This window comes from Kitasatospora sp. NPDC050543 (assembly GCF_044457565.1).
Taxonomy (GTDB): domain Bacteria; phylum Actinomycetota; class Actinomycetes; order Streptomycetales; family Streptomycetaceae; genus Kitasatospora.
This window is the reverse complement of sequence record NZ_JBITGZ010000003.1, coordinates 224,846-281,418: the sequence shown is the minus strand read 5'-3', so window position 1 is coordinate 281,418 and position 56,573 is coordinate 224,846. Positions and strand designations below refer to the sequence as shown.

The window sequence follows — 56,573 nt, the reverse complement described above, 5'->3', positions numbered from 1 at the left end:
GCCGGGTCGGCCGCGGCGTCCATCAGCCGGGCGGCTTCGCCGTCGTCGGTCTCCGGCGGGATCACCAGCAGGTCGAGGCGGCCGGGGGAGAAGGAGCGGATCATCATCTCGTGCTGGTCCTGCTCCTCGAGGAACCAGCCCACGTGGATCACGTGGCCACCGACCGGGATCCTGCGGGGCACGACCGGCCACCGGTGGGGGTTCACGGTGATCCGGGTGACCCGGCCCCACGTGCTGTCCAACTCGGCGACCAGTGCGGGGAGTTCGAGCAGGAGGTTGCGCGAGTGGGGCCACCACGCGCCGTCCAGCCGGCCGGGGGCGGATCCGTGGGGGGTGAGAGAGAGTCGCAGCTGTGGCGTCGAGGCCGGTAGCGGGGGAGCCGCACGGTCGCCGTCGAAGGTCACGGTGGTCACGGTCATTTCGTGGACCAGTCCCCGGGCCCGTTCACACGGAACCGGCGTCGTCGATCTCCGGAGACGAAGCCGGTGTCGGGACCAGCATGCGAGGTGCCTTCGGTGGTGCCAACCCTACTCCGGCGCAGGGCCGCACCTCGCATGTTTGCGCAGGGCACGTTTGCGCAGGCCGAATTCCGGCCGGTGGCACTGTCCCGAGCGTACAGTTGAGATACCGAGGACGCAGCGCATGCCGGCATCCGGATCCGGCGTCGCCCTTGGAAGCCACCCGGCTCGTCGAGAGCCGGAGACGGGCCCACCATGTCGCTCGACCGTACGTTCCCTTACTCCCTCTTCGAGGCCCCCGGCCTCCTCGGTCAGATCGACCGCCGGCCGTCACGGCTGAGCCTGGATCCGTCGCTGGCGCACAGCGGGATGTTCGACGGTGCCTGGTGGCCCCGGACCCGCGATCTGGAACGCGAACTGCCCGCTCTCATCATCGCACTCCGGCGGCGGGTCGGACCGGTCCTGCACGTCAGCGTCGAGCGATCGGCCTGGGACGCCGCCCCGGGGCGGGTGACCGTCGACGGCCGGGTCGTCCGCGTCAACTGCTTCTCGTCCAGCCTCCACACCATGGGGGTCGGCGGCGGCCACCAGGACCACTTCCTGCTCCTGGTCGTACCCCCGCACACCGACGCCACGGTCGCCAGGGCCGCGATGGCCTGCGCCGCCCGGCCGGGCAACAGCACCCCGGCCCTGCGCATCCTCACCGTCCGCGCCGCGCTGCCCCCGGGCACCTGGCCCCCGCCCTGGCCGCCTCCGTTGCCGCCGGCTCCGCAGCCTCTCCCGCCGTTGCCACCGCTGCCGCACTAGAGCGGGTGCGGGCGGTGGCCCGGCGTCGGCCGGCACGCCGGCGGACCCGGCGTCAGGAGACCGCGTACATACCGCCGCCCATGGTCAGCCCCGTCCGGTGGGCCAGGGCGGCGGCCTCGCCGCGCGAGCTGACGCCCAGCTTGCCGAGGATGTTGGCGACGTGGAACTTCACGGTCGACTCGCTGATGTGCAGCGCCTGCGCGATGTCGCGGTTGCGGCGCCCCAGGGCGAGCTGGTCGAGCACCTCCAGCTCGCGCGGGTGCAGCCCGTCCAGCGGGTCGGCGATCGGGGTGGCCGGCGGGCCGAGCGGCAGGGTGGCGGTGACGGTGCTGCCCCAGCCGGGGACGGCGTCCACGGTGAGCCGGCCGCCGAGGGCGGTGAGGCGGTCGGTGGTCCGGCGCAGGGCCGGGGCGTCCTCGGCGGGCAGGCCGGGGCCGTCGTCCCGGACGGTGACGCGCAGGGTGTCCTCCTCCACCTGCCAGGCCACGTGCAGGCGTTGGAGCCCGTCCTGTTCGAGCATGGCGAGCACGGTGCTGCGCACGGCGGCGCGGGCGCTGTGCGCGATGTCGGCCGGCAGGGTGCGGCCGGTGGCGGGCGGGCGCAGGTCGAGGCGGACGGGGCTGTGCCGCAGCAGCGGCCTGAGCTCGTCGGTGAGCCGGCCGAAGGCCTCCGTGGCCGGTTCCTCGCTGAGCGAGCGGTCGAGGTCCGCGCTGGCGCGCAGCTCGATCATCGAGGCGACCGTGAGGTCGACGGCCGCGCGCCGGGCGGTGCCGTCGTCGAGTCCGGTGGCTCGCAGGGTGCCGAGGATCGCGGACAGTGCGGAGGCGTGTGCGTCGGTGAGTTCGGCGATCGCCCGGGCCCGTGCGCCCGCCGCCGCGCGCGAGGTGGCGGCCTGGACGGGGGCGGCGTCGGCGGCGCGGTGGTTGGCGTGCACGGTGAAGAGGTCCCAGATCCGCTGGACGATCGCGAGCGTCCGCTCGGGCAACCGCTCGGACCGGGTGCGTACCAGCACGAGCAGGGCGCCGTTGGTGCCCGCGGGCGCGGAGGCGACCGCCAGGGTCGGCCGTGCGGCGCCGGCGAGGACGGCTTCGCCCTGCCACGGACGGCCCGCTGACGCCCGGTCGGCGAGCCGGCCCAGCTCACTGCTGCTGACCCGCGCGGCGAGCTCGCGGTCGCCGTCGGCCTTGGTGGGCGAATGGCTGCAGACGCCGCTGAGTTGGGCGATCACGCGGTGCGGTACCAGGTCGGCCAGGACCTGCGAGAGCCGCGGGAGGAGCTGCGGGCGGGGCGCCTGGAGGACGGCGATCGCCTTGGCCAGGACGTCCTCGGGGTTGGTCCAGCCGTCCGCGTCGAGGCCGTCGGCGTCGAGGCCGTCGGCGCTGATGGCGTCCGCGCCGACGCCGTTCCCGTCGAGGCCGGTCCCGGCCGTGCTGTTCGCGTCCATGCCGTTCACGATAGCCGCGCGGTGCGGGCGGCGGACTGGCCTTTCGGCCAGGGGGAACTGACCGAACGGCGGGCCGGGCCGGGGTGCTCGGGCGGACAGGCTGGGAGACGTCGGACCAGCCGATCGTCTTCCAGTAGGGATCGTTCACCATGACCACGAGCACCACCACCACGACCAAGGCCGTTGCCTTCAGTGAGTTCGGCAGTGCCGATGTGCTGCACGCCATCGAGATCGGCCTTCCCTCGCCCGGGCCGGGGCAGGTGCGGATCGCCGTCCGCGCCATCGGTGTCAACCCGCTGGACTCCAAGGTCCGCAGGGGCGCGATGAAGGAGATGTTCCCCGTCACCTTCCCGCATGTGCCGGGATACGAGGCGGCCGGCGTGGTGGAGGCGGTCGGTGCCGGCGTCACCGACGTCCGGGCCGGTGACGACGTGGTCGGCCCCACCATCGGCGGCGCGTACGCCGAGCACGCCCTGCTCGACGCGCAGCGGCTGGCGGTCAAGCCCGCCTCGCTGAGCTGGGAGCAGGCCGCGGCGCTGCCCGTCGCGCTGGAGACCTCCTGGCGGGCGCTGGAGGCGCTCGCGGTGCCGGCAGGCGGGACGCTGCTGGTGCACGGCGCGGCCGGTGGGGTCGGGACGGTACTGCTCCAGCTCGCCCGCGCCCGTGGTATCCGGGTGATCGGTACCGCCGGCGAGGGCAACCACGCCCACCTGCGCAGGCTCGGCGCCGTCCCGGTGGCGTACGGCGAGGGGCTCGCGGACCGGGTGCGCGCGGTGGCGCCGGAGGGGATCGACGCCGCCCTCGACGCGGCCGGCCGGGACGAGGCGGTCACCGCCTCGATCGAGCTCACCGGCGGCACCGAGCGGGTGCTCTGCATCGCGGAGATGGAGGTCGCCGAGAGGTACGGCGTCCGCTTCAGCGCCGGCGACCCGGGCGGTGCCGCCCGCAGCCGGACGGCGCTGCTCGCGGCGTTCGAGCTGCACGCGGGCGACGGGCTGCTGGTGCCGATCCACCGGGCACTGCCGCTCGCCCGGGCATCCGAGGCGCAGCGCCTCAGTGAGCACGGGCACCTGGCGGGCAAGATCGTGCTGACCGTCGGCTGAGCGTGCGGGCGCCGGGCGGGCGCCGGCTGGTCGCGCCGGCCGTCCGCCCCCGACACCCGACCCCGCCGCCGTCCGGCGCGCGGCGCTGACGGAACGTCAACGGCTGTGTACGGTGACCCCCGAGGCATGGCGGGTCATGGGCGGAGGATCGGGCGTGACGGATACCGGTACCGGACGGTTGGCGGGCAAGTCCTGTGTGGTGACGGGTGCGGCCAGCGGGATCGGGCGGGCGGTCGCGGCCCGCTTCGCCCGGGAGGGCGCGTCGGTGGTGGCCACCGACATCGACGGGCAGGGGCTGGAGCGCCTGGCGGCGGAGTTCCCGGGCGCGGTCTCCGGCGTGGTCGGTGACGTGTCGAAGGTGCCCGACGCCCGCCGGATGATCCTGGCCGCGGTCGAGCGGCACGGCCGCCTGGACGTCCTGGTGGCCAATGCGGGGGTCATCCCGCTGATGGAGGTGACGGAGGCCGAGGCACACGACTGGGACCAGGTGATGGCGGTCGACGGCCGCGGCATGTTCCTGACCTGCAAGTACGCGATCGAGGCGATGCTGCCGGCCGGCGGCGGGGCGATCGTCTGCGTCTCGTCGATCTCCGGGGAGGCGGGCCAGCGCGGCCAGTCGGTCTACGGCCCGGCGAAGTTCGTGGCCTCGGGGCTGACCAAGCACCTCGCCGTCGAGTGGGCGGACCGGGGGATCAGGGTCAACGCGGTGGCGCCCGGCACGATCACCACCGAGCGGGTGCGCAGGCTGCCGCAGGAGCCGGGCGGCCCGGAGTACCTGGCGGCGATCGAGCAGCAGCACCCGATGAAGCGGCTGGGCGATCCGGCGGAGGTGGCGGCGGCGGTGCTGTTCCTGGCCTCGGACGAGGCCTCGTTCATCACCGGCGCCGTCCTGCCGGTGGACGGCGGCTACCTCGCGCAGTAGGCACCGCCGGGCCGGGTGCCGGGCACCGGGGATGCGGCGCCCCGGCCGCCGGGGCTCAGGACAGCACCCGGTGGCGGAAGTTGCGCAGCCCGAGCCCGAGGAACAGCACGCAGAATCCGGCCAGTACCGGGTAGATCACGTACAGCGGCATGTGCTCGGCGTCGGTGAAGGCCGCGCGCATGCCCTCGGTGATGTAGATCAGCGGGTTGGCCAGCACCAGCACCTGCAACCAGTGGAAGCTGCCGACGTGCACCAGCGACAGCCTGGTCCACTGGTAGTACGTGCCGCCGAGGAAGACCAGCGGCAGTACGACGAAGCCGAACATCACCCCGATGTTGCGCGGTTCGAAGGCCGTGCCGAGGAGCAGTCCGAGCGAGGTCATCGCCAGGCACGCCAGCGGGACCAGCGTCACCGCCGTCCACCAGTGCACGTCCAGCCGGGCGTGCACCCCCGGGGCGTGCACCACGGTGGCGATCGGCAGCACGATGACGGCCGAGATCATCCCCTGCACGGCGCCGGAGAGCACCCGTGCGACGGCCACCAGCCAGACCGGGCAGGGTGCCTGGACGCGGTCCTCGATCTCGCGGGTGTAGCCGAACTCCTGGGACATCTGGATCGCCACCGACTGGATGCCCTGGAACATGATCGAGATGGCCACCACCCCGGGCACCAGCACGGTGGCGAAGGCCGACTGCCCGCCCCGACCCGCTGCGCCGCCGATCCCCTGCCCGATGATCGGGAAGACGTACAGGAACACGAACACCAGCAGGAACGGCTGCATGACGGTCCGTCCGACGAACTCGCCGAAGTGCTTGCGCAGGACCAGCAGGTCGCGCCGGATCAGCGCGGCCAGCGCCGATCGGGCCGCGGCCTGCGCGGAGCGTGGCGGGCGCACGGAGATCGGGGCGGGGGAGCCTGGGGCGCGGGCGCCCGCGCGGTCCGTGCCGGGATCGTCGGGGTACGGGCCCTCGGAGGCGGCCATCAGTCTCGCAGCTCCTTCCCGGTCAGGCCGATGAACACCGTCTCCAGCGTCGTCCCGGCGACGGAGAGGTCGACCACCTCGAAGCCCGCCGCCTCGGCGGTGGAGACCACCCTGGGCAGCAGCCGTTCGGTGCTGCGCACCTGGAGTTCGAGGCCGCCGGGGATCGGCCGGCTCCGGGCGACGGTGCCGAGGTCGTGGGTCAGGCGCTGCGCCAGGGCGGCGGTGTCGCCCCGCCCCTGGACGGTGACCACGCTGTCGGCCTGGACGCTCTGCTTGAGGGCGGCGGGTGTGTCGAGGGCCAGCACCCGGCCGTGGTCGACGATCGCGACCCGGTCGCAGAGCCGGTCGGCCTCCTCCATGTTGTGGGTGGTCAGCAGGATGGTCTGCCCGTCGGCGATCAGCCCGGCCATCACGTCCCAGAGCGCCAGCCGGCCCTGTGGGTCCAGGCCCCCGGTCGGCTCGTCCAGGAAGAGGACGGCCGGACGGTGGCCGATCGCCCGCGCCACCATCAGCCGCTGGGCCATGCCGCCGGAGAGCTCGTACACCGAGGAGTTCGCCCACCGGGACAGGTGGAAGCGTTCCAGCAGCCCGTCGGCCACCTGCCGGGCCCGGCGCGGCGGCATGCCGAACAGCAGGCCGTGGTAGTAGAGGTTCTCGCGTACGGTCAGCGCCCGGTCGAGGGTGTTCTGCTGGGACACCACGGCGATCACCTGCTTGGCGAGGGCCGGACGGGCGATCACGTCGATGTCGCCGATCCGGGCGGAGCCCGCGGTGGGGATCACCCGGGTGGTGAGCATCCCGACGGTGGTGGTCTTGCCGGCGCCGTTGGGTCCGAGCAGGCCGAAGATCTCGCCGTGCCGGACGTCCAGGTCGAGCCGGTCGACGGCGGGCGACTGCGCCCGGGGGTAGACCTTGGTCAGGCCGCTGGCGCGGATCACGCTCTCGCGGTCGGCGGGCACCCGCATGGCTGACCTCCGCTCGACACCCTGACCCCTCACGTCCTGCCACCTCAATTCGAACACCGTCCCCGTGCGGCCGCCCGCCGCGCTGCCCGCCCGCCGCGCTGCCCGCGCGCCCCGGCGCCGGGGTCAGGCTCTCGCCGGCGTCGGGCCGGGCCCCGGCTCGGTCGGCTCGGCCAGTTCGGCCGGCTCGCCGGAGAAGGCGACCCGGCCCCGGTGCAGGACGTGCACCACCCCGGCCCCGGCCAGCGAGTGCGGCAGGGACTGCGCCGTCAGCACCACCGTTCGGCCCTCCGCGGCGGAGTCGAGCAGGATCGCGTGCAGGCGGGCCGTCACGGCGGGCGCGAGCCCCCGGCCGGGCTCGTCCAGCAGGAGCAGCCGGGGGCGGGCGAGCAGGCCTCGGCACAGCGCCACCAGCTGCTGCTGGCCGCCGGAGAGCACCCCGGCCGGGCGGGCGAGCAGGCCGGCCAGCTCGGGGAAGAGCCGCTCGGCGTCCTGCGGGTCGGCGCCCGCCGGGCCCAGGCCGAGGTTCTCGGCCACCGTCAGGGAGGTGAACAGGCCCCGCTCGGCGGGCACCAGCGACAGCCCGAGGCGGACCCGCCGACGCACGTCCAGGCCGGTGATGTCCCGGCCGCGCCACAGCACCCGGCCCGCCGACAGGTCCAGCAGCCCGGCCAGCGCGTGCAGCACGGTGGTGCGTCCCGACCCGTTGCGGCCCAGCAGTACGGTGACCCGGCCGGCCGGGAAGGCCAGGTCGACACCGTGCAGCGCCTCCAGCGGTCCGTACCGGACGCGGGCGCCGCGCAGCTGCGCCTCGACGGTCATGGCGCCCCAGCCTCCCCCCAGGCCCGGGCCACCCGCGGATCGGCCAGCACCGCCCGGACCGGCCCCCGGGCCACCACCCGGCCGCCGGCCATCGCGTAGACGGTGTCGGCGAGGTCGGCGACCAGCTCGACGTCGTGTTCCACCAGCAGCAGTGCCATGCCCTGCGCCGCCAGCCCGCGCAGCACCCGGGCAAGCCGTTCGGTCTCGGGGGTGTCCAGCCCGGCGGCCGGCTCGTCCAGCAGCAGGACGCCCGGCCCGCCCGCCAGTGCCCGCGCCAGCTCCAGCAGGCGCAGCGTCCCGGTGGGCAGGGCGGCGGCCGGCCGCTCCCGCAGGGCCGACAGCCCGAGCAGTGCCAGGGCGTGCTCGGTCGCCTGCTGGGCCTGCCGCCCGCCGGGGGCCGGCAGGCCCAGCAGCCCGCGCACCGACCCGCCCGCCCGCTGCTCGGCGCCGACCCGGACGTTCTCCGTCACGGTGAGCGTGGGGAACACCGCGATCTGCTGGAAGGTCCGGGCCATGCCGAGCCGGACCCGGGCGTGGGCGGGCAGCCCGGTCACGTCCCGCCCGCCGAGCAGCACCCGGCCCGCGTCCGGGCGCAGTGTGCCGGCGAGACAGTCGAAGAGCGTGCTCTTGCCGGCGCCGTTCGGGCCGATCAGCGCGGTGATCCGCCCGGCCGGCGCGGTCAGGTCGACGCCGTCGACGGCGGCGAGCCCGCCGAACCGCCGGACCAGGCCACGCGCCGTCAGCCGGGCCGGGGGGCGCGCGGCGGGTCGGCCGGTGGACCGGGCCGCCGCGCCGCCGGGGCCGGGGTTCACGGCCGGCTCTCCGAGGCCCGCCGGGCGATCCGGGCCCGGACCCGGTGCCCCGCCGGCGTCAGCCCGACCTCGCCCGCCGGCGCGCCTGCCGCCGGACCTGCTGCCGGGCCCGTCGGCGCGGCCACCCCGCGGCTGACCCGGGTGAGTACTCCCGCCAGGCCACCCGGCATCCGGCCCAGCGCCATCGCCAGCGCGCCGACCGCCACCGCCGACACGCCGGGCGCGGTGCCGGCGTCCAGCCCGATCAGCAGAGCGGCGGCGAGCACCGCGCCGACGGCGCTGTCCGCCCCGACCACGACCACCGCCGCGAACCAGACCAGCCCCAGCACCGGGTCGAAGGCGGCCGCGTCGAAGGCCCGTCCGGCCAGCCCCAGCAGGCCGCCGCCGAGGGCGGCGAGCCCGGCCCCGGCCATGAAGGCGAGCAGCTTGAGCCGCGGTACGTCCACGCCCGCAGCGACCGCCCCCGGTTCGTGGTCCCGGACGGCCGTCAGCGCCCGGCCCAGCCGGCCCCGGTGCAGATTGCGCACCAGCAGCAGACCGGCCGCGAGCAGGACCAGCTCGGCGGCGTAGTAGGCCCGGTCCCCGTCCAGCAGGACCGGGCGGTCGAGCGTCAGACCGGCCGTGGCGTACGGCTGCTGGAAGACGAAGCGGCTCATCGCCATGCCGACCGCGAAGGTGACCAGGGCCAGCGCCAGGCCGCGGCGGCGGATCGCGGGCCAGCCGGTGAGCAGTCCGAGCGGGGCGGTGGCCAGGACGGCGAGCAGCAGCGCGGGCACGGCGGGCAGCGCCGGGATCCCGGGGATCCGGCCCGACATCAGCAGCGCGGTGCCGAGCGCGCCGAGGCCCGCGTAGCCGGCCTGCCCGAGCGAGACCTGTCCGCCGTACCCCGTGACCACCACCACGGAGAGCAGGATCAACGCCAGCGCGGGTACCGCCAGCGCGGCCCGCAGATCGTCGCTGCGGAAGCCGAACGGCAGCAGGAGCAGCAGCGCGCAGGCCGCCCGGGCGGCGATACCGGTGCCGCTGATCCCTCCGGTGCCTCCGGTGCCGCCGTCGGCCCGGATGGCGGGGGCCGGGCTGGCAGCCCCCCGGCCGCCGGAGATCCGGTCACCGGCCAGCAGGGCGGTCGCGAGCAGCGCGATCACGAACAGGTTCGCCTGTACGGCCTGGACCAGCGGCAGCAGTTCGCCGCCGGGGCGCAGCCGGGTGAGCTCGCTCTGCGCGATCCCGAGGGCCAGACCGGTCGCGACGGCCACCGGCAGGCTGCGCAGCCGGGCCGCGACGGCCACCGCCATGGTCTCCATCACCAGCAGCGGCAGCCCGTACGGGTCCAGCAGCAGCGAGGGCGCGAGGACGACGCCCACCAGCCCGGCGGTGAAGGAGCCGAAGGCCCACCCGGTGGCCGAGACGCGGTCGGCGTCGACCCCGGCCAGCTCCGCCAGCGGACGGTTGTCGACGACCGCGCGCAACTGGAGCCCGAAGCGGGTGAACCTGGTCGTCACCGTGACGGCGAGACACAGGACGGCGATCGCGGCGAGGGCTGCCACGGTGTCCGCCCGCACGCTGAACCCGCCGGGCAGCTCGATCGGCGCCGTCCCCACGGCGGCCGGCGCGCCCGCGATCGGGGTGGTGCCCCAGATCAGCACCACGATGCCGATCAGCAGCACGAACACCCCGAGCGTGGCCACCATGGTCTCCGCCGGTCCGGCGCCGCGCCGTTGCAGCGGCCGGAAGACCAGCCACTCCAGCAGCACGCCCAGCGCCGGTGCGGCGAACAGCAGGCAGAAGGCGAGCGCGAGCCCGGTCGGCCAGTGCCGTACGACGACCAGTTCGCGCAGCAGGTACGCGGTGGCCATCGCCTGCGCGCCCTGGGCGAGGTTGAGCACGCCGGTGGCCCGGTAGCAGATCACCAGGCCGATCCCGCTGAGCGCGGCGGCGCTGCCGACCGTCAGCCCGGCGAGGGCGAGCTCAACGGTGAGGGTGAGGTCCGGGCCCAGCGCGAGGACGTCGACGTCGACCATGCCGCCGGCTCCGCGCTCAGCCCGCGTCCGCGTCGGGCGGCGCGGGGGAGTGGGCCGGTCCGGGGTCCGGGGGCGGTGGCGGCTGTGCCTGCGGCGGCTGCTGCGACTGTACTTGCGGGGGCTGCGGTGGCCCGGGTTCGCAGAGTGGGCACGGGGTGAGGCCGCGCCGGCGCAGCCGGTCCACGTCCACCGGCTCGGCCTGCTCCTTGCCGGCCACCAGCGGGCAGCCGGGCCGGTGGTAGAGCGTGCCGTCCGGCACCGCCAGCCGGGTCTCGCCGGGCTTCGCGTCGCCGGGCTGCTCGCCGGAGGCCGCCGCGTCGGCCGGGTGCCGCGCGGGCGCGGGTTCGGCCGGTTCGGGTTCGGGCTCGACCAGCAGGGTGTACAGCTGCTCGATCCGGCGGTCCGTCTGTTCCCCCGCGTCGCCGCGCCCCGGCCGGCGCACGGCGCTCAGGGTGGCGCCGGCCACGATCAGCGCGGCGCCCGGGATGGTCGCCGAGGCCAGGTACGGCAGCTGCCGCTCCACCACCCGCTCACCGGAGATCCCGTACCAGCCGAGTACACACAGGGCGGCCCCGGTGGCCGCCGTGAACCAGCCCGGCCGCTCCCGGACGGCCTGGAGGAACGCGCGGACCATCCCGGCTGCACGCACGCTCCTCGTCCGGTCCATGACGTTCGACCCGCTTCATCACTTGAATTGCGCTTCGTCCGCAGATCCGCCTTCATGGTGTCACCTGCGACGCTTCCCGGACCTCCTGGAGCGGCGTTCGGGAAACACCGGCCGGCGACGGCGAATCCGCACCGGGGCCGCCGGCGGCCGGCCCCGATCTCTCGAATGAACCAGCGGTGAGGAACCCCATGGCTATGACGGAGAGTGACATCCGATCGTCCGGAGTGCCGGACCGGCCCCCGGGCCGAGGCCGGCCGGGATCCGCCGCACGGGCGGCGAGTGCGCTGCTCGCCGTCCTGCTGGCGGTCACGGCGCTCGTCGCGTGCAGCAGCAGCAAGAGCAGTGGTACCGCCTCCACCGCCGCCTCCACCTCGGCTGCGGCCAGCCCCTCGGCCTCGGCGAGCGGCAGCGCGCCCGCCGACGTCGCGGCGGCGGAGGCCCAGGTCAAGCAGAACTGGGAGAAGTTCTTCGACCCGGCGATCCCGCTCGCCGACAAGGCCGCGCTGCTGCAGAACGGTGACCAGCTGGCGCCGGCGCTCCAGGGCTTCGCCCAGGACCCGCGGGTCGGCCAGGTCAAGGCGCAGGTCACCGGTGTCACCTTCACCTCGCCGACCGACGCCACCGTCACCTACTCGCTCTCCCTCCAGGGCACCGTGGTCGAGCCGAGCGCCACCGGACAGGCCGTACTCGACAACGGCACCTGGAAGGTCTCGCGCTCCAGCCTGTGCGGACTGGTCGCCCAGAGCGGGAACACCGCCGTCCCCGGATGCAGCTGACGGGTGCCCGCCGGGCCGCCGGGGCGTTCCTCCGCCGGCGGCCCGGCAGGCGTGCGCGTCCCCCGAACGGCGCAACCCGGCGGACGGATCCGCGCACACGCGGGGCCCGGCCCGCTCGGCTGCCCGCCGCGTTGCTCGCCGGCCTGGTCGCCGGCCTTCTCGCCGCCGTGCTCGCCGGCTGCGGCAGCCGGCTGCCGGAGAGCGACTTCACGCCCCGGCCCAGCGCCCCCGGCGCCTCCGGCCCGGCGGGCAACCGGGCCACCGACACCGGCGTGACCCCGTCCGAGATCAGGATCGGCATCGTCACCTCGCTGACCAGCCCGGTCGGCAGCGAGGTGTTCAGCGGCCCGCGCTACGGCGCGCAGGCCTTCTTCGACGCGCTCAACGCCCGCGGCGGCCTGCACGGCCGCACCGTCCGGGTGATCACCTGCGACGACGGCGGCAGCGGCATCGGCAACCAGGACTGCGTCCACAAGCTCATCGACCGCGACCAGGTCTTCGCGTTCGCCTCGGGCAGCGTGCTGGACTACGCCGGCGCCCCGTACGTCAGCGGCAAGGGGGTGCCGGACGTCGGCGGCCAGCCGATCGGCACCGCGTACGAGCGCTGGCCGCACCTGTACGGCGTCTACGGCAGCCACGCCCCACGTGACGGCCGCTCGGTGGGCTGGGACGGCACGCTGTACCAGAGCACCGAGGTCTACCGGTACTTCAAGGAGAAGCTCGGGGCGGTCAGCGCCGCCGTGGTCGCGTACAACCAGGCCGACTCCGCCCGCTACGCCGGCCAGCTCGCGGACGGCCTGCGGGCGGAGGGCTACCGCGTGCTGGTCCAGACCGTCGACTTCGCGCTGCCCAACTTCCAGGCGGTGGCCGCCGCCGTGAAGTCGGACGGCTCTCAGCTGCTCTTCGACGCGATGGACGCCCGCGGCAACACCGCGCTCTGCCGTGCGCTGGACGACGCGGGCGCCCGGATCACCGCCAAGGTGACCAACGTGCAGAACTGGTCCGAGGCGGCGCGGTCCGACTACAGCTCCACGCCGACCTGCCGCAACGCGCTCTGGGCCACCTCCTCCAGCCGCAACTACGAGGACGTGCGGTACCCGGCGGTGCGGGAGTTCCGCGACGCGATGGCCCGCCGGTACCCCGACCGGGCGCAGCTGATGTCGGCGTGGGAGCTGGAGGGCTGGGCCGGCGCGCAGTGGCTCACCGACGCGATGGACTCCTGCGGCGCCGAGCTGACCCGTACCTGCGTCGAGCGGTTCATGAACCGCGGTCAGCCCTACGACGCCCACGGCCTGCTGCTGCCGGCCGACTTCGTCCCGACACCGCCGCCGAGCGGCGACACCCGCGCCTGCCTGGACGCCGCCCGTTGGCAGGACGGCGCGTACGGGGGGCGGGGCGGCTGGGTCACGCAGGTGGAGAACATGGACACCACCTGCTTCGACGTGCCGCAGGTGCCGTACCGGCCGTGACCGGGTGCCGCGGCTCCGTCCTCGCGGGGGTCCCGGGAGCCGGGAGCCGGAAGCCGGGACCCCGGGGCTCCCGAGGCCGTCAGGTCCGTCGGGGCCGGCGGTGGCGCGCGGTCAGGACAGGCGTTCGACCGCGACCATGGCGGCGTCGTCGTCCAGGTGCCCGCCCACGTGGGCGAGCAGATCCCGCCGCAGCTGCTGGAGCAGGGCGGAGGGGTGGTCGTGCGCCCAGGCCCCGACCCGTTCGGTGAGGGGGTAGAACTCCCCGCGCGCGTCGCGGGCCTCGATCACGCCGTCGGTGTAGATCAGCAGCCGGTCACCGGGCCGGAAGCCGAACGTGTCGACGTGGTACTCCACGGGCGCCAGGTCGCCCAGCCCGAGCGGCGGCGCGGGGTGCAGCGCGGACAGCGTGGCGACGTCGCCGTCGTGCAGCAGCAGCGGGGGCGGGTGCCCGCAGTTGATCATCCTGATCTGCGAGCCGTCGTCCGGGATGTCCAGGATCGCCGCGGTGATGAAGGACTCGCCGGGCCCGTCCCCGTCGGCGGGCTGCGCGAGGTCCCAGCAGACGCTGCCGTCCAGGTAGGTGGCCAACTCGGGCAGCGTGGCGTGCAGGTGCGCGGCGGCCCGGAACGCACCGAGCAGCAGTGCGGCGTCCCCCAGCGAGGGCAGCCCCTTGCCCCGGACGTCACCGATGATCAGCCTGGTCCCGGTGGTGGTCCTGGCCGCCGCGTAGAGGTCCCCGCCGACCTGCGCCTCGGCCTCGGCCGCCAGGTAGACGGAGGCCAGGCGCAGCGGGCCGATCCGCTCCGGCAGCGGCCGCAGCAGGACGCGCTGGGCCGCCTCGGACACCGACCGGACCTGGGCCAGCTCCCGCTCGTGACGGTCCCGCAGCGCCCGCAGGACGACGATCAGCGCCGAGACGGCGACCAGCGCGGCGACCTGCGCCTCGTGGTTGGCGGTGGTCAGCCCGTCGCGCAGCACGCCGATGACCACCAGTGCGGTGACGGCGAGTGCCCCGGCCAGCGCGGTGGCCCGGGTGCCGGCCAGCGAGGCCGTCAGGGCCGGCGCGACGATCAGCAGCGGCCCGAGGTGGATCGAGCGCGGCGCGAGGATGTCGGTGACGGTGATCGCGACGATCAGGGCCAGCGGGATGGCCGGCAGTGCCCAGCCGCTGCCCCGCCACGCGCCGGTACTCTCCGGAGCCCGGCCGCGTGAGCGGGACGGACCGCGCGACAGCGTACGGCCTGGTGATCCGTCCTGGTCACGGGGTGGGTCCTGGTCGCGCTGCCAAAAGGGCACGCTTCCTCTGTACACCGCGTCCGACAGCTGCGCCACGCGGGTCCGGGCGTCCGGGCGCCCGGGTGTCCCGCTGGGTCCGGCGGTCCGGCTGTCGGGCCAGCGGGCCGTCGGCGGTCCGGCTGTCGGGCCAGCGGGCCGTCGGCGGTCCGGCTGCCGGGCCCAGGTTGCTGGCGACCACCTCCGACGACCCGGGGAGGTCAGTCCTCCGTGCCGTAGCGGGTCAGGTACTCGGCGAAGCGTTCGAGGTCCGCGTCCGCCCAGCCGGTGAAGCGTTCGGCGAAGGAGAGCCGGCGCTGTTCGTTGGCCTCGCGCAGCAGGGTCAGCCCCGCCGCGGTGGGGTGCAGGATCTGCCCGCGCTGGTCGTCCGGGTCGGCCTCGCGCCCCAGCAGGCCCAGCCGCTCCAGCGCGCCGACCTGCCGGCTCACCGTGGACTTGTCCAGCATGAAGTACGCCGCCACGTCCGCGGCCCGGCAGCCGCCCCGCTCGTTGACCAGGTCGAGGATGCTGTACGTCACCAGCGAGAGGTCCGGGTGCAACTGGGACGCCTTGTGCCGGGCGCGGCGGGCGAAGGCCGTCAGCTCGCGCTGGATGCTGTCGATCGACGACTCCCGGGCGGACATGAGTACCTCCTCAGCCCTTTGTTGCACAGTACACACGGGCCGCCGGGGTGGCTCGCCGGAATCAGCCCGCCGGCCGCCAGGCCCGCGCGGCCGCGATTCGGCGGGCCGCGCTGGGGTGGGTGGCGAAGAGCAGCTCCAGCACCCTGGGCGGCTCGACGTCCGCGACGTTGGCGACCGCGAGGCGGCGCTGCATCGCGATGAACTGCTCGGGGTCCCCGGTGAGTTCCAGCGCGTGGCGGTCCGCCCGCGCCTCGATCCGGCGGCTCGCCGCGCACTGCACCGGGCCGGAGAGCGCGCCGAGCAGCGCCGCGCAGGCGGCCAGCAGCGGCAGCGAGCGCGGATCCGCGGCATCGGCCGCCCCGGCGGCGTCGAGCAGCGGGCCCCAGGACATCAGCAGGCCCAGCACGCAGACCGCGACGGCCGCGCCCAGCGCACCGAGCACCGTCCCGGTCAGCACGTCACGGTGCTTGACGTGGCCCAGCTCGTGCGCCACCACCAGCTCCACCTCCCGCGGCTCGGCGGTGCGCAGCAGGGTGTCGTAGGCGACGATCCGGCGGGTGGCGCCCAGCCCCGAGACATAGGCGTTCAGCGCGGTCGTGCGGCGCGAGGCGTCCGCCACCAGGACGTCCCGCACCCGGACGGCGTCCCGCCGGGCCAGCTCCATCAGCGCCTCGCGCAGCGGCCCCTGCTCCATCGGCGTGAAGCGGTTGAACACCGGCTCCACCAGCAGCGGGTACAGGAACGACAGCGCCGCCGTCAGTACCGCCGCCGCCCCCGCCGCCGGCAGCCACCACCGGTTCGGCGACCACGCCGTCAGCGCGTACAGCCCGTACGCGGCGGGCAGCACCAGCAGCAGCGTCAGCGCCAGGCCGCGCAGCACGTCCAGTGCCCAGCCGCCCCAGCCCTGGGTGACCAGGCCGAACACACGCCGAACCGTGCGCACCCGGGCCCCGAACGGCAGCTGCACCGCCTGGCCGAGCAGCACCAGCACGGCTGCCCCCGCCAGCACCTCGGCCGTCCGCGACCCCCCGAACAGCCCACCCGCCGCCGTCACCAGGCCGGCCCCGGCCGGGGTGAGGCCGAGCCCGAGCGACAGCAGCAGCCCCGTCAGCCGGCCGCCCAGCAGCCACGGCACCTGGGCGCGGCGCAGCGCCCGGCCCCTGGCACGTTCGGCCGGGGTGAAGTCGCCGGTCGGGCCGCCGCCGGCGCCGCGCGTCCCGTCGCTGCCGTCGGCGCGGCTGTCACGGTCGGTGGGCATTGCGCTCCTCTGCTGCTGCTCCGCTGCTCGCTGCTCCACGGGGTGCCCCGCGACTTCTGCGGGCACCGGTTCTGCGGGCACCAGCATCGCGCACCACGGCCGCGGCCGGTCGGGCGAGGGCCGTCGCGTAGTCTGTGCGCGCTCGTACCGACCTTCCGGGGGACCTCATGCGCCGTGTCGCGCCCGCTGTCGCACTGCTGATCGGCCTGACCACGGTCGCGGCCTGCGGACCGGACGACCCGGCCCCGGCGCCCGCCGCCGACCGCGCCACGCGGGCCGCCCCCGCCGCGTCCCCGGCCACCGGATCCGCCGATCCTGCCCCGGGCGCGCCGTCGGCGAGCCCCACCGTGCCCCGGCCGGACGGCAGCATCACCGTCGCCTTCGCCGGCGACGTGCACTTCGAGGGCCGCACCGCCGGACGGCTCGCCGTCACCGCACCCGAGCAGGCCCTCGGCCCGATCTCCCGGACCATCTCCGAGGCGGACCTCGCCGTGCTCAACCTGGAGACCGCGATCACCGAGCGCGGCGCCCCCGAGCCCAAGCTCTACACCTTCCGTACCTCACCGAAGGCCCTCACCGCGCTGCGCGACTCCGGGGTGGACGTCGTCTCGCTCGCCAACAACCACGCCGTGGACTTCGGTGCCGACGGCCTGGCCGACACCCTCGCCGCCAAGGAGTCCTCACCGATCCCGGTGGTCGGCCTCGGCCGCAACGCGAAGGAGGCGTACGCACCGTACGTCATCACCATCCGGGGCGTGAAGGTCGCGGTGGTGGCCGCCAGCCAGGTCGAGGATCTCACCAACCAGAAGTGGCGGGCCGGCAGCAACAAGCCCGGCATCGCCTCCGCGCTGGACGCCCCCGCCCTGGTGAAGGCGGTCGAGCAGGCGAAGGCCCAGGCGCCCGTCGTCATCGTCTACCTGCACTGGGGCGAGGAGGGCAAGGCCTGCCCCACCGCCGCGCAGACCGGCCTGGCCAAGAAGCTCGCCACCGCCGGCGCCACCGCCGTGGTCGGCACCCACGCCCACACCATGCTCGGCTCGGGCATGCTCGGCAACACCTACGTCGGTTACGGCTTCGGCAACTTCCTCTGGTACGGCACCTCCGACTACGCCAACTCCAACGAGACCGGTGTCACCACCCTCACCCTGACCGCCGCCGGCAAGGTGACCGCCGAGACCTTCACCCCCGCCCTGGTCGACGACCACGGCGTCCCCACCCCCCGGACCGGCGCCCCCGCCACCGCCGCCCTCCAACGCCGCGACAGCCTCCGCACCTGCACCGGCCTCACCCCGGCCCCGGCCGGCCACTGACCCCGGGGCACCTCAGGGGGCGGGCGACCGCGGAGCGCCGGGAGGCATGAGGCAGGGGGTGGTGACGCTGAGGACCATGCGGTCATCACCCCCGGCGGTGGACGATGTTGTGGCCCCCGAAGCCCACCAGGGCGGGGTTGCCCGGTGTCCAGCCGCCGACGAGCCTGGTCGGGTCGTCGGCGGATTGCCCGACCCATACGTGATTGGGGTCGATGTTGAGCTGGTCGGCCCACGAGACGCCCGTGCCGGGGCTCCCGAGCGCGATGATGTCGCCGGCGTGCAGGCCGCCTTTGTCGCTTGCTGCGGCACCGATCGCGAAGCTGCCGTAGCTGTGGCCGGCGAACGTGAGGTGGCTCTTCAGGTCGCCCCGGGCCACCCGCACCCCCTGCGAGAGCGCCGCATGTCATCGGCGGCGTCCTTCCCCCGGTTGGGTTCGCGGCGCCCGGAAGGCCTTCCGGAGTGTCGTAGCCGAGCCAGGAGATCAACGCGACCTTGATGCCCGGTCACTTCCCGTCGCGGTCCTTGTGGTCCGCCTCGCCGGACTTCCAGTAACCCTTGGCCTGGAGGCTTTCGCGGGTGAGATGGCGTTCGGTCAGGAGGCGGCGGCGGATGGCGGCGACGGCGGTGGACTCGCCGGCGACCCAGGCGGCGGGCCGGCCCGGGGGCAGGGTCGTGGACAGCAGGGCCTCGGTGAGCAGACGGCCCTTGGGGTGGCCGGTGGGGCGGGGGAGCCAGGTGAGCTGTGCGTTGGTGGTGGTGACGGGCTGGGTGTCCGCCGGGTCGGCGATCTCGAAGAAGGCGAACGCGGGGAATCCGGAGGGGAGTTGCTCAAGGATGGACAGGGCGGCCGGCTGGGCGCTCTCGTCGGCGGCGAGCAGGAGGTAGTCCTCGCCGGCGAGCGGCCGCAGGCGGCCGCGTGGGCCGGCGATCCGGGCCCGGGCGCCCGGGCGGGCGGTGGCGGCCCAGCGGGCGAGCGGTCCGTTGCCGTGCAGGACGATGTCGATGTCCACCTCGGCCTGCTCGGGCCGGTGATGGCGGATCGTGTAGGCGCGGGAGACCTCGCCGGAGCCGTCGCCGTCGGGGGAGGGGATGGCCAGTTTGACCCACTGGGTGGGGTGTTCGATGCCGAGCGCGGGCAGCGAGGGTCCGGCCAGGGTGAGCCTGGTGATGGAGGAGGTGAGCGGCGTGACCGCGGTGACCTCGGTGTCGTGGACGGGGCGTCGGCGGGGGAGGGCCAGGCGCATGGAAAGCCTCCTGAAGGAGCGCAGGGGTCGGCGCCGGGCGGGTGAAGCCCGGTGCGGAGAAGGTGGATCAGGCGCCGTGACCGCTGTGACCGCTGGGACCGTTGTGGTCGGCCCGGTCGCGGTGGTCGCGCAGGACGGCGTCGAGCCGCTCGTCGACCAGTGCCGGGTCGATCGGGCCGCGCGCCAGCAGGGCGCGGTAGTAGAGCGGGGCGAGCAGCGCGTCCAGCACGTCCGCGGCGTCCTCGTCGGTGACGGTGCGCTGCGGGTCGAGGCCCGCGAGGCACTGGCGGACCCGCTCGCGGTCCCGGACGGTCAGGTCGTGCAGGAAGTTGCCGTACAGCAAGTCGGCGGTACGGGAGTCGAGTTGGGCGTGCCCGATGAGGGCCTGGAGGACCCGGCCGGCCGGATCCTCGCCGAGGAAGGCCGCGAAGCGGCGCAGGTAGCCGCGCAGCTCGTGCACCGTGTACGCGGCGCCGGCTGCGGGTTCCGGCCAGGTCAGGGCCTCGCCGCCGTCCAGGATCAGGTTGTCGTACAGGATGTCGACCTTGGACTTCCACCAGCGGTAGATGGTCTGCTTGGCGACTCCGGCCCGCGCGGCGATGCCCTCGATGGTCAGGGCCTCGAAGCCGCGTTCCACCAGCAGGTCGTCGGCCGCGTTCAGGACCGCCAGGCGTGCTGCCTCGTTGCGGCGCGTCCCGGTGGCGGGCTGCTGCGCGGCTGTCGGGTCGACCGGCCGGGTGGCGGCGATGGCGCTGGGGTCCTTCCGTACAGGCTGGGGTCGGCGGCGGGGCCGGCCGACGGTCGAGCGTGGGCTCATCGGTGCGGGCTCATTCTGTCACGGGTGCTCGGACGGCCGGGCCGGAGCGGGGGCTGAGCGAGGTCGGCCCCGGCTCCACCCGCCCTCACCGGAGTCCGTCCGGCGTCGCCCCGGCCGGCCGGCGCGCCAGGCTGACCGCGACGACCAGCGCGAGCGCCGCCACCAGGGCGCTGAACACCACCCCCGCCGTCCGCAGATCGCTGGCCTGGATGAGCACGCCGACGCCGATCACCGGGACGGACAGCATCGAGTAGAGGATCGCGAAGAAGGTGGAGACCGCCTCGCCCCGGTGCTGCGGCGGCGTACCCGTGTTGATCGTCGCCAGCCCGTTGCCGACGGCGATGCCGGTGGCCAGCCCGTTGACGGCGGCGCCGAGCAGCAGCGGGGCGAGCGCCTGGCCGAGCAGCGCGCCCGCGGTCAGGGCCGCCGCCGCGACGAGGCCGGTGCAGGCGGCCGGCAGGGCGAGGCGCGGCGGGATCACCCTCGCGAGCAGCTGGCCCAGCGCGGTGCAGGCGAAGGCGAGGAAGACCACCAGGCCGGTGAGGGCCGGGGCGGCGAGGTGCAGCACGGTGGCGAGGAACAGGCCGGTGACGGAGGTGAGGACGCCCAGCACCGCGAAGCCGCAGCCGGCCGCGAGGGCGGCGCGCAGGAAGGCGGCGCGGATCCCGGCGGGGATCCGTAGCGCCTGGAGCCGTGGCCGAAACCTTGGCCTGGGCGGTCGCGGGAGCCCGGCCGGGGCGGGTGCGCTCTCCGGTACCAGCGCGAGCCCCGCCAGTGCGGTGGCCACGGCGGCCAGCACGACGAGCCAGGGCAGTCGCAGCGGCGCGCCGGCCCACTGCGCCAGGGCGCCGGAGAAGAGGGTGCCGCAGGCCAGTCCGCCCATGTTGGCGGTGATGGCGACAGCCTGGGCGCGCGGCCGGCGCTCGGGGGGTGCGAGGTCGAGCAGGGCGGCGGTGGCGCTGCCGGTGACGAGTGCGGCGGAGAGGCCGGACAGCACGCGGGCGCCGAGCAGCCAGGCCAGGCCGTCGGCGGCGGCGAACAGGGCGGCGGCGACGGCCGAGAGCAGCAGGGCGACGGCCAGTACCGGGCGGCGTCCGATCTCGTCGGAGAGCCGGCCGAAGGCGAGCAGCCCGGCGACCACGCCCGCCGCGTACACCGCGAAGATCACCGTCACCATCAGCGGGGAGAAGCCGAAGGCGTGCTGGTAGAGCGGGTAGAGCGGGGTGGGGACGGTGGTGCCCGCCATGGTGGCCCAGAAGGCGAGGGCGATGGCGGGGGTGGCGAGGGCGCGTGGGCGGCGGCGCTGCGGCAGCGGTGACAGCGGTGGCGGTGGTGACACGTCGGTGGTGGTCATGCGGGCCGCTCCTGAAGGTAGACGCAACGTTGCGTTGCGCATGAACCTAGCACTGGACGCAACGTTGCGTCCAGGTTGACCGGGACTCTTCGAGCAGCCGGGCCCACGTCAGGTGTGGTGTTCTGGAGGAGGGGGATCAGTCGCATCCGGGAGGAACACCCGTGCAACGCCGCTCAGTCGCCGCCGTGCCGGCGCTCGCCCTGATCCTCGTGCTCGGGCCCGTCACCGCGGGCTGCTCCTCGGGCGCATCCGGCCAGTCCGGCGCATCCGGCGCTTCCGGCGCGTCCGCCTCCGCCCCGACCGACCTGCTGAGTGTGAGCGGTACCGTCGGCCAGGACCTCAACACGCCCTGGGGGATGGCCGTGCTGCCCGGCGGCGACGTCCTGGTCAACTCCCGCGACACCGGCACCATCACCCGGATCGCCGCCGACGGCACCAAGACGAACCTGGGCACCGTCCCCGGCGTCGTCCCCGGCGGCGAGGCCGGCCTGCTCGGCCTCGCCCTCTCCCCGGACTACGCCACCGACCACCTGCTCTACGTCTACTACACGTCCGACAGCGACAACCGCATCGCGCGCCTGACCTACGACCCGCAGCAGCCCGCCGGCTCCCAACTCGGCGCCCCGCAGCCGATCCTGACGAGCATCCCGAAGGGCAGCAACCACGACGGCGGCCGGATCGCGTTCGGCCCGGACGGCATGCTGTACGCGGGCACCGGCGAGAGCGGCCACACCGAGCTGTCCCAGAACCTGGACTCGCTCGGCGGCAAGATCCTGCGGATGACCCCGGACGGTGCACCCGCCCCGGGCAACCCCTTCGCCGGCTCGGTCGTCTACTCCTACGGCCACCGCAACGTCCAGGGCCTCGCCTGGGACGACCAGGGCCGGCTCTGGGCATCGGAGTTCGGCCAGAACCTCTGGGACGAGCTCAACCTGATCAAGCCCGGCGGCAACTACGGCTGGCCCGAGATCGAGGGCACCGGCAACCGCGCCGGCTTCATCGACCCGGTCGCGACCTGGCACCCCAACGTCGCCTCGCCGAGCGGCATCGCCTACGCCGACGGGGCGATCTGGATGGCCGCGCTGCGCGGCTCGGCGCTGTGGCGCATCCCGCTCGCCGGCACGGCCACGGCCGGGCCGCCGCAGCCGTTCCTGCCGACCACCTACGGGCGCCTGCGCACCGTCGTCAACGACGGCGCCAACACCCTGCTGCTCAGCACCAGCAACACCGACGGCCGCGGCACGCCCCAGCCCGGTGACGACCGGATCCTGCGCCTGACCGTCCGGCCCTGAGGCCGCCGCCCACCCGCTGCTCGCCACGCTCGCCCCGGCGCGACCCCGGGCCGTTCGCCCGCCGAAGCACCCCTTCGTGTGCCGACCGGCCGTCGGCCGGCGGCCGACGGGCTGTCACGGCGGACCGCGCATTCACCCGTTCGGCGCTATCCGTACCGACCGGGACAAACCCCGCCCGATCGATTGTCAGTGCGGGCCGCTACGTTCCTCGCGTTGCAGTTCAGCAGCTGGGAGGAGAGCCGACGTGGCGTGGGTGGCAGCGGGATCGGGTGGCCATGAGGTCACGCTCGGGGCGGACGGCAAGGTGGTGTGCCGCAACGCGGCGGGCCGTCAGCTGAAGAGCGTCCCACCCAAGCTGGCGGACGACCCGGCCCTCACCGGCCTGCGGCAGCTCACCGAGTGGCTCGCCGGCCACCGGGAGCGCTGCCGGCAGGACGTCGAACGCTGGATGGTGCGCTCGCTGCCGGTGCCGGCCGCCGTGATCACCGCGGTCTGGGCGGACGAGGCCTGGCAGGAGGTGCTGCGCGACCTGGTGGTGACGGGCGCGGACGGTGAGGTGGCCGGCTTCCTGCGCGGCGCCGACCCGGAGCGCGGCATCGGCGTGGTCGACCTCGACGGGGACACCGTCCGGCTGGCCGGCGCGGAGATCCGCATACCGCACCCCGTCCTGCTGGAGGACTTGGACGAGCTGCGCGAGTTCGCCGTCGAACTGGGCGTCTCCCAGCAGGTGCAGCAGCTCTACCGCGAGGTCTGGCACCGCCCGGAGGGCCGGGAGCCGACGGCCACCGAGGTCACCGAGTACGCCGGCGGGCGCTACAAGGAGCTGCGCGAGCTGCTCGGCCGCTGCGCCCGGCTCGGGTACCGGGTCCGCGGCGGGTACGCGGTCGTCCCGGTGGTGGAGGCCGGCGTGCCGCTGGAGGCCCGGCTCTGGGTCGGCGACTACTACGAATACGACGCCTGCGAGACGGGCTCGCTGAGCTGGACGAACACCGACGGCAAGGTGCTGCCGCTCGGCTCGGTCGGGCCGGTGGCCTGGTCCGAGGGGATGCGGATGGCCGCCGGGCTGTACGCCGGGCGCACGATCGATGGGGAGGACGCGGCATGACCGCCGATCAGAACGAGCTGCTGCTCGACGCCGGGGCCGTGCTCCCGGCCGGCACCCTGACCGGGGCCGGACAACCGGACAGCGCGGCGGACGTGCTCACCGCCCGCAGTTACACCCACCCGGTGCTCGGGGAGCGCCGCGTCGTACGGCTGGTGCCCGGTGCGCTCGGCCCCGCCGAGGACCTGGCGCTGGACTTCCTGGGTCTGGCCCCGGCCCCGGCCACGGAGCCGGTCGAGGTCGGCCAGGTCCGCCAGGAGGCGCTGGGCTTTCCCGCCTGGGCCCTGGTGCACGACCCGGCCAACGGCCACCACGCGCTCGCGCTGGTCAAGGAGATGGAGCGGCTCGGCCGGCAGGCCAAGTCCAAGCCCGGCCACGCCAAGGACGGCTTCGAGGCGCTCGCCGTGCGCCTGGGCCGCTCCGTGCCGCACTTCCTGCCGACGTACTGCGAGCAGGTCGCCCGGGCGTTCCTCGACCAGGGCAATCAGACCTACGCGGCCACGTTCTTCGGCCGGGCCCGCGAGGCCGAGCGCACCTACGGCCTGGAGATCGACGAGGAGCGGCTGCGCGCCGTCTTCCTGGAGTTCGCCCTCGCCGGCGCGCTGACCGTCAAGGCGCTGCGCCAGTACGTCCGCGAACTCAGCAGCCGGCTCGACCCGCTGACCGCCTGGCAGCGCTTCCGCCAGCTGTGCGCCGAGCGCTCGGCCGCCGGCATGGCGCCGTACGCCGGCGTCGCCGAGGACGCCCGGACCTTGATCAAGGCCGCCGGGCTGGACCGCGCCGAGCACGAGCAGGCCCTGCTCGCCGAACTCCTCGCCTCACCCGCCGTCAACCGCGCCCCGAACGCGTTCTGGAAGTCCTGGCGAAGCGCGCTGATCGAGCTCGCCCGGCGCGACGAGAGCGTGCGCGCCCGCCTGCTGGAGATCCTGCCCACCCCGTCCGGCTCCGGCGGCGAGGACAGCAGCGACGACGCCTGGCTCGCGGTCCTCGCCGAGAGCGGCGCCGAGCGCCTGCTCACCGGCCCGCGCCAGGAGGGCGCCGAGCCCGCGGCGGCCTGGCTCCAGCGCTGGTCCGCCCACCTCGGCCGCGGCTGGCGCAGCCGCGACGCCAGCGGGGCGACCATCGAGCTGGCCGGGCGGATGGCCGAGCGGCTGCGCGCCGACGCCGTGCCGGTGAGCCTGCTCGGCGACCGCCGCCGGCGCAACGCCACCGAACTCGGCCTGCTGGACGTGCTGCTCGCCGAGCGGGTGCCCGTCGCCGACCCGCCGGGGGAGTTCTCGTTCGACCTGCCGGCCTGGGTGCGCCTGGGCGGCCCCGGCCGGCGTGACCTCGCCGCCCTCGCCGCCGACCCGCGCTTCCGGGCGGCGCTCAAGGCCGCCACGCCGGAGGTCTGGACGGAGGACGCGCAGTCGCAGGCCACCGCCGTGCTGGCCGGCGCCCCGGTGCTGCGCGAGCTGTTCGTGGAGTGGGCCGACGACCGGGCCGACGAACTCCTCGCCGCCCGCGGCCTGGCCGGCGCCCGGACGTTGCTGATCGCGCTGCGGCCCAACCGCCCCGCCATCACGGCCGCCAACCCGCGCGCCGCCGAACGGATAGCGGGCCTGGACGTCGCCGCGCTGCTCGGCCGCGCCCTGCGCGCCGGCATCACGGACGAGCTCGGCTGGCCCGCCCTGGAGGAGGGCCTGCGCCGGCTCGGGGTCGAGACGAGCGCCGCCCCGGGCGTCCCCCGGGGCAAGGCCTCCCTCGACGGTCTGATGATCGAGGACGCCTGGCCGCAGCTCATCCTCACCCGGCAGGACAAGGCCGTGGTGGTCGGCCCGGATCAGGTCCTGCTGGAGCACGACCTGCGGGTGCCCGACAAGCTCGACCGCTGGCGCCGGCCCCGGCTGCGGTACGTGGACGGCGAACTGCTGGTCGCCTGGTACCACGACGGCGCCCAGCGGGCGTACTGGTCCAACCGGCCCGCCGAGGTCTTCCAACTGGAGGGCGAGTGGCTGGTCGGCTACCACCACGGTGACTCCCTGGAGCCGAGCTCCGTCCCGCTGCCCGGCGGCGGCCGGGCGACCGGTGGCCGTGTGCTGCACGCGGGCGACACCCGGATGCCCGTCGAGCGCAAGCTGCTCAGCGACGGCACCGGCTACTGGACCACCCGCTACAGCAACGGCCGGGTCGTGCTGGAGGAGCACGACCCGGCGACGGGCACAGCCGGGCGTGCCTGCGTGCCGCCGCTGTTCGCCGGCTCCGAGAGCCACGGCGAACTGCAGCCCGAGCACTCCCGCCTGCTGCCGATGCAGCCCGGCCTGGAGGGCACCCCGCTCGGCACCGACGGCCGCGTCCTCGGCAGCTGGGTCCGCAGCACGGGCGGCCGGGTCACCGCGATCGGCCCCGACGGCCGCACCGCCGTCCTGGCCCACCCGGCCCGCCGGCTGACCAGGCATCCGGTCGCCCCCCTCGGACTGCCGGCCGGGGCTGCTCCGCTGCTCGTCCAGGAGTCGAACGGGCTCTCGCTCAGCCTCCCCGACGGCGGCGCCGCCCCGGCGCAGCTGCTCGCCGAGCTCGCCCCCGGCAAGCCCGGTGAGCTGCACGCCGCCGGCACCGCGCTGGTGCCGCCGCTCGACCACTGGCACGCCCTGCGCCCGCGTGACGAGCGGGGCTCCGCACTGCTGCGCACGGTCACCGACGCCCAGGCCGCCGAACTGCTCGACGCCGCCTGGCCGGTGGACCAGGAGCAGCCCGCCGAGCACGAGCGGCGCTGGCTCACCGTCCAGGGCGTGCGGCGGCCCCTGGCCCGCAGCAAGCGAGCCAAGTCCGCGGTGCCCGTCCAGGCCGTCGCCGCCGTCCTGCCCGAGCTCGCCCACCCCCTGCTGACCGCCGGCGTGGCGGGCCTGGCCAGGCTCGCCGCCGACACCCTCGACCGGGCCGCCCGCTTCGTCCGGCAGCCCGAGGCCGAACCGGCCGCGAAGCGTGGCAAGAAGAAGGCGTCCGCCGCGCCGTACCGGCCCGAGCACGGCCGGGACCATGAGCTGCGCGACGCCGTCGCGGCGGTGCTGCCCGGCGTCGGCGGCTTCGGCAACTCCTGGGGCAGCGAGGCCAGCTGGCACGTCCTCGCCAACCTGCGGGCCGTCGGCGCCGTGCTCGCCGACCGGCGCGCGACCGGCAGCGCCGGCGCGGGCGACGTGGCGCCCGTCGCCTGGACCACCGACCCCCAGCGCCTGGAGTTGGAGGGCCAGAGCACCCACTACGGCTGGGTCAAGCTGCTGGGCCGGCTCGGGTCGCTCGCCCTCGCCGGTGCCGGCCCCGCCGCCGAGCCGGCCGTGCGCGCCACCTTCGCCCTGCTGCTCACCGAGCTGGCCACCCCCGGCCTGCTCGCCCCGGCGGGCACCCTGCGGGAGGTCACGCTCAGCGAGGCTCTCGACCCCGCACGCAAGAACGACAAGCACACCAAGCGGGTCGGGCAGGTCCTGCGCCGCGGCGGGCGGACGGTCGTCATCCTCGCCTGCCACCGGCACGTCGGCGACGAGGTGCACTGGCTCGCCCTGGACCACGACCCGTCCGGCGCGTTCGGCCCGGTGGCCGGCCTCGGCATCCACGAGGAGCGGCGGATCGACGAATCGCTGACGGCCGACTGGATCGCCCGCTTCAGCGCGCTGCTGAGCGAGCACGGCGCCGCCCCCTGGGCCGCCGGGCCGGCCGCCGCCTTCGGCGAGGCCACCGGCATCGGCCGCTCCCGCGCCATCCTGCTGCTCGGCGCGGTGCCCGGCCTGCACCGCTGGTACGGGACGTTCCTGACCACCGCGCAGCTCAAGGAGGCCGGCCTCAAGGCCGCCGAGGCCGGCGCCGCCCGCACCTGGCTGCGCGCCCTGCGCCACGAGGACCTGCACGCCGTCTGGGCGGCGCTGCTGCCCGCCGAGCCCGAGCAGCTCTGGAAGGAGGGTCCCGACGTCGCCGCCGGCTCCACGGCCTGGCTCGCCAGGATCGGACGGATCGTCACGCTGCCCGAGTCCGCCCAGGCCACCGTCCAGGGCGCCACCGTCGAGTCGGTGGAGGCGATGCTCAACCCCGCCCGCACCGCCTGGCTCGCCCGCACCACCCAGCAGCGGCTGCGGACGGTCGAGAACGGCTCCGACCAGCAGCTCACCGCCGAGGACCCGGGCGCGATCCCCGGCCGCAACGACCTCTCCGGCGCCGTCCGGGCCCTGCGCTGGCTCGCCTACCACCTCCCGTACGGGGACGCGCTGCGCCCGCTGCTGCCGAAGGCCCTGGCGGCCGTCCGGGCCCGGCTCGCCGACCCCGGGCTGCTGCTCGACTACGACCTGGTACACACCGTCAAGGGTGATCCGCTCGGCCCGGTGCTGCGCACCCACGCCGGACTGCCCGCGGAGGGCGGCGCCGGCAGTGACGGGCTGGTCCGCTGCGGCGACGCCCTGGTGCTCGGCCCCGGCCACGCGGGCGAGACGGCCTACCTGCGCCCGGCCGGCCTCGCCGGCCCGGACGATCCGCTGTTCGACCTGCTGGGCGGCCTCTACAGCGGCTACTGGTTCCACACCGAGGGGCCCGCGCTGCGGGCGATCCTCGGCCCGGAGCTGGAGCGGCTGGTCAACGACGACCGGCCCGGGCAGCCGGGCTGGGCGCACGACCCGCAGCTCAGCACGCCCGAGCTGGTCACCGAGGTCGCCGAGCGGCATGGCCTCGGCGAGGACGCCGCGGCGCTCTACCTCCAGCTCCTGGCCCTGCCCGACCCCACCGACCGCAACGTCGCCCGCTGGACGGGCTGGAAGCCCGCCAGGCTGAAGCGGGCCCGCACCGAACTCGCCGCCACCGACCTGGTGCTGGAGGCCAAGCGGGCCAGGGCCGGCCGCAGCCTCTTCCTGCCCGGCGGCTGGCAGGAGGCCAAGGCCCCCGCCCTGCCGGTGGAGACCTGGAAGGCAGGCCTGTACGAACTCGCCACCCACCACGTCGAACTGCCGCAGCTGACCGTCGCCGAGCTGTTCGCCCGCGCCTGGCAGCGCGTCGGCGAGGGCGACGTCCCCGGTTACGAAGAACTCCAGACCAGCAAGCGCAGGAAGGGCCGCCGATGAGCACCGCGACCACCCCCGGTACCGCCGTCACCACCGGCACGACCACGACCGCTGCGGGCAGCGGCGCCGCCGGCGCCGCCGCGCGCCAGATCGTCCCGCCGGAGGAGAGGTACGCCGCCGAGCTGGAGTTCCTCGCCGCCCACGACGGCGGCCCCCGCCCGCCCGGCTGGCGGCTCACCCCGCGCGCCGTCGTCACCTTCGTCATGGGCAGCGCCGGCGAGAAGCTCAAGGCCGGCCGCCGGAGCCTGGTGATCGAACCCAAGTTCGTCGGCGAGCGAGCCCTCGTCGAACGCTGCGTCGTCACCCTCGCCGGCGAGCGCGGCCTGCTGCTCGTCGGCGAGCCCGGCACCGCCAAGTCGATGCTCTCCGAGCTGCTCGCCGCCGCCGTCTGCGGCACCAGCGCGCTCACCGTCCAGGGCACCGCGGGCACCACCGAGGACCAGCTCAAGTACGGCTGGAACTACGCCCTGCTGTTGGCCAAGGGCCCCAGCCGGGACGCGCTGGTGCCCTCCCCGGTCCTCACCGCGATGACCACCGGGGCCGTCGCCCGGGTCGAGGAGGTCACCCGCTGCCTGCCCGAGGTGCAGGACGCCCTGGTCTCGCTGCTCTCCGAACGACGCATCGCCGTACCGGAGTTGGCCGGAACGCCGGACGGACTGCTGCACGCCGCCGCCGGCTTCACCCTGATCGCCACCGCCAACCTGCGGGACAAGGGCGTCTCCGAGATGTCGGCGGCCCTCAAGCGCCGGTTCAACTTCGAGACGGTCGGCCCGATCGGCAGCCTCGACGCCGAGGTCGATCTGGTACGCCGCCAGTCCGCCGCCGCCGTTGCCCGAGCCGGAGCGTCGTACGCCGTGGACGACGCCGTGCTGGAGGCGCTCGTCACCGCCTTCCGTGACCTGCGCACCGGCCGTTCCACCGAAGGCTGGGACGTCGAGCGCCCCTCCACCGTGATGAGCACCGCCGAAGCCGTCTCGGTGGCCACCGCCCTCGGCGTCGGCGCCGCGTACCTGCCCGACGGCGGGGACGTCCTCGCCCGGCTGCCCGGCCAGCTGATCGGCGTGGTCCGCAAGGACGACCCGGCCGACGCCGCCCGGCTGCTCGGCTACTGGGACGGCCCGGTCCGTCGCCGGGCCGAGCAGGGCGCGGCCACCTGGCGCACCCTGTGGGACCAGCGCGCGGCACTGGAGGCCTGAACCGGATGAGCACGACAGCGACCGATCCCCGGCACACCGTGACGGAGCAGGCCCAGTGGCTGGCCGACTCCGGCGTCCGCCGCCCGGGCCCCTACCTGATCGGGGTGCGGCACCACGCGCCGTCGATCGCCGCCGTGGTGCCCGAGCTGCTCGACGCGGCCCGGCCCGAGGTGCTGCTGGTCGAACTGCCCGCCGAGTTCCAGCCCTGGCTGGCCTGGCTGGCGGACGAGGGCACCCGGGCCCCGGTGGCCCTCGCGGCCGCCGCCCCGGACACCGAGGCCGGGCCCGCCTTCTACCCGTTCGCCGACTTCTCGCCGGAGCTGGCCGCGCTGCGCTGGGCGGCCCGCCACGGGGTGGAGGCGATCGCCTGCGACCTGCCGCTCGCCGACCGGGAGGGGCCGCGGCAGGCCGGTGGGCCGACTGCACCCGGCATCGCCGAGGCCCTGCGCGCCCGGCTCAGCGGGCGCGAGGACGAGGACCTCTGGGACAGGCTGGTGGAGACGACCGCGCCCGGCTCCACGCCGGAGGCCGTCCGCCGCGCCGCCCTGCTTGTCGGCTGGGCGCTACGCCGGGACGCCGCCGCCCCCGAGGCGCCCGGCGTCGACCCGTACGACCTGCGCCGGGAGGCCTGGATGCGGGCGCGGGTCCGGGCCGCGGCGGCCGGCGGGCGGCGGGTGGCCGCCGTGATCGGCGCCTTTCACGCCCCGGCGCTGGCCGACGCGTTGGACGGGACGGCCGGCGCGGCCACCGGGGACGTCCCCGGCGACGCCGCCGGTGAGGCCGTGGGCGAGCGGCCCGGCGGGGGCGGCGATCCGGCGCAGCCCGGTGCCGGGCACGTGCTGTCCCTGATCCCGTACACCTACCCGCTGCTCGACGCCCGCTCCGGCTACCCGGCGGGCATCCGCGACCCCGAGTGGCAGCACACCGTGCTCGACGCCGGCGGTGATCCGGCCCGGCTGGCGGAGGCCCTCACCCGCACCGCCGTCCGGATCTGCGCGGCCCTGCGCGACCAGGACCACCCCGCCGGCCCGGCCGACGGGCGCGAGATCGTCCGGCTGGCGGGCGACCTCGCCCGGCTGCGCGGCCTGCCCGGTCCCGGCCGGGGCGAAATCGTCGAGGCCGTCCAGACGGTGCTCGCGCAGGGCGAGCCGCTCGGCCGCGGCCGGGCGGTGGCCCGCGCCCTGGAACGGGTGCTGGTCGGCAGCCGCACCGGCCGGCCCACCCCCGCCGCCCCGCGCAGCGGCCTCGCCCCCGCCGTCGAGACACTGCTCGCCGACCTCGGCCTGCCCGGCCCGGCCGACACCGCCGAACCCGCCCCGCGCGAACTGCGCCTGGACCCGCGACGCTCGGCCCTGGACCGGGCCCGCGAGCTGCTGCTGCACCGGCTCACCACCTGTGGTGTGCCGTACGCCGAACCCGTCGCCACCGCCGGGGCCGGCGGTACCGAGGCCCTCGGCACCCGCTGGCGGGTCCAGTGGACCCCGGCGGTCGCCGCGATGCTCACCGCAGCGGGGATGCGCGGCGTCACCCCGGCCCAGGCAGCCGAAGGCGCCCTGCGCGAGCGCCTGCGCCGGGAGGACGAGGGCGCGGGATCCACCGCACGGCAGGTCCTCCAGGGGCTCGCCGACTCCGCCGCCTGCGGCCTGCCCGCCCTGGCCGGCCGACGGCTGGCCCAGCTCGCCGAGATCCTGCCCGACTGCGGCACGCTGCCCGAACTGCTCGACGCGCTCGGCCTGCTCGACCGGCTCACGGCCGGCCACCTCACCGGGCTCGACCCCGACCCGGAGCGCGACCGGCAGGTCGCGGCGACGGCCGAGCTGCTGACCGTCGCCGCCGTCCGCCAGCTGGAGGGCCTGGCCGGCTCCGACGACCCCGCCGACGCCCGCGCCCTGCTCGACCTGGCCCGCCGCGCCGACCGGTCCGGCGGCCTCCGGCTCGGCCACACCCTCGCCGGGCTCGCCGCCGAGGGCACGCCGCTGATCCGCGGCGCGGCCGGAGCCGTCCGGGTGCTGCTCGGCCACGAGCCGCCCGCCGCCTTCGGTGACCGCGCCGCATCCTGGGTGGACGGCGCCACCGGCCCGGACGCCAGACGCGCCCTCGGCCGGGCCCTCGCCGGCCTGCTGACCGCGGCCGAAGGGCTGCTGGGCACGGCACCCGAGGTCCTCGAACCCGTTCTGGAGCGCATCACCACCCTGCCCGACACCGCCTTCCTCGACCGCCTCCCCGCGCTGCGCGGCGCCTTCGACACCCTCAGCCCGGCGGCGCGGGACAGGCTGCTGGCCCTGATCGAGGAACGCCTCGGCGCACGCGTCGACACCCTCCCCGGGGCTCTCGACCCGGCCCTGCTCGCCGCCTGGACCCGCGCCGACCTCGCCGCCGGCCGGGCACTGCGGCGACGTGGCCTGCTGGCCGGGCCGGCCGCCGCGGGTAGTACGCAGGCCGGGGCCCCGGGCGCTCCCCGCATCCCCGCCGAACCTGCCCAGCCCGCCGAGCCCGCCCCGGCGCTGCGGAACCGGATCCCCGCTGCGCGCACCCCGGCGCCCGCCCCAGCGGACCCCCGCACGGACCCCCGCACGGACCCCCGCACGGACGCTGGCACCGACGCTCGCCCGAGCGCCGGGCCGAACCCCGGGCCGAACCCCGGCGCCGGTGCACCCGTCCTCTCGCTGGCTCCCGCCGAGCGGTGGCGCCTGGTGCTCGGACGGCCGGGCAGCGCGGGCTTCGGCGGGCGGTCCGCGCGGCTGGCCACGGCGCTGGACGAGCTCTACGGCCGCGGGCGCGGCGAGGGCTCCGGCCCCGGCGTGGACGGTGGTGGCCGCGGCGCCGGGCGGGAGGCCCCGTACCCCGGCGTCCGCGAGTGGTCGGAGGACCTGGCGGCGCTCTTCGGGCCGGGCATCCGGGAGGAGGTGCTCGCGGCTGCGGTCGAACAGGGCCGTACCGATGTGCTCGCGTCGCTCGGCCCGGACACCGTCCGGCCCTCCGTCGAGCTGCTGCGCACCGTCCTCGACCACGCCGGCGGCCTACCGGAGGCCCGGATCGCCGCGCTCCGGCCGCTGGTCAAGCGACTGGTGGACGAACTGACGAAGGAGCTGGCGTCCACGCTGCGCCCGGCCCTCACCGGGATCAGCGTGCCGCGGCCCAGCCGCCGTCCGGGCGGCGGCCTGGACCTGGACCGCACCATCCGCGCCAACCTGGCGACAGCCCGCCCCGGCCCCGACGGCGGCACACTCATCGTGCCCGAGCGGCCGGTCTTCCGGACCAGGGCGCGGCAGGCCTCCGACTGGCGGCTGATCCTCGTCGTGGACGTCTCCGGCTCGATGGAGGCCTCCACCGTCTGGGCCGCGCTGACGGCCTCGATCCTGGCCGGGGTGCCCTCGCTGAGCACCCACTTCGTGGCCTTCTCGACCGAGATCGTCGATCTCACCGAACGGGTGGACGATCCGCTCGGGCTGCTGCTGGAGGTCAGGGTGGGCGGTGGCACGCACATCGCGGCCGGCCTGCGGTACGCGCAGTCGCTGGTGACGGTGCCGTCCCGCACGCTGATCGCCGTGATCAGCGACTTCGAGGAGGGCTACCCGCTGGGCGGGCTGCTCGCCCGGACCCGGGCGCTGGTCGGCTCCGGCTGCCACCTGCTCGGGTGCGCCGCGCTCGACGACAGCGGGCGGGCGCGTTACTCAAAGGCGGTGGCCGGCCAGCTGGTCGCCGCAGGCATGCCGGTGGCGGCGCTCAGCCCGTTGGAGCTGGCCCGCTGGGTGGGGGAGAAGGTCCGATGACACAGCATCAGCCGGAGTCGGGCTGGCCGGCCGTCACGCCGGAGGCCGTCGCCGAGGTGGTGGCGGCTCTGTCGCCACGACTCCGGAAGCGGCTGGACGCGGCCGCCGCCAAGCTCGCGGACCGGCCGGTGACCACGACGGGGGACGAGTGGCGGATCGAGCTGGACGAGGACGTCCGGCTCGTGCTGCGCGCGCCCGGGGGCGTCGTCCGCACCGCGGCGGACGTCTACTGCGGGTGCCTGCTGGCCCCCGCCTGCCTGCACCGCGCGGCGGCCGTCACGGTCTGCCCGCTCGCCGAGGCCGGCGCGGTCCCCGACTCGGGCCCGGGGGATGCCACCGCCCAGGGCACCACCGGCCCGGCGGACACCGCGCCGGAGCACGCCGCGTTGGACGATGCCGCGCCGGACGGGCCCACCGATGCGACCACCCCGGGCGCCGTTGCCTCCGGCGAGGACGCCGGCCACCTCTCCGCCGTCGAGGCGGCCGCCGTCGAGCGGCTGCACCGCTCGACCGCCGGGATCCTCGCCGCCGGGGTGAGCGGCGCGGGCGGCGTACCGCAGGCCGAGCTGTTGCAGGCGGCGCACCAGGCGCGACTCGCCGGGCTGCACCGGCCGGCCGCGGCGGCGGTCGCGGTGGTCACCCGGGTCCGGGCGGCGCGCTCCGGGGAGCCCGACCACCGGCTCGCCGAGCTCGCGGCCGGACTGCGCGACCTGCTCACCCTCACCAGCACCCTGCGCACGTACGCGCTGCCCACCCACCCGACGCCTGCGTCATCCGACCAGCCCGCCCCCGCCGAGCTGCCCGCCCCGGCCGACCGACTCGTCCCTGCCGACCGACCCGCTCCGGCCGAGCTGCCCGTCCCCGCCGAACTGCCCGCGCTCCGCGGCACCGCCCGTCAGGCGTACACCGATGCCGGTGGACTGCGGCTCCACGGGCTGTTCGCCGAGCCGGTGCTGACGGCCACCCATGCGGGTGCGGTCACCTGGGCCGTCGACGCCGGCGGGCGGCTCAGCAGCGTCGCCGAGATCATGCCGCACGCGGATCCGACGGCGGCCGCCCCGCAGGCGCTCGCCGCGGGCAACCGGGCGCTGCGGCTCGGTGACGCGTCGCTCAGCCACCGCGAGTTCAGCCGCGCGGGTCTGGCCGTCCAGGGGGCGACCCGGTCCGCTGCCGGCCGGCTCGGCGCGGGGGCGAAGGTCCGGGCCGTCCGGGCGGCGGGCACCGCGTGGACGCAGGATCCGGTGGCGGCGCTGTGGGCGGAGCCCATCGCGGCCCAGGTCGCGCGGGCGCTGGCGTACACCGCGCTGCCGTACGACAATCGCCCGGCCGGCGGGGATCTGCTCTTCCTGGACGTCACGCTGCTCGGTGCCCGCTCGTCCGGGGACGGCTACGGGGGCTCGGGCGCGGGCTCGGCTGCGCGGCCCTGGCTGGCGGCGGAGTGCGACGGTCTGCCGATCGCTCTCGTCCCGGCGCACGACCACCCCGGCCTGGCGTACCGAGCCAACCTCGCGCTGCTGGCCGAGGCACCGGGCCTGCGGCTACGGGTGATCGGCAGGTTGGCGAGGTCCGCCCGGCCGCAGCTGCACCTGCTGGCCGTCGGCCCCTCGCCGCTCACCCCCGACGGTGCCCCGGCAGCTCAGGGCCGGGACGGTGACCAGGAGGTGCCCGCGTTGCGCCTGCCCGCCGACCGGGCCGGCCGGGTGAACCTCGGGCTGGAGCGTCTGCAACGCGCCGATCTGGCCGCCGCCGCGCCGTCCGGGCCGGAGCTCCCGGCCACGTCGGCCAGGTCGCTGCCGCTCCCCTCGGACGGGTGCACCGCCGAGGCGCCGGTGCACCTGCTCACCCGCCGGGTGGAACAGGCCGTCACCAGCGGCCGGCGCGCGCTCGTACTGGCCGCCGGCGCCGACACGGTGGACACGGACCGGCTACGGGCGGCCGGTCTCTCGACCGCGGCCACCCTGCTGGACGACCTGCGTGCGGCGGCGACCGACCAGCGGCGCGACGTGTTCGGCCGGCTCCGGACCGAGGACCACGAGGCCTTCACCCGGGCCTGGCTGGCGGCCTCCTGCTACGGGGAGGAGCTGGCGGGCGCGCTCTGCGAGGGCGCCTGGGCGGCCCGGCCGTAGCGCCGGGGATTTCCTTGCACGTGCAGGTAATCCGCGCAAGCTGGCACAATTGAACCGGGACGATCGCAGGGCGGGATGATCACAAGGAGGGCCGACCATGAGTATCACCGACGACGCCGCAGAGATCAGGGCCCAGGGGTGGCGGACGCTGGCCGCGCTGCACGGTCTCATCGACTCGGCGCTGGAGAAGGCGCTCCAGGCCGACCATCAGCTGTCCGTCGTCGAGTTCACCGTGCTGGACGCCCTCTCCCGCCAGGACGGCTGGCACATGCGCATGCAGCAGCTCGCCAGGGCGGCCGCGCTGAGCAGCAGCGCGACCACGCGGCTGGTCAGCCGACTGGAGGAGCGCCTGCTGCTGACCAGGGTCCTCTGCCCCGACGACCGGCGCGGGATCTACACCGAGCTCACCGCGAAGGGTGAGGAGCTCCTCAGGACGGCCCGCCCGACCCATGACGCCACCCTGGAGGCGACCCTGGCGCACGCGGCCGAGATCTGCGAGCTCGCGCCGCTGGTCGCCGCGCTCAACGAGCTGAACCCGGCCACCGCACCGACCCCGGACCCGGCCACCGCGCCCGCCTGACGGGCCCGCCCCCGGGCCGTCCTCCGAGCGACCCCGGCCCGCGGACCCCGCCCCCCGGCCCGCGGACCCGACCCCCACCCGCCGAGCCCACCCGAGTCCGGCGGGCTGCGCCGGATGCCCCGCCCCCCGATCGGGGCATCCGGCGTCCCACCGCTCACGGCACCAGGACGATCTTGCCCTTCGCGCCGCCCGCCGCGACGAGGTCGTGCGCCCGCGCCGCGTCGGCCAGCGGCAGGCTGTGCTCGACGTGCACCCGCAGCCGGCCTGCCTCGACCAGCTCGCGCAGGTCGGCCAGGTCCGACGCGGACTGGTGCACGACCACGATCTCGAACCGCACTCCCAGCTGCTGCGCCTCCTCCGCGGTCAGGCCGGGGTTGTGCCCGACCGCCGTGACGAGCACGCCGCCGGGGCGCAGCACCGCCGCCGAGCGCCGCGCGTACTCACCGCCGACGAGGTCGAACACCACGTCCACCGGCTCGGTCGCGGTCTCGAAGTCGGTCAGGCTGTAGTCGATCAGCTCGTCCGCGCCCAGCGACTTCAGGAACGGGTGCTTCTCCGTGCGGGCCGTCCCGATCACGTACGCGCCGCGCGCCTTGGCGATCTGGACGGCGAGGTGGCCGACGCCGCCGGCGGCCGCGTGGATCAGCACCCGCTGCCCGGCCTGGAGTCCGCCGAGGCCCAGCAGGGCCTGGTGGGCGGTGAGTCCGGAGAGCGAGAGCGCCCCGGCGTCGGCGGCCGGCAGCGCCTCGGGCCGGCGCTCGAACTGCTCGGCGGGGGCGGTGACGTACTCGGCGTAGCCGTTGGCGGCCTGGGGGTAGTGCGGCATTCCGAACACCTCGTCGCCGGGCGCGAAGCGGGTCACACCTGCGCCGACGCTCTCGATGGTGCCGGCCACGTCCCAGCCGAGCGAGAAGGGCGGCTCGCCCAGCAGCGGGAAGTGCCCGGCGCGGACGGCCAGATCGACCGGGTTGACGCCCGCGGCCCTGACCTTGACCAGGACCTCGCCGGGGCCGGCCACCGGCCGCGGGGCCTCGACCCGCTCCAGGACCTCCGGGCCGCCGAGCGACTGCTGGGTGATCAGGTACATCTGTGCCGACATGGCAGGACTCCTACGTCAGGTTTCGGGTTCCACAGGCTCTTCCGAGCGATCCCCGGATGGCGTCTCCGGCTGTGATCACTATCCTGCCGAAGTCGGTATCCCTTGTGAAGAAGGCACCTTGACGATATATAGGTACCTCATGGATACCATCTCGGACCTGCAGAGCCATCGCATCACCGACGTCTACCTGCGCGAGTGCGCCTCGCGCACCGTCCTTCAGGTGCTCGCCAACAAGTGGACCTTCCTGCTCGTGGCAGCCCTGCGGGACGGCCCGATGCGGTTCGGCGTCCTGATGCGCCGGGCGGACGGCATCACCCAGAAGAGTCTCACCCAGACGCTGCGCACCCTGGAGCGCGAGGGCCTGCTCACCCGCACCGTGTACCCGACCATCCCGCCGCGCGTCGAGTACGACCTGACCGACCTCGGCCGCAACGTCGCCGCCCTGCTCGGGCAGATCAATGACTGGTCGGAGGCCCACCTCCCGGAGATCCTCGCCGCCCGCGAGGCCTACGACGTGCAGGCGGCCCAGGAACCCCAGCCCGTGTCTCGCTGACCGGGCCCGACCCGACCCGACCCGACGCGGCCGTGCCGAGGAGGTGCCGCGAGGTCGGGGCGTACGGCCTGAGGGCCGGTCAGCGACGGCCCGCCAGGGCCTGGTTCTTGACCCGGTCGAGGAGCGCCAGCAGCAGCTCCTTGCTGGAGGAGCGGTCCCGGACGTCGCACAGTACGACCGGAACCGAGTCGTCCAGGTCCATGGCGGCGCGGACGTCCTGGGGGGAGCACTCGCGTCGGCCGTGGAAGCAGTTGACGCCGATGGCGAAGGGTATGCCCCGCTGCTCGAAGAAGTCGACGGCGGCGAAGCTGGACTCCAGCCGCCGGGTGTCCGCCAGCACGATCGCGCCCAGTGCGCCGAGGGCCAGGTCGTCCCACATGAACCAGAACCTGAACTGCCCCGGCGTGCCGAAGAGATAGAGCACCAGGTCCTCGCGCAGCGTGATCCGGCCGAAGTCCATCGCCACCGTGGTGGTGGACTTCTCCCGGATGCCCTCCAGGCTGTCGACCCCGATACTGGCCCGGGTCATCCGCTCCTCGGTCTGCAGCGGTTCGATCTCGCTGACCGAGCCCACCATGGTCGTCTTGCCGACGCCGAAGCCGCCGGCGACGAGGATCTTCACCGCGCCGGGGACCAGGCTCTTCGTCACTTCGGTTCTCCTGAAGCAGAGTTGCAGCACGGGGGAGGGGTAGAGCAGGGCCTGCGGCCGGGGGCGGCCGGCGGCGCGGGCTCAGAGCCGGCGGACGCCCTCGATCACGGCCTGGATCAGCGCGATGTCGGGCGCCTCGGCGAGTTCGACCGGCGCGCGGGTGAGGATCAGCTGCGCCTGCGAGAGGTCGTCCAGCAGCACCTTGACCACGCTCACCGGCAGATCCAGCTGCGCCGCGATCTCCGCCACCGCCAGCGGCCGTTCGCGGCAGAGGTCGAGGATGGTGGCCGGCTCGGGCGCGAGGCGTGAGAGGTCAACGCGCGGATCGGCCGTGACCACCAGGGTGATCAGGGCGAAGCCGGGCCGGGCGGGCCCGGTGCGTCCGTTGGTGATGGCGTAAGGACGGACCAGATGGCCCGCTTCCTTGTCGAACCATGCTTCCTCGGCCCCGGAGGTCACGCACCGCCACCTGCTCCGGCCAGGCCGGCGTCACTGCGTGGCGCGGCGGTCAGGTACTGGCCGACCTGCTTGACCAGCATGTTGATCTCGTACGCCATCAGACCCGCGTCGACCTCCTCGGTGGTGAGGACGGCGAGCCTGGCGCCCTGGCCGGCCGTGGTGACGAACAGGAACAGCTGGTCCATCTCGATCACAGTCTGCCGGACCCGTCCGCCGTTGAAGCGGTGCCCCGCGCCCCTGGCCAGGCTCTGCAGCCCGGAGGCGACGGCCGAGAGGTGCTCGGCGTCGGCGCGGTCCAGGCCCTTGGAGAGCCCGACCAGCAGGCCGTCCTCGGACAGGACGATGGCGTGCCGGGTCTCCGGAACTCGTGCCACCAACTCGTCCAGCAGCCAGTTGAGATCACGCTGGGGTTCGGTGTGCTGGGTCATCACTGCTGATCCTTTGATGCGGAAGGTGTGGCGGGTGCGCCCTGCTCGGGCGCCGTCGGCGCCGTCTCCCGTGCGGAGCGGGTGCCACGCTGGATGGCCGCCATGGTGGCGCGGGAGCGCTGCGGAGCCAGGTCCTCGTCGGGTTCGGCCTGCTGGTGGGCCCGTGCGGTACCGGACCCGTGCTCGGGCCGGCCGGTGGGCCGGCCGCCGAACCGGTCCTCGGTGTGGCTCGCGGACAGGCTCGGGGGGCTCGCCGGGGCCGGGGCGTTGGCCTCGCGCAGCTGTTCTGCCAGGCTGGCGTTGCGGATGCGCTGGGGCAGGACGCGGGGGGTGCGGAGCTCGCCGTCGTGGTCCTGTTCCTCGGCCATGGTGACCTCCCGGGCGCGCTCGTGGGTCGGGGCGGGAGAGGGCGCCGGGGCGGGTGGGGCATCGGCGTCGCCGGTGGCCGCGTCCGCGTCCGCGTCCGGTGCCGTCGGAGTGTCGAAGGACGGGGGCGCGGCCGGGCGCGGGACGACGACGGCGCCGGGCAAGCCGGGGATCGAAGCGCCCACCGGCAGCCCGCCGTTGCGCTCCGCCGGGTCGGGCGGCGAGGCGTCCGGCAGCGCCGGGTCGGGCAGAACATCATCGGCCCGAACGCCGCCCGGCGCACCACCACCCACCCCGGAGCCACCGAATCCGGAACTACCGAATCCGGAACCACCGAATCCGGCATCACTGAGCCCGGCATCACCGAGCCCGGCATCACCGAGCCCGGCATCACCCACCCCGGGACCGGCCGGAACGGCCTCAGGCCGCTCCAGGGCGGCCGACTCCCCGCCGCCCCCGAGCAGGCCGCCGAGGACACCGGCGAGCGCGCCCGTCAGCCCGCCGCCCAGCCCGCCGTCCAGGTCGTGCGCCCCGCCGCCCAGCGGGCTGTCGAACACCAGCGGCTCGCCGCCCTCCGGCACCGGCGGCCGGGTGACCCGGGCGCCGGCCGGCAGCCCCGGCAGGGACGCGGAGTGCTCCGGCTTCTCCAGCAGCGCAGCGGGGATGAGCACCACGGCCCGGGTGCCGCCGTACGGGGAGGGCCGCAGCGCGACCTGGATCTCGTGCCGGGAGGCGAGGCGCGCCACCACGAACAGCCCGAGCCGCAGGTCGTCGCCGAGCGCCGCGACGTCCAGCTCCGGCGGGTTGGCCAGGTATGTGTTGAGCCGCTCGTACTCGTCCTGCGTCATGCCCAGGCCGCGGTCCTCGACCTCGACGGCCAGCCCCTTGGGCACCTCCTGCGCGGAGACCTGCACCTGGGTGTACGGCGGCGAGAAGGTGGTGCCGTTCTCGATGAGTTCGGCGACGAGGTGGATGACGTCGGCGACCGCCTGCCCGCTGAGCGAGGTGCGGGGCACGCCCTGTACCACCACCCGGGAGTAGTTCTCGGTCTCCGAGACGGCGCTGCGCAGCACGTTGACGACCGGCACGGCGTTGCGCCAGCGCCGGGCGGGCAGCGCGCCGCCGAGGATCACCAGGTTCTCCGCGTTGCGGCGCATCCGGGTGGCGAGGTGGTCGACCGCGAACAGCTCCTTGAGCAGCTCGGGTTCCTCGTGCTCGCGCTCCAGCGAGTCCAGCATGCTGATCTGACGGTGGATCAGGATCTGGGTGCGGCGGGCGATGTTGAGGAAGACCTTCTTGGTTCCCTCCCGGCCCTGTGCCTGCCGGATGATCGCGGCCGTCGCCGTCTGCCGGACGGCGCCGAGGCTGTCGGCGGCCTGCTGGAGTTCGTCCCCGCCGGTGCGCCGGGGCGCGCCGGGGCGCGGCACCGGGAGGTGCTCGCCGGCCTTCAACCGCGCGACGATGGTGGGGATCTCGCTCTCCGCGAGCGCCAGTGCGTCGGTGCGCAGGGTGTCGATCCGGGCGGTGACGCTCCGCGCGACCCGCAGCCCCCGCAGCAGGCTCCAGACCACCAGCGCGACCACCGCCGCGCTTCCCGTCAGGAGTGCGGTGCGGTGCCCGGTGTGCGCCAGCAGGACCGCCGCGAAGCCCCAGGCGGCGGCCAGGCCCAGCGAGGGCATGAGCGCGAGCAGGAACAGTGAGTTGCGGAGCGAGCCGGACCGGCCGGCGCGGTGGCCCGTGCGGTGGGCCGATATGCCTGGCATCTGAGTTCCTTGTGGCAAGACCGAACGGCGGGTGCCCGTGCGTAGTCGGCCGGGGCTTGGGCACCGCGGCCGCCGGATGCGAACTCATGTGACTAAGCGTCACCATTCGAACGCGTGCCGCACGGCCGCCGACTGCACGCACGGTATCAGCCCCAGGTGCCCCTATAGCAACATCAACTGACGATCCGTGACCCGACGCGCCGAGGGTCCGGCTGCCGGCCGGCGTACCGGCGGACAGCTGGGCCCTCGGCGTCGGAGCAGGTCAGCCGGCCAGCAGGGCCTCGGCCTCGACCTCCGAGCGGACCTGCTCGGCCCAGGCCCAGGACGTCACCGAGGCCAGTTCGGCCGACCACTGCTTGCCGTACGTGCCCGCCGCGACCTGCCCGAGCCGCAGTCGCTGGACGTCCGAGGTGCCGGCGGGCGGGTAGATGTGCGTGGCGTCGCGCAGGTAGCGCTCGATGTTGTACGAGGCGTGCAGGCCGCGGGCCGCGTGGATCTCCATCGCGTTGCGTGCCGAGTCCAGCGCGTACTCGGTGTTGATCAGTTTGGCGTTCATCAGCTCGGCGTCGCATGGTCGGCCGAGGTCGAGCAGGTGGGAGGCGTGGTACGCGGTGAGCCTGGCCGTCATCAGCCGGGACTGCATCTCGCCGATCTTCAGGTTGACGGTGGGGAGTTGGGAGAGCGGCTTGCCGTAGAGGATCCGCTCCTCGGCGAACCGCACGGTGTCCTCGACGATCGCCCGGTGGATGCCGAGCGCGACGGCGGCCAGGTTCAGCCGGCCGTACAGCACGCTGGAGGAGTAGGCGACGTCCAGGCCCTGGCTCTCGCGGCCCAGCCGGTTGCAGACCGGGATCCGGCAGTCCTCGAAGACGATCTCGCCGAAGCTGAAGCCGTGCAGGCCGCTCTGCGAACCGAGTTCGCCCAGCCGGAAGCCGGGCCGGTCGCTCTCGACCAGGAAGGCCGACAGTCCCTTGGAGCCCTTGCCGGTCCGGAAGACGACGCCGTGCACGTCGCCGACGTGCGAGTTGCCGACGAACCACTTCCGGCCATTGAGGACGTACTCCTCGCCCTCGCGTCGCGCGGTGCCGGACATCCCCAGCACGTGCCCCCCGGACTCCGGTTCGGTGACGGCGATGGTCGGCAGGGCCTGTCCGGAGGCGAAGCGCGGCAGCCACTTTCTCCGCTGCCCGGCCGAGCCGAAGTGGATCACCTTGGCCACGCCCAGCTGGGAGGCCTGGGCGATGGCGCCCATCGCGCCGCTGACCCGGGAGAGTTCTTCCACGATGATGGTCTTGGCGAGATGTCCCAGGCCCAGGCCGCCGTACTCACGCGGGATGGTGACACCTATCCAGCCCCGGCGGGCGATGGCCCTGGCCAGCTCGTGCTCTACCTTGCGCTCGGCCTCCATTCGGGTGATCTGTGGGCGCACCTCCTTCTCCGCGAACTCGCGCACCTCGGCTCGAAGCCGTTCGTGCCGTCCATCGGTGAAGTAGTCCATCGCCATTGCGGATCCTCTCCTCGGCCGTGCCTCCGTCCGTCGCCGGTTCCGCATGCACCGCCTGGGAGGGGCAGAGCCGGCTGCGGTGACGCCGCCGGGTGAATGCGGGAGCAACGGGCGAGCTCCCGGGGGTGAGGGGGTGCCCGTCGCTCGGCAGGCCTCATTGTCGTATGTGGACACGCCCGACTACAGAGTCGATCATGGATTGGCGAAAAGTGGCGCAACACCTGCGAAGCATGATTGAACGTCCGTCAGCCGGGAATGATCTTCGGCCCGCAGCGGCCACCGTCCGATCGGTCGGCCAACTCCTCGGATGCGCCGCTCGGTGGATCGAGCTGCCGGACACCGCCCGCACCGGTGGTTCCGAATGTCTGATTACATGTGCGCCATGACTGATGTGATGAGCACTCAAGGCCAGTACCCGGGTGCCGCCGGCGAGTCCGAGCGGACCCGCCGACTGCGCAGCCTGGGTCTCAACGACCCCAGCCCGGACGAAGCCTTCGACCGCTTCGCGCACCTGGCGGCCAGCATCACCCGCGCCCCCATCGCGATGGTCAACTTCATCAACGACGAGCGTCAGATGTTCCGGGGGCTCTACATTCCGCCAAATTCGGGCCAGGCACCGGCAGAAGAGGACTCCTGGGCCGACCGCGGCATCGCCTTCGATCTGCCCACGCGTCAGATGCCGCTCAGTCACGGGTTCTGCCCGCACGTGGTGGCCCAGCGATCGCCGCTCGCGCTGGACGACATCCTGGCCTACCCCCGCTTCGCCGGTAACCCGGTCGTTGACGAGCTGGGTGTACGCGCCTACCTGGGAGCGCCGCTGGTGGACGACACCAACACCGTGATCGGCACGGTCTGCGTGCTGGACCGCGAACCCCGCCAGTGGGGCCGTGAGCGACTGCGCGACATCCAGCACCTGGCCGAGGCGCTGCTGTCCGAGATCCGCCTGCGCGACAACCTGCTCGCGCAGCAGCAGGAGATGTTCGCCGCGTTCGACGGCTCGCCCTTCCCGATCATGCTCACCGACGGCCCGGCGTACGAGATCCGCTACGCCAACGCCCAGCACGCCGGTACCTTCGGAGCCCCGACGGCGTACGGTTCGGTGGGCCAGGCCTACCCGCAGCTGGCCGCGGCCGGCCTCCAGCAGACCGTCGCGGAGGCCTTCCACACCGGTCGCACCACCGTGCTCAACGACGTGCGGGTCCAGTCCTACCGCCCCGACGCCGCGCGCGTCCAGCAGGTCTTCAGCTTCACCTGCACCCCGCTGCGGGTTGCCCGCACCGGCCAGGTCAACGGCGTCCTCACCGTCGGGATGGACGTCACCGCGCAGTCGCGTACCGAGGAGGAGCTCGGCAACCTGGCGGCGCTGCTGGTCGACCGCCTCCAGCAGACCGGTCGCGCCGGCCTGCCCGCCGCCGGCGAGCCCGGCCTCATCCTCCCGGGCTGATCGCCCACGCTCCGGGCTCCGACCCCACCCGCCCCACTCCGTCGTGGCGGGGCTCCCCGTGCCGGGGGAGCCCCGCCGCAGCCATTCCCGCCGCGCCCGCGTCTGCGCCGCCCCACTCCTCCCGTCCCGTCCCGCCCTGCCGGTCGGCGGCGCCCGCGGCTACCTGTCCGACCGGGTGAACCGGACCGTACCCGCCTTGCCGGCGCGCTCCCCGGCCCGGTGCCGGGTGGTAGGGATAGGCGCCGGGGACGGAGCGGCCGAGACAGGGACGGGTTGGCATGGACTGGTTGGCGGCGCCCGACTACTGGCTGAGCAGACTGCTCGTACAGCGCCTGCTGGCCGCCGTCTACCTGGTCGGCTTTCTGGCGGCGGTCAACCAGTTCCGGGCGCTCATCGGCGAGCACGGGATGCTGCCGGTGCCGAGCTTCGTCGCCAGGGTGGCGTTCCGGCAGTCCCCCGGCCTCTTCCATCTCCACTACTCCGACCGCCTCTTCGCCGGCGTCTGCTGGACGGGCGCCGCGCTCTCCACGGCCGTGGTGGCCGGGGCCGCCGACCTCGTACCGCTCTGGGTCTCGGTGCTGATCTGGCTGCTGCTCTGGGCGCTCTACCTGTCGATCGTCAATGTCGGGCAGGCCTGGTACTCCTTCGGGTGGGAGTCACTGCTGCTGGAGGCCGGCTTCCTGGCGGCCTTCCTCGGCAACGCGCGGGTCGCCCCGCCCTCGCTGACGCTGTGGCTGCTGCGCTGGCTGGTGTTCCGGGTCGAGTTCGGCGCGGGTCTGATCAAGATCCGTGGCGACAGCTGCTGGCGCGACCTCACCTGCCTGCGGTACCACCACGAGACCCAGCCGATGCCGGGCCCGCTCAGCTGGTTCTTCCACCACCTGCCCGCCCCGCTCCACCGCGTCGAGGTCGCCGCGAACCACTTCACCCAGCTCGTCGTCCCCGTCTGCCTGCTGCTGCCGCAACCGGTGGCGAGCGTGGCCGCCGCCCTGGTCATCGTCACCCAGCTCTGGCTGGTCGCCTCCGGCAACTTCGCCTGGCTCAACTGGCTGACGATCACCCTCGCCGTCGCCGCCCTCGACACCCGGAGCCTGGACGCGGTGTTCACGCCGCCCGCGCCGCCGCTCCACCCGTCCGTACCCGACTGGTTCGGCGCGCTCGTGCTCGCCGTCGGCGGGGTGGTGCTGGTGCTCAGCTACTGGCCGGTGCGCAACATGATCTCGCGCGGGCAGGTGATGAACCGCTCCTTCAACCGGATCCACCTGGTCAACACCTACGGCGCCTTCGGCAGCATCAACCGGATCCGGCAGGAGGTGGTGGTCGAGGGCACCGACGAGCCGGAGGTCACGGACCGCACCGTCTGGCGGGAGTACGGGTTCAAGGGCAAACCCGGTGACGTACGGCGGCTGCCGCGCCAGTTCGCCCCCTATCATCTGCGCCTGGACTGGCTGATGTGGTTCGCGGCGATCTCGCCCGCCTACGCCCGGTCCTGGTTCCTGCCGTTCGTCGGCAGACTGTTGGTGAACGACCCGGACACCCTCAAGCTGCTGCGCGCCAACCCCTTCCCGGCCGCGCCGCCCACCCACATCCGGGCGGTGCTGCACCTCTACCGGTTCACCGATTGGCGTGAACTGCGGGCGACGGGCGCGTGGTGGCACCGGACGGTGCTGTACGAATACCTGGCACCGACAAGCCTGGAGAGCCTGGGCAGGATGGGCCAGTACCCTCCGCTGGGCCGCCGCGGCGGCGTTCGCGCCGCCCGCTCCGGCCCGGGCGGGCGCGGACTGCGGGCGTTCCCGCTCGCCGGGCGGCCGCGCCCGGACGGCCCGGAGCCCCGCCGCCGGCCCGGGCAGACCTCGGCCAGGGCGTCCGGGCAGCCGGGCCGGCCGCCGCCGGACGGGGGGTCCGCGGCGTCACGTCGGCCTGTCGGGTGGTGGGTGCGTGCAAGGCTCGAACGAGCACCCGTATTCTGGGCGTCCACGCCGACGGTCCGCCCCCGCCCGACGCCCCATCCGCCGGGGCCCGCGCACCGGCCCGCCGCCTCCCTCCAGTCCCGCCGTAGTCGCCCTGCCAGGAAACCGGACTTCACATGACAGTGCTTCATTCGCGAAACGCCGACGCAGCCGACGAATCGGACCTGGCCGAGGCCCCCGCGACCACCGACACCGCACCGGACCTCCGTGAGGAGCTGGGCCGGTACGCCGAACTCGGCGCCTTCACCCTCAGCGCCGACACCCACGCCTGGTACGCCGCCGTGGACACCGTCGCCACCCCCGAGGACGCCCGCGCCGCCTCGACCGTCCTCGCCGAACTGCGCGGCCGCGACCTCCAGCAGGTCTGGGAGACGGTCGTCGGCCTCGCCGCCGACGCCGGCCTCAGCGAGCCGGGCACGGTCGCCGAGGCGGCGCTGCTGGTCGAGCTGCTCCAGCGCGTGCACCGCACCGCCGGCGCGCTCCACCGCGGTGCCTACGCCGCCGACCTGGACGCGCTCACCGCCGCCACGGCCGGCTCGGCCTGGCGCAAGGAACGGGGCATCAAGCTGTCCTGGCTGCGTGCCCGGGCCCTGCGCAAGCAGGCACAGTCGCTCGCGGTCGTCCCGCGCGCCCGGCGCGAGGACCTGCACGAGGCCCTGGCGGCCGCCGAGGTCGAGCGCCGCGCCTGGGCCGTCTTCGCCCCCGAGGGCGCCCGTCCCGTCCCGCCGGCCAACGGCGAGCCGGTGGAGGCCGCGGCGCAGGACTTCGAGGCCATCGGCGCAGGACTGGCCGAACTCGCCCGCCTGCTCCCGGCCAACGACCTGGAGGCGCAGCCCTTCAAGGAGATCGTCGACCTGGTCGAGCGCCTCGCGGCGGACGAGGGCACCCTCTACCGGCTGCCCACCATCCGCGCCCTGCGCACCACCCTGGAGCAGCACGGCCTCGCCGACCTGCTCGCCGAACTCACCACGGCCAACGCGGACCGCCGTGCCGCCGAAGCCGCCTACCAGCGCCACACCGGCGGCCTCGACGCCGCCCGCCAGGCCCTGGCCGGCGGCCAGCGCGACGGCCAGTCCGAGGACCAGCCGGAGGCCGAGGCCGCGGTAGCGGCGGAGACGGCGGACGTCGACGTGGTCGTCGAGGTTGACGTCGAGGTCGAGCCGACCGCTGAGGCAGTGGCCGAGCCGACCGTTGAGGTTGAGCCGGCGGTCGAGCTCGCGGCTGAGACCGACGTCGAGCCGGAGGCGGCGCAGCCCGCCGAGGCCGAGGTCACGCCTGAGGCGGACGTCGAGCCGGCGGTCGAAGCTGAGGCCGGGGCCGACATCGTGGTTGCCGAGACCGCGGCTGAGCCGGTCATCGAGGCGGACGTCGAGCCGGACGTCCCCGCGGTGGCCGAGGCAGCGGCCGACCCGGTCACCGTGGAGGCCTCTGACGCCGACATCGAGCCGGTGGCCGAAGCCGCCGAGGTCGAGCTGATCGCCGAGTCGGATGCCGAAGCGGTCACCGAGGCCGAGGCCGCCGTCGACCCGGAATCCGAGCAGAGCGTCGAGCCCCTCGCCGAGGCCGTCGTGGCCGAGGAGCCGTTCGTTGTCGAGCCGGTCGAGGCGCCGGTCGAGCCGGCCGTGGAGGTCATGGAGGTCATGGCGGCCGAGCCCGAGGTGGACCTCGCGCCCGTCGCCGCGCCGGAGGCCGCGCCGGTCGCGGCAGCCGAGCCTGCCGAGGTGGTCACCGAGGAGCCCGCTGAGGCGGTCACCGAGGAGCCGGCGCCCGCGCGCGCCCGTACGCGTCGGCCGAAGAAGCCGGCCGTCACCCCCGGGCGTCCCGTCACCGCCTACTCGGCGGACGAACTGCTGGCCGTCGTGCGCTGGATCGACAGCGACGCGGTCGAGCGCAGCGACGAGGACCTGCTGCGCGCCGCGATGAAGGAGCTGGGCTTCGCCAGGCTCGGCCCGCGCATCAAGGAGGCGCTGGGCGCCGCCGTCACCGAGGCTCGTAGCTGAGCCGGCAGGATCCCGTTCCACCACCGGCCCGCCGTAGGGCCCGGGCAGCGGGGCAGCAGCAGGGACGACGACATGTCGCCCGCCGCTGACCCGCTCACCGGACTCCTGCGGCGGGCCGGTCCGCTGTCCGCCCGCCGGGTCCTGGTCCCTGCCCGCCCGTCACAGCTGCGACGGCGCCCCCGCGGTGGCGGCGGTGCCACTCCCGGGCAGGTCGGACACGACCAGTTCGACGGCACCTGCGACGTCGCCGCCCGCCCGTGCGAGCAGCGCCTCGACGCAGTAGCCCGAGGCCTCCGGACCGGTGGCGAGATGCAGGGTCAGGCCGTCGTCGAAGCGACTCATGAGGACGGCCGCGCCCAGGTCGGGGCGGCGCCGGTGGAGTTCGCACACCAGCTCCCAGGCGTCGGCGTCCAGGCGGGCCCGTCGCGCCGGGTCGCAGGCGTTCAGGGCGGCGGCGACCCCGGGGTTCTCCGGGTCGTAGTCCTGAAGGGCCGGCAGCAGCTGCGGGACGCCCATGATCCGTGCCGCGTCGAAGGTGAGGGTCAGGGCGCCCTCGGGGTCGCGCAGCAGCTCCGTCAGCAGGGGCACGGCGCGCGGGTCGTGCCGGCGGGCGAGTCCGCGGATGCCCTCCTCGCGGGCCTCCGCCGAGTCGTCGCCCGTCCGCTCCCAGAGTGCGGCCCGGATCGCGGGGCTGTCGGCGTCGAGCTGGAAGCCCAGCGTGAAGGTCGCCCAGTCGCGAACCTCGGGGTCCGCGTCGCGGGTCAGTGCGATCAGGGCGTGGACGTCCGGTCCGTCCGCCGATCCGGTGGCGACCCCGGCGAAGGCGCAGGCGGTCCGTCGGCGCACGTCCGCGTCGGGGTGCCCGGTGAGCGCGAGGAGGACGGGGACGGCACGCCGGTCGCGCGTCGTTCCGATCGCCTGCGCCAGGGACTCCAGTACGCGGTTCTCGCTCTCCCGCCCGGCGAGTTCGGCCAGCGCCGCCGCGCTCTCGGCCCGGACGGCCTCGTGCTGGTCGCTCGCGTTGCCGAGCAGGTCGCAGCCCACCTCACGCTCGACCGGATCCTTCGAGCCGGTCAGTTCCAGGCCGAGCGACAGTGACGACTCCCCGTCGGCGGCCGCGCGCCACAGCAGCGCGCCGTACTCGTCCCAGTCGTCCGACTCGTTCGACTCCTCGGCGACCAGCAGTGCCGCCAGTGCCTGCCCGACCAGTTCCGCCGTACTGCCCGCCGCGTTCATCGGGGCAGTCTGGCGCACGCAGGGCGAACGTGCACGCGAGTTGCCGCCGGCGCGGCCCGGACCGTCCCGGCCGGCCGCCTGGATCAGCCGGCGGCGCTCGTCCAGGGGGCGCGGGACATCAGGGCCTTGACGTTGGCGACGTAGCTCGGGTTGGGGATCACCAGGCTGCCGGTGACGGCGCCGGTGGCCGGATCGGTCACGGTGTTGTAGTGCACGTTGCCCGCGCCGGCGTTGTACGCGGAGATGACCAGGTCGAGCAGCGGCGTCTTGCCGGTCGCCGGGTCGGGGGAGAGGTCGTACTTCCCGCCGAAGCAGGAGTCGCCGTAGTACGCGACGAGCCAGTCCAGCAGCTGGGTGCCGAGCTGGACGTTGCCGTTCAGCGTGTTCGGGTCGGACTTGGTGCCGTACTTGTTGTTCATCATGGTGACGGTGCCCGGCATCACCTGCATCGTCCCGATGCCGCCGTCGCAGGCGAGGATGCCGGACTGCCAGCCGCTCTCCTGCCAGGCGATGGCCTTGACCAGGGCCGCGGGCAGCGGCGGCAGCTTGTCGGTGCCGCCGTTGCTCAGGGTCAGGGACCGCGGCTGCGCCGCGGCGGCCGCCAGCGCCTCACCGACGGCGCTCTGCGGCTCGTCCGGGTTCGGCTTGCTCGGCTTGCAGGAGCTCTGCAGCGGCGGGACGTGCGGGGTGGCGGGCGCGGGTGGCGGCGTCGGGGCGACCGGACCGGGCTTGGCGACCGGCGCGGGCGCGGGTGCGGCCACGGGTGCGGGCGGGGCCGCCTTCGGCGCGGCGCCGGCGGCGGCCGCGGTGCTCGGGGCGGCCGTGGTGGGCTGCCCGGTGGCCGGCTTGCCGGGGGCGGTGGTGCCGGGGCGGGCCGACCGGCTGGGCGTTGGGCCCTGCGAGGCACTGGCGGTCGGGCTCGGGGAGGCGGTCGGGCTCGCCGAGGGCGAGGCCGAGGGCGAGGCGCTCGCCGAGGGGGTGTCGGAGGCCTCGGCCGCGACGGTGGCGGCCGAGGGCGTGCCGCTCGCGGTGGCGTGCTTCTCACCGCAGGAGGTGAGCAGTGCGGTCGCCGCCGTGACCGCCGTGACGACCACTATCGCGCGCTGAGAAGCCCTGACCCGCATGTGCGCCGCCCCGTGTTGTCAGTCCGTCATCAAGAGGCGTCATCCTACGACGCACGCGCACGGCGTCCGCGCCCGGGTTGCCCGCGTAACGCGAACGCGTACGCCTACGCGATCCCGGCCTGCGGCCGCGACCCGCGATCCCGCTGCGACCCCCGGCCAGCGCCCTCTACCCCCGCCCCGGCCGCCGGTCGGCGAGCTGCGCGGCGAGCAGTGCGGGGGCCTCGGCCAGCGAGGGTCCGTACCAGGTCAGGTGACGGCCGCTGACCAGCGCGGCCGGCACGCCGGGGAAGGCCTCCGGCCCGTCCTCGGCGGTGAAGCGGTACGGCTCGTCCGGCAGTACCACCAACTCGGGCCCGGCGGCGAGCAGTTCGTCGACCGGGATGGCGGGGTAGCGCTCCGGGTGGGCGGCGTGCAGTGGCGGGGCGCCCAGGCGGCGCAGCAGGTCGCCGGCGAAGGTGTCCCGGCCCAGGACCATCCACGGGCGCCGCCAGACCGGCACCACCGTCCGCAGGGGCCGGGGCGGCTGCGGGACGTCGCGCCAGGCGGCCTCCGCCTGGTCGAGCCAGTGCGGCCGGGGGAGGCCGCAGGCGACCGTGAGCACCCGCTCCAGGGAGCTCAGCGCCTGTTCCAGGGTGCGGACCTCGGTGACCCAGACCGGTACTCCGGCGGCCCGCAGGGCGTCCAGGTCGGGGAGCCGGTTCTCCTCCTCGTTGGCCAGCACCAGATCAGGGGCCAGCGCGATGATCCGCGCCACGTCGGGGTTCTTGGTGCCGCCGATCCTGGTCACCGTGAGGTCGGCCGGGTGGCTGCACCAGTCGGTGGCGCCGACCAGCAGCCCGGGGGCGGTCACGGCCACCGCCTCGGTCAGCGACGGGACGAGGGAGACCACCTGCTGGACGGCGCCGATCCGTACGGGCAGCCCGAGGTCGTCCGGCTCGACGCGGGTGGCGCGGGGGTCGGGGGAGAGGGGCATCCGGCCACGATAGCGCCGCCCGCGCGGGCGCCCACGGCATTCGCGCCGTGCGGCGCCGGGGTCTACCGGGGGGTGCCGGGCGAAATGCCGTCGTACACCGGTGTGAACGAGAATGGTGCAAGAAATGCATATCATCGGACAATCAAGGTGGTTTGACATTCCGTCGGCCGGTGCCCGCTAAATGTGGGCACCGACAAGACACGGAGGTACTGCGGGCATGAGCGCAGTGGCGGGAACCCCTGCACCGACGGGCTCCACCGGCATCGTCCGGCCCGAATTCGACCTCGCCGACCCGGAATTCTGGAAGCTCCCCGCGCCCACCCGCGCGGCCGCCTTCGCCGAGCTCCGCCGGCTGCCCGCCCCCGTGTTCTTCACCGAGCGCCCCGCGGCCGGCCGTCGACCGGCGAAGGGGTTCCACGCGATCGTCCGGCACGCCGACGTGGTGGAGGCCAGCCGGACCCCGGCGGTCTTCCTCAGCGGGCCCGGCGTCACCACGCCCGAGCCCGCCCGCTGGGTACGGGCCCTGTTCGGCGACTCCATGGTGAACCTTGACGATCCGCGGCACGCCCAGCTGCGCCGGGTGGTCTCCCGCGCCTTCACCCCTCGCCTGCTGGAGCGCGCCGAGGACGACATCCGCCGGGTGGCCGCCCGGCTGGTCGACGAGGTGATCGAGCGGCGGCCGGAGGACTTCGTCACCGACGTCGCCGCCGAACTCCCCTTCCAGGTCATCTGCAACATGATGGGCATCCCGCAGGAGCCCCGGCGCGCCATCCTCGACCAGGTCAACCGCGCCTCCGAGCACATCGGGGTCGAGCGGCCACCGCGCAGCCGGATCCGCATCCCCGGACGCGGGCTGCGGGCGCTGGCCCGGATGCAGGGCATGGTCGCCGAGCTCGGCCGCGAACGCCGCCGCCGGCCCACCGAGGACCTGATCTCCGCGCTGGTCGCCGCCGACGTCGACGGCCGGCGGCTGGGCGGGCGTGACCTCGGCGCCTTCTTCTCGCTGCTCCTGGTCGCCGGGGTGGAGACCACCCGCAACGCCCTCGCGCACGGACTGCACCTGCTGTCCGCGCACCCCGAGCAGCGCGCCCTGCTGCTCTCCGACCTCGACCGGTACCTCGCCGGCGCGGTCGACGAGATCATCCGGCATGCCACGCCGATCATCCAGTTCCGCCGGACCCTCGCCGCCGACCACGACCTCAACGGGACGCGGCTGGCGGCGGGCGAGAAGGTGGTGCTGTTCTTCGGCTCCGCCAACCGCGACGAGGCCGTCTTCGCCGACCCGGACGCCTTCGACATCACCCGCTCGCCCAACCCGCACCTCGGCTTCGGCGGCGGCGGCCCGCACTACTGCCTCGGCGCGCACCTGGCCCGCCAGGAGATGAAGGTGCTCCTCCGCGAGCTGTTCACCCGCCTGCCCGACATCCGCTCGGTCGGCGAGCCCGAGCTGATCCCGTCCAACTTCGACAACCGGGTCAGGTCGCTGCGCTTCACCTTCACCCCGCCGGGCGCGGACGCCCGCTGACCCGCCGGCCCGCCACGGGCGACCCCGCCCGCCGCCGCGCCGGCCCACCGCGAGCACCCCCGCCCGCCGCCGGGCCGGCTACGCGCCGGTGGGGATGCCCCGGTCCGCCTTGACCTGCTTCATCGTCAGGTGCGAGTTGACCTGCGCGATGCCGGGCAGGCCGGACAGGACGTCCGTGATGAACCGCTCGTACGCCGCGATGTCCGCGACCGCGATCCGCAGCAAGTAGTCCGGGTCGCCGAACAGCCGGTGCGCCTCGACCACCTCGGGCAGCGCGGCGACCCGCTGCTCGAACTCCGCCACCGTCGCGCGGTCCTCGTGCCGCATCACGATGGTCACGAAGGGCTGGAACCCTCGCCCGAGCGCGGCGCCGTCCAGCTGCGCCCGGTAGCCGCAGATCACCCCGTCCTGCTCCAGCTGCCGTACCCGGCGCAGGCAGGGGGAGGGGGTGAGATCCACCCGGGCGGCCAGGTCGGCGTTGGTGAGACGGCCGTCCTGCTGGAGCTCGTGGAGGATTCTGCGGTCGATTCGGTCCATGGCGCAATATTCTGCCAGGCTTCAGGTGGTCCGGACACGAAGTGGCCATCGGCTGCCACGCCAATCCGGCTACCTTCAGTGATCGAACCATCGGGGACGCTTCCACATCGCAGAACAGGCCGCCATGCAAACGCACGCCCTCCTCCTCTTCCTGGGGGTCGACCTCCTGCTGGTCTGCACCCCGGGGCCCGACTGGCTCTACATAGCCGCCCGCGGGCTCGGCCAGGGCCGCCGCGCCGCACTCACCGCCGTCGGCGGCGTCTGCGCCGGTTACACCGTGCACACCCTGCTCTCCAGCGCCGGCCTCGCGGCCGCCCTGCGCGCGGTGCCGGCCCTGCTGCCCGCCCTGCGGATCGCCGGCGCCGCGTACCTGCTGGTGCTCGCCGTGACGATGCTGCTCGCCCTGCGCGGCGGCGGAGGCGGGGAGCTCGCCGCCGCCCGCCCGCAGCCCACCGCCACCGTGCTGCGCCAGAGCATGCTGACCGCCCTGCTCAACCCCAAGGGCCTGCTGCTCTACCTGTCGCTGGTGCCGCAGTTCGTCGACCCGGCCTCCGACCTGCCGGTCGGCGGCCAGGTGCTGGCCCTCGGCTCGCTCAACGTGCTCGCCTGCGCCGTCGTCTACGCCGCGGTCGCCGTCGCCGCGGGCCGGCTCGGCGGCCGGCTCGGAGGCACACCGCAGGCCGCCCGCCGGATGACGATGGTCTCCGCCCTGCTGCTGATGCTCGTCGCGGGCGTCACCGCCGGCACCTGACGGACCGTCCGGGGTGCACCGGCCCGGCCCCGGCGGCATCGGCGGGCTCCCCTATCCTGCGGTGATGACCAAGCCGATCGAACTCGTGATCTTCGACTGCGACGGGGTGCTGGTGGACAGCGAGCCCATCGCCGTCCGCGTCCACCACACCCTGGGAGCGGAGCTCGGCTGGCCGCTCACCGAGGACGAGATCATCGAACGCTTCGTCGGCCGCTCCAGCACCTCCATCGGCGAGCAGATCGCCGAGCGGCTCGACCGGGCGACGGCCGACCACTGGGCCGAGCGGTTCGACCAACTGCACGCCGAGCAGGTGGACGCCGGCCTGGCCCCGGTCGACGGGATCATCGAGGCCCTGGACGCGATCACCCTGCCGACCTGCGTCGCCTCCAGCGGCAGCCACGCCAAGCTGCGGCACACCCTCGGGCGCACCGGCCTGCACCCCCGCTTCGAGGGGCGCATCCACAGCGCGACCGAGGTCGCCCACGGCAAGCCCGCACCCGACCTCTTCCTGCACGCGGCGGCCCGGATGGGCGTCCCGCCGCAGGCCTGCCTGGTGGTCGAGGACAGTCGGTACGGGGTCCGGGCGGCCCGGGCGGCGGGCATGCGCTCGGTCGGCTACGCGGGCGGGATCACCCCGGCGCACTGGCTGGCGGGGCCCGGCACCGTGGTCATCGACGACATGCGCGCCCTGCCCGCCCTGATCACCGAGATGTGATCATCAACCCCGGCGCGCTGTAGCAGAATGCGGCCATGACACCTCGTCCGGACGCCGCCACCGCGCACGCCTGGTCCGCCCTCGGCGGCGCCGGGACGCTCCTGGAGCGGGTCTCCTTCCACGGCCCCGGCGGGCTGCTCCCCGCCCGGCTGCCCGTCCGGGAGCTGGCCCGCGCCACCGTCGCCGCCTGCTCGCTCGCGGCGGCCGAACTGGGCGCGGCCCGCTCCGGCGGGCCCGTCCCCGCCGTCCGGGTGGACGAGGGCGCGGTGGCAACGGCGTTCGTCAGCGAGCGCCATCTACGGATCGACGGCCGGGCCCCGGTCAGCTTCGCCTCGCTCTCGGGCTTCTGGCAGACCAGGGACGGCTGGGTCCGCACCCACGCCAACTACCCGCACCACCGCGCCCGGCTGCTCGCCGCCCTCGGCCTGCCGGACGACGGCCGCGACGACGAGGCCGCCGTCCGCCGGCTGGCGCGGACCCTGCGCGAGCACCCGGCCGAGTGGGTCCAGGAGACCGCGTACGCGGCCGGCGCCCTGGCCGTCGCCGTCCGTGCCCCCGAGCGTGAGACGCGGCCGCTGGTGGAGGCCGAACGCGTCGGTGACGCACCCGCTCGGGCCCTGCCGCCGGCCGGCCTGCCCTGCGCGGGAGTCCGGGTCCTGGACCTGACCCGGGTGATCGCCGGCCCGGTCGCCACCCGGACCCTGGCCCTGCTCGGCGCCGACGTGCTGCGCATCGACGCACCCCGGCTGCCCGAATCCGAGGACGCGCACGCCGACACCGGCTTCGGCAAGCGCTCCACCCGGCTGGACCTCGCCGCCCCCGCCGACCGTGCGGCCTTCGAGGACCTGCTCGCCGGCGCCGACGTCGTCGTCACCGGCTACCGCCCCGGCGCGCTCGACCGCCTCGGTCTCGGCCCGGACGCCCTGCTGGAGCGCTGCCCCGGCCTGGTCGTGGCCGAGCTCAGCGCCTGGGGCCGGACCGGCCCCTGGGCCGGGCGGCGCGGCTTCGACAGCCTGGTCCAGGCCCGCTGCGGGATCGCGCGGACCGAGGCCGCCGCCGACGGGCACCCCGGTGTCCTGCCCGCGCAGGCCCTGGACCACGGCACCGGCTACCTGCTCGCCGCCGCCGCCCTGCGCGCCCTGACCGACCGCCGGGCCACCGGCGGCGGGCGCCGGCTGCGACT

The 56,573-nt window shown here is 75.1% G+C and carries 45 protein-coding genes and 1 pseudogene (2 of these 46 running past the window's edge); 21 read left to right on the top strand and 25 right to left on the bottom strand.

The window, feature by feature from the left end; translation table 11 throughout:
• Positions 1-419: the 5' portion of a DUF5994 family protein gene (locus ACIBH3_RS05615; protein WP_396310588.1), read on the bottom strand. Its footprint begins 79 nt before the window's first position; only the first 419 of its 498 coding nucleotides appear in the window; it begins with the start codon at positions 417-419; its stop codon lies beyond the left edge, outside the window.
• A gap of 294 nt (positions 420-713) precedes the next feature.
• Between ACIBH3_RS05615 and ACIBH3_RS05610 the strand changes: the two genes are divergently transcribed.
• A complete protein-coding gene (locus ACIBH3_RS05610) occupies positions 714-1,265 on the top strand; it encodes a DUF5994 family protein (RefSeq protein WP_396310587.1) in 552 nt (183 codons plus the stop codon).
• Between the two features lie 52 nt (positions 1,266-1,317).
• Here ACIBH3_RS05610 and ACIBH3_RS05605 read toward each other — a convergent pair whose 3' ends face one another.
• Positions 1,318-2,709, bottom strand: coding sequence for a LuxR C-terminal-related transcriptional regulator (locus ACIBH3_RS05605; protein WP_396310586.1), 1,392 nt, complete (start codon positions 2,707-2,709; stop codon positions 1,318-1,320).
• 149 nt (positions 2,710-2,858) lie between these two features.
• Here ACIBH3_RS05605 and ACIBH3_RS05600 point away from each other — a divergent pair, with 149 nt between their 5' ends.
• Together ACIBH3_RS05600 and ACIBH3_RS05595 are read left to right on the top strand one after the other, a co-directional pair.
• The gene (locus ACIBH3_RS05600) at positions 2,859-3,812 is read left to right on the top strand and encodes an NADP-dependent oxidoreductase (protein WP_396310585.1); all 954 of its coding nucleotides are present in this window, start codon (positions 2,859-2,861) and stop codon (positions 3,810-3,812) included.
• Between the two features lie 154 nt (positions 3,813-3,966).
• Positions 3,967-4,734 carry an SDR family NAD(P)-dependent oxidoreductase gene (locus tag ACIBH3_RS05595; protein ID WP_396310584.1) on the top strand — a complete coding sequence of 256 codons (768 nt, stop codon included), beginning with the start codon at positions 3,967-3,969 and terminating at the stop codon, positions 4,732-4,734.
• Positions 4,735-4,789: 55 nt separating this feature from the next.
• On the opposite strand, the gene ACIBH3_RS05590 is transcribed toward ACIBH3_RS05595, so the two are convergent.
• From ACIBH3_RS05590 to ACIBH3_RS05565, 6 genes are all read right to left on the bottom strand, one after another.
• Positions 4,790-5,716 (bottom strand): ABC transporter permease, encoded by a 927-nt coding sequence (locus ACIBH3_RS05590; RefSeq protein WP_396310583.1) that lies wholly within the window; start codon positions 5,714-5,716, stop codon positions 4,790-4,792.
• Positions 5,716-6,681: an ABC transporter ATP-binding protein gene (locus tag ACIBH3_RS05585; RefSeq protein WP_396310582.1), complete on the bottom strand. Its 966-nt coding sequence runs from the start codon at positions 6,679-6,681 to the stop codon at positions 5,716-5,718. The genes ACIBH3_RS05590 and ACIBH3_RS05585 overlap by 1 nt, the downstream gene beginning before the upstream one ends.
• 123 nt (positions 6,682-6,804) lie before the next feature.
• Complete coding sequence (locus ACIBH3_RS05580) at positions 6,805-7,500, bottom strand: ATP-binding cassette domain-containing protein (protein ID WP_396310581.1); 696 nt, start codon at positions 7,498-7,500, stop codon at positions 6,805-6,807.
• Positions 7,497-8,312: an ABC transporter ATP-binding protein gene (locus ACIBH3_RS05575; protein ID WP_396310580.1), complete on the bottom strand. Its 816-nt coding sequence runs from the start codon at positions 8,310-8,312 to the stop codon at positions 7,497-7,499. The genes ACIBH3_RS05580 and ACIBH3_RS05575 overlap by 4 nt, the downstream gene beginning before the upstream one ends.
• Positions 8,309-10,333, bottom strand: coding sequence for an ABC transporter permease (locus tag ACIBH3_RS05570; protein WP_396310579.1), 2,025 nt, complete (start codon positions 10,331-10,333; stop codon positions 8,309-8,311). Before ACIBH3_RS05570 ends, ACIBH3_RS05575 begins: the two co-directional genes overlap by 4 nt.
• Before the next feature lie 16 nt (positions 10,334-10,349).
• Positions 10,350-10,982 (bottom strand): hypothetical protein, encoded by a 633-nt coding sequence (locus tag ACIBH3_RS05565; RefSeq protein ID WP_396310578.1) that lies wholly within the window; start codon positions 10,980-10,982, stop codon positions 10,350-10,352.
• 212 nt (positions 10,983-11,194) lie between these two features.
• Between ACIBH3_RS05565 and ACIBH3_RS05560 the strand changes: the two genes are divergently transcribed.
• Together ACIBH3_RS05560 and ACIBH3_RS05555 are read left to right on the top strand one after the other, a co-directional pair.
• Entirely contained in the window at positions 11,195-11,776 is a 582-nt protein-coding gene (locus ACIBH3_RS05560) for a hypothetical protein (RefSeq protein ID WP_396310577.1), read from the top strand.
• A 131-nt stretch (positions 11,777-11,907) separates the two neighbouring features.
• Positions 11,908-13,245, top strand: coding sequence for an ABC transporter substrate-binding protein (locus ACIBH3_RS05555; RefSeq protein WP_396310576.1), 1,338 nt, complete (start codon positions 11,908-11,910; stop codon positions 13,243-13,245).
• Between the two features lie 111 nt (positions 13,246-13,356).
• On the opposite strand, the gene ACIBH3_RS05550 is transcribed toward ACIBH3_RS05555, so the two are convergent.
• The 3 genes from ACIBH3_RS05550 to ACIBH3_RS05540 all read right to left on the bottom strand — a co-directional run bounded on the left by ACIBH3_RS05550 (position 13,357) and on the right by ACIBH3_RS05540 (position 16,419).
• The gene (locus ACIBH3_RS05550) at positions 13,357-14,403 is read right to left on the bottom strand and encodes a PP2C family protein-serine/threonine phosphatase (protein WP_396310671.1); all 1,047 of its coding nucleotides are present in this window, start codon (positions 14,401-14,403) and stop codon (positions 13,357-13,359) included.
• A gap of 335 nt (positions 14,404-14,738) precedes the next feature.
• The gene (locus tag ACIBH3_RS05545; protein ID WP_396310575.1) at positions 14,739-15,161 is read right to left on the bottom strand and encodes a MarR family winged helix-turn-helix transcriptional regulator; all 423 of its coding nucleotides are present in this window, start codon (positions 15,159-15,161) and stop codon (positions 14,739-14,741) included.
• A 61-nt stretch (positions 15,162-15,222) separates the two neighbouring features.
• The gene (locus ACIBH3_RS05540; protein ID WP_396310574.1) at positions 15,223-16,419 is read right to left on the bottom strand and encodes a M48 family metalloprotease; all 1,197 of its coding nucleotides are present in this window, start codon (positions 16,417-16,419) and stop codon (positions 15,223-15,225) included.
• 167 nt (positions 16,420-16,586) lie between these two features.
• Here ACIBH3_RS05540 and ACIBH3_RS05535 point away from each other — a divergent pair, with 167 nt between their 5' ends.
• Complete coding sequence (locus tag ACIBH3_RS05535; protein WP_396310573.1) at positions 16,587-17,729, top strand: CapA family protein; 1,143 nt, start codon at positions 16,587-16,589, stop codon at positions 17,727-17,729.
• Positions 17,730-17,814: 85 nt separating this feature from the next.
• Here ACIBH3_RS05535 and ACIBH3_RS05530 read toward each other — a convergent pair whose 3' ends face one another.
• The 4 genes from ACIBH3_RS05530 to ACIBH3_RS05515 form a co-directional block, all read right to left on the bottom strand.
• Entirely contained in the window at positions 17,815-18,105 is a 291-nt protein-coding gene (locus tag ACIBH3_RS05530; RefSeq protein ID WP_396310572.1) for an alpha/beta hydrolase, read from the bottom strand.
• 127 nt (positions 18,106-18,232) lie between these two features.
• Positions 18,233-18,973 carry a siderophore-interacting protein gene (locus tag ACIBH3_RS05525; RefSeq protein ID WP_396310571.1) on the bottom strand — a complete coding sequence of 247 codons (741 nt, stop codon included), beginning with the start codon at positions 18,971-18,973 and terminating at the stop codon, positions 18,233-18,235.
• A 67-nt stretch (positions 18,974-19,040) separates the two neighbouring features.
• Positions 19,041-19,790, bottom strand: a complete 750-nt coding sequence (locus ACIBH3_RS05520; protein ID WP_396310570.1) for a TetR/AcrR family transcriptional regulator — start codon at positions 19,788-19,790, stop codon at positions 19,041-19,043.
• 85 nt (positions 19,791-19,875) lie between these two features.
• Complete coding sequence (locus tag ACIBH3_RS05515; protein WP_396310569.1) at positions 19,876-21,144, bottom strand: MFS transporter; 1,269 nt, start codon at positions 21,142-21,144, stop codon at positions 19,876-19,878.
• A gap of 161 nt (positions 21,145-21,305) precedes the next feature.
• Here ACIBH3_RS05515 and ACIBH3_RS05510 point away from each other — a divergent pair, with 161 nt between their 5' ends.
• The 7 genes from ACIBH3_RS05510 to ACIBH3_RS05480 all read left to right on the top strand — a co-directional run bounded on the left by ACIBH3_RS05510 (position 21,306) and on the right by ACIBH3_RS05480 (position 36,291).
• The gene (locus ACIBH3_RS05510) at positions 21,306-22,436 is read left to right on the top strand and encodes a PQQ-dependent sugar dehydrogenase (RefSeq protein WP_396310568.1); all 1,131 of its coding nucleotides are present in this window, start codon (positions 21,306-21,308) and stop codon (positions 22,434-22,436) included.
• A 244-nt stretch (positions 22,437-22,680) separates the two neighbouring features.
• Positions 22,681-23,541 (top strand): DUF4132 domain-containing protein, encoded by an 861-nt coding sequence (locus tag ACIBH3_RS05505; RefSeq protein WP_396310567.1) that lies wholly within the window; start codon positions 22,681-22,683, stop codon positions 23,539-23,541.
• Positions 23,538-28,616, top strand: coding sequence for a hypothetical protein (locus ACIBH3_RS05500; protein ID WP_396310566.1), 5,079 nt, complete (start codon positions 23,538-23,540; stop codon positions 28,614-28,616). The genes ACIBH3_RS05505 and ACIBH3_RS05500 overlap by 4 nt, the downstream gene beginning before the upstream one ends.
• Positions 28,613-29,812 (top strand): AAA family ATPase, encoded by a 1,200-nt coding sequence (locus ACIBH3_RS05495; RefSeq protein WP_396310565.1) that lies wholly within the window; start codon positions 28,613-28,615, stop codon positions 29,810-29,812. The genes ACIBH3_RS05500 and ACIBH3_RS05495 overlap by 4 nt, the downstream gene beginning before the upstream one ends.
• A gap of 5 nt (positions 29,813-29,817) precedes the next feature.
• Positions 29,818-33,585, top strand: a complete 3,768-nt coding sequence (locus ACIBH3_RS05490) for a DUF5682 family protein (RefSeq protein WP_396310564.1) — start codon at positions 29,818-29,820, stop codon at positions 33,583-33,585.
• On the top strand, positions 33,582-35,711 hold the full coding sequence (locus ACIBH3_RS05485) for a hypothetical protein (RefSeq protein ID WP_396310563.1): 2,130 nt from the start codon (positions 33,582-33,584) through the stop codon (positions 35,709-35,711). Before ACIBH3_RS05490 ends, ACIBH3_RS05485 begins: the two co-directional genes overlap by 4 nt.
• Positions 35,712-35,808: 97 nt before the next feature.
• Entirely contained in the window at positions 35,809-36,291 is a 483-nt protein-coding gene (locus ACIBH3_RS05480) for a MarR family winged helix-turn-helix transcriptional regulator (RefSeq protein WP_396310562.1), read from the top strand.
• A 154-nt stretch (positions 36,292-36,445) separates the two neighbouring features.
• Here ACIBH3_RS05480 and ACIBH3_RS05475 read toward each other — a convergent pair whose 3' ends face one another.
• Complete coding sequence (locus ACIBH3_RS05475) at positions 36,446-37,390, bottom strand: NADP-dependent oxidoreductase (protein ID WP_396310561.1); 945 nt, start codon at positions 37,388-37,390, stop codon at positions 36,446-36,448.
• A gap of 139 nt (positions 37,391-37,529) precedes the next feature.
• Here ACIBH3_RS05475 and ACIBH3_RS05470 point away from each other — a divergent pair, with 139 nt between their 5' ends.
• Positions 37,530-37,943: a winged helix-turn-helix transcriptional regulator gene (locus ACIBH3_RS05470; RefSeq protein ID WP_396310560.1), complete on the top strand. Its 414-nt coding sequence runs from the start codon at positions 37,530-37,532 to the stop codon at positions 37,941-37,943.
• Between the two features lie 79 nt (positions 37,944-38,022).
• Here ACIBH3_RS05470 and ACIBH3_RS05465 read toward each other — a convergent pair whose 3' ends face one another.
• From ACIBH3_RS05465 to ACIBH3_RS05445, 5 genes are all read right to left on the bottom strand, one after another.
• Complete coding sequence (locus tag ACIBH3_RS05465) at positions 38,023-38,592, bottom strand: GTP-binding protein (protein WP_396310559.1); 570 nt, start codon at positions 38,590-38,592, stop codon at positions 38,023-38,025.
• 81 nt (positions 38,593-38,673) lie between these two features.
• Entirely contained in the window at positions 38,674-39,051 is a 378-nt protein-coding gene (locus ACIBH3_RS05460) for a DUF742 domain-containing protein (protein WP_396310558.1), read from the bottom strand.
• Positions 39,048-39,479 carry a roadblock/LC7 domain-containing protein gene (locus ACIBH3_RS05455; RefSeq protein WP_396310557.1) on the bottom strand — a complete coding sequence of 144 codons (432 nt, stop codon included), beginning with the start codon at positions 39,477-39,479 and terminating at the stop codon, positions 39,048-39,050. Before ACIBH3_RS05455 ends, ACIBH3_RS05460 begins: the two co-directional genes overlap by 4 nt.
• Entirely contained in the window at positions 39,479-41,608 is a 2,130-nt protein-coding gene (locus tag ACIBH3_RS05450; protein ID WP_396310556.1) for a sensor histidine kinase, read from the bottom strand. The genes ACIBH3_RS05455 and ACIBH3_RS05450 overlap by 1 nt, the downstream gene beginning before the upstream one ends.
• A gap of 262 nt (positions 41,609-41,870) precedes the next feature.
• Positions 41,871-43,106, bottom strand: coding sequence for an acyl-CoA dehydrogenase family protein (locus tag ACIBH3_RS05445; RefSeq protein ID WP_396310670.1), 1,236 nt, complete (start codon positions 43,104-43,106; stop codon positions 41,871-41,873).
• 400 nt (positions 43,107-43,506) lie between these two features.
• On the opposite strand from ACIBH3_RS05445, the gene ACIBH3_RS05440 reads away from it, so the two are divergent.
• From ACIBH3_RS05440 to ACIBH3_RS05430, 3 genes and pseudogenes are all read left to right on the top strand, one after another.
• Complete coding sequence (locus ACIBH3_RS05440; protein ID WP_396310555.1) at positions 43,507-44,556, top strand: GAF domain-containing protein; 1,050 nt, start codon at positions 43,507-43,509, stop codon at positions 44,554-44,556.
• Positions 44,557-44,834: 278 nt separating this feature from the next.
• Positions 44,835-46,259 (top strand): annotated as a pseudogene (locus ACIBH3_RS05435) (lipase maturation factor family protein); the annotation flags it as partial.
• A 386-nt stretch (positions 46,260-46,645) separates the two neighbouring features.
• Entirely contained in the window at positions 46,646-48,529 is a 1,884-nt protein-coding gene (locus ACIBH3_RS05430; RefSeq protein ID WP_396310554.1) for a hypothetical protein, read from the top strand.
• A 159-nt stretch (positions 48,530-48,688) separates the two neighbouring features.
• Here the strand turns inward: ACIBH3_RS05430 and ACIBH3_RS05425 are convergent, their stop codons facing one another.
• The 3 genes from ACIBH3_RS05425 to ACIBH3_RS05415 form a co-directional block, all read right to left on the bottom strand.
• Entirely contained in the window at positions 48,689-49,765 is a 1,077-nt protein-coding gene (locus ACIBH3_RS05425; protein WP_396310553.1) for a HEAT repeat domain-containing protein, read from the bottom strand.
• Between the two features lie 83 nt (positions 49,766-49,848).
• Positions 49,849-50,859 carry a transglycosylase SLT domain-containing protein gene (locus ACIBH3_RS05420; RefSeq protein WP_396310552.1) on the bottom strand — a complete coding sequence of 337 codons (1,011 nt, stop codon included), beginning with the start codon at positions 50,857-50,859 and terminating at the stop codon, positions 49,849-49,851.
• 196 nt (positions 50,860-51,055) lie between these two features.
• Positions 51,056-51,862: a helical backbone metal receptor gene (locus ACIBH3_RS05415; protein ID WP_396310551.1), complete on the bottom strand. Its 807-nt coding sequence runs from the start codon at positions 51,860-51,862 to the stop codon at positions 51,056-51,058.
• A gap of 217 nt (positions 51,863-52,079) precedes the next feature.
• Here ACIBH3_RS05415 and ACIBH3_RS05410 point away from each other — a divergent pair, with 217 nt between their 5' ends.
• Positions 52,080-53,387, top strand: a complete 1,308-nt coding sequence (locus ACIBH3_RS05410) for a cytochrome P450 (RefSeq protein ID WP_396310550.1) — start codon at positions 52,080-52,082, stop codon at positions 53,385-53,387.
• A gap of 78 nt (positions 53,388-53,465) precedes the next feature.
• Here ACIBH3_RS05410 and ACIBH3_RS05405 read toward each other — a convergent pair whose 3' ends face one another.
• Positions 53,466-53,924 (bottom strand): Lrp/AsnC family transcriptional regulator, encoded by a 459-nt coding sequence (locus ACIBH3_RS05405; protein ID WP_396310549.1) that lies wholly within the window; start codon positions 53,922-53,924, stop codon positions 53,466-53,468.
• A 124-nt stretch (positions 53,925-54,048) separates the two neighbouring features.
• Between ACIBH3_RS05405 and ACIBH3_RS05400 the strand changes: the two genes are divergently transcribed.
• The 3 genes from ACIBH3_RS05400 to ACIBH3_RS05390 all read left to right on the top strand — a co-directional run.
• Complete coding sequence (locus ACIBH3_RS05400) at positions 54,049-54,675, top strand: LysE family translocator (RefSeq protein ID WP_396310548.1); 627 nt, start codon at positions 54,049-54,051, stop codon at positions 54,673-54,675.
• A 64-nt stretch (positions 54,676-54,739) separates the two neighbouring features.
• A complete protein-coding gene (locus tag ACIBH3_RS05395; RefSeq protein ID WP_396310547.1) occupies positions 54,740-55,390 on the top strand; it encodes an HAD family hydrolase in 651 nt (216 codons plus the stop codon).
• A gap of 35 nt (positions 55,391-55,425) precedes the next feature.
• Positions 55,426-56,573: the 5' portion of a CoA transferase gene (locus ACIBH3_RS05390; protein ID WP_396310546.1), read on the top strand. The gene runs 259 nt beyond the window's last position; the window shows 1,148 of its 1,407 coding nt (coding positions 1-1,148); it begins with the start codon at positions 55,426-55,428; the stop codon falls past the right edge of the window.

Excerpts from the sequence above, each read along its gene's own strand:
- ACIBH3_RS05590 (WP_396310583.1), bottom strand. The coding sequence starts at position 5,716 with ATGGCCGCCTCCGAGGGCCCGTACCCCGACGATCCCGGCACGGACCGC.
- ACIBH3_RS05585 (WP_396310582.1), bottom strand. The coding sequence starts at position 6,681 with ATGCGGGTGCCCGCCGACCGCGAGAGCGTGATCCGCGCCAGCGGCCTG.
- ACIBH3_RS05500 (WP_396310566.1), top strand. The coding sequence starts at position 23,538 with ATGACCGCCGATCAGAACGAGCTGCTGCTCGACGCCGGGGCCGTGCTC.
- ACIBH3_RS05440 (WP_396310555.1), top strand. The coding sequence starts at position 43,507 with ATGAGCACTCAAGGCCAGTACCCGGGTGCCGCCGGCGAGTCCGAGCGG.
- ACIBH3_RS05600 (WP_396310585.1), top strand. The coding sequence starts at position 2,859 with ATGACCACGAGCACCACCACCACGACCAAGGCCGTTGCCTTCAGTGAG.
- ACIBH3_RS05450 (WP_396310556.1), bottom strand. The coding sequence starts at position 41,608 with ATGCCAGGCATATCGGCCCACCGCACGGGCCACCGCGCCGGCCGGTCC.
- ACIBH3_RS05525 (WP_396310571.1), bottom strand. The coding sequence starts at position 18,973 with ATGCGCCTGGCCCTCCCCCGCCGACGCCCCGTCCACGACACCGAGGTC.
- ACIBH3_RS05430 (WP_396310554.1), top strand. The coding sequence starts at position 46,646 with ATGACAGTGCTTCATTCGCGAAACGCCGACGCAGCCGACGAATCGGAC.
- ACIBH3_RS05560 (WP_396310577.1), top strand. The coding sequence starts at position 11,195 with ATGACGGAGAGTGACATCCGATCGTCCGGAGTGCCGGACCGGCCCCCG.
- ACIBH3_RS05540 (WP_396310574.1), bottom strand. The coding sequence starts at position 16,419 with ATGCCCACCGACCGTGACAGCCGCGCCGACGGCAGCGACGGGACGCGC.
- ACIBH3_RS05395 (WP_396310547.1), top strand. The coding sequence starts at position 54,740 with ATGACCAAGCCGATCGAACTCGTGATCTTCGACTGCGACGGGGTGCTG.
- ACIBH3_RS05535 (WP_396310573.1), top strand. The coding sequence starts at position 16,587 with ATGCGCCGTGTCGCGCCCGCTGTCGCACTGCTGATCGGCCTGACCACG.
- ACIBH3_RS05520 (WP_396310570.1), bottom strand. The coding sequence starts at position 19,790 with ATGAGCCCACGCTCGACCGTCGGCCGGCCCCGCCGCCGACCCCAGCCT.
- ACIBH3_RS05490 (WP_396310564.1), top strand. The coding sequence starts at position 29,818 with ATGAGCACGACAGCGACCGATCCCCGGCACACCGTGACGGAGCAGGCC.
- ACIBH3_RS05485 (WP_396310563.1), top strand. The coding sequence starts at position 33,582 with ATGACACAGCATCAGCCGGAGTCGGGCTGGCCGGCCGTCACGCCGGAG.
- ACIBH3_RS05400 (WP_396310548.1), top strand. The coding sequence starts at position 54,049 with ATGCAAACGCACGCCCTCCTCCTCTTCCTGGGGGTCGACCTCCTGCTG.
- ACIBH3_RS05495 (WP_396310565.1), top strand. The coding sequence starts at position 28,613 with ATGAGCACCGCGACCACCCCCGGTACCGCCGTCACCACCGGCACGACC.
- ACIBH3_RS05545 (WP_396310575.1), bottom strand. The coding sequence starts at position 15,161 with ATGTCCGCCCGGGAGTCGTCGATCGACAGCATCCAGCGCGAGCTGACG.
- ACIBH3_RS05475 (WP_396310561.1), bottom strand. The coding sequence starts at position 37,390 with ATGTCGGCACAGATGTACCTGATCACCCAGCAGTCGCTCGGCGGCCCG.
- ACIBH3_RS05410 (WP_396310550.1), top strand. The coding sequence starts at position 52,080 with ATGAGCGCAGTGGCGGGAACCCCTGCACCGACGGGCTCCACCGGCATC.
- ACIBH3_RS05445 (WP_396310670.1), bottom strand. The coding sequence starts at position 43,106 with ATGGACTACTTCACCGATGGACGGCACGAACGGCTTCGAGCCGAGGTG.
- ACIBH3_RS05455 (WP_396310557.1), bottom strand. The coding sequence starts at position 39,479 with ATGACCCAGCACACCGAACCCCAGCGTGATCTCAACTGGCTGCTGGAC.
- ACIBH3_RS05570 (WP_396310579.1), bottom strand. The coding sequence starts at position 10,333 with ATGGTCGACGTCGACGTCCTCGCGCTGGGCCCGGACCTCACCCTCACC.
- ACIBH3_RS05580 (WP_396310581.1), bottom strand. The coding sequence starts at position 7,500 with ATGACCGTCGAGGCGCAGCTGCGCGGCGCCCGCGTCCGGTACGGACCG.
- ACIBH3_RS05425 (WP_396310553.1), bottom strand. The coding sequence starts at position 49,765 with ATGAACGCGGCGGGCAGTACGGCGGAACTGGTCGGGCAGGCACTGGCG.
- ACIBH3_RS05480 (WP_396310562.1), top strand. The coding sequence starts at position 35,809 with ATGAGTATCACCGACGACGCCGCAGAGATCAGGGCCCAGGGGTGGCGG.
- ACIBH3_RS05610 (WP_396310587.1), top strand. The coding sequence starts at position 714 with ATGTCGCTCGACCGTACGTTCCCTTACTCCCTCTTCGAGGCCCCCGGC.
- ACIBH3_RS05515 (WP_396310569.1), bottom strand. The coding sequence starts at position 21,144 with ATGACCACCACCGACGTGTCACCACCGCCACCGCTGTCACCGCTGCCG.
- ACIBH3_RS05605 (WP_396310586.1), bottom strand. The coding sequence starts at position 2,709 with ATGGACGCGAACAGCACGGCCGGGACCGGCCTCGACGGGAACGGCGTC.
- ACIBH3_RS05415 (WP_396310551.1), bottom strand. The coding sequence starts at position 51,862 with ATGCCCCTCTCCCCCGACCCCCGCGCCACCCGCGTCGAGCCGGACGAC.
- ACIBH3_RS05405 (WP_396310549.1), bottom strand. The coding sequence starts at position 53,924 with ATGGACCGAATCGACCGCAGAATCCTCCACGAGCTCCAGCAGGACGGC.
- ACIBH3_RS05470 (WP_396310560.1), top strand. The coding sequence starts at position 37,530 with ATGGATACCATCTCGGACCTGCAGAGCCATCGCATCACCGACGTCTAC.